This is a genomic window from Neobacillus niacini, from assembly GCF_023715415.1.
Lineage (GTDB): Bacteria > Bacillota > Bacilli > Bacillales > Cytobacillaceae > Neobacillus > Neobacillus niacini_C.
The window spans coordinates 403,434-461,104 of record NZ_JAMBOB010000001.1 but is presented as its reverse complement, the minus strand read 5'-3'; the positions used below and the strand labels follow the sequence as shown (position 1 = coordinate 461,104).

Annotated in this window: 62 protein-coding genes and 1 riboswitch (2 of these 63 cut by a window edge); of the genes, 46 read left to right on the top strand and 16 right to left on the bottom strand. The window is 36.9% G+C overall.

The window, feature by feature from the left end:
* The 4 genes from M3189_RS02175 to M3189_RS02160 all read left to right on the top strand — a co-directional run.
* Positions 1–948, top strand: the 3' portion of a protein-coding gene (locus M3189_RS02175; RefSeq protein ID WP_251631433.1) for an SDR family oxidoreductase. The gene continues 150 nt to the left of window position 1, outside the view; only the last 948 of its 1,098 coding nucleotides appear in the window; its start codon lies beyond the left edge, outside the window; its stop codon occupies positions 946–948.
* Between the two features lie 101 nt (positions 949–1,049).
* Entirely contained in the window at positions 1,050–1,526 is a 477-nt protein-coding gene (locus M3189_RS02170) for a hypothetical protein (RefSeq protein WP_251631431.1), read from the top strand.
* Positions 1,527–1,788: 262 nt separating this feature from the next.
* Positions 1,789–2,526: an RNA polymerase sigma factor SigI gene (sigI, locus tag M3189_RS02165; RefSeq protein ID WP_251631429.1), complete on the top strand. Its 738-nt coding sequence runs from the start codon at positions 1,789–1,791 to the stop codon at positions 2,524–2,526.
* Positions 2,527–2,530: 4 nt separating this feature from the next.
* On the top strand, positions 2,531–3,571 hold the full coding sequence (locus M3189_RS02160; protein WP_251631428.1) for an anti-sigma factor domain-containing protein: 1,041 nt from the start codon (positions 2,531–2,533) through the stop codon (positions 3,569–3,571).
* Positions 3,572–3,613: 42 nt separating this feature from the next.
* Here M3189_RS02160 and M3189_RS02155 read toward each other — a convergent pair whose 3' ends face one another.
* Together M3189_RS02155 and M3189_RS02150 are read right to left on the bottom strand one after the other, a co-directional pair.
* Complete coding sequence (locus tag M3189_RS02155) at positions 3,614–3,817, bottom strand: alpha/beta-type small acid-soluble spore protein (protein WP_251631426.1); 204 nt, start codon at positions 3,815–3,817, stop codon at positions 3,614–3,616.
* 116 nt (positions 3,818–3,933) lie between these two features.
* Entirely contained in the window at positions 3,934–4,284 is a 351-nt protein-coding gene (locus tag M3189_RS02150) for a DUF3905 domain-containing protein (RefSeq protein WP_251631425.1), read from the bottom strand.
* 130 nt (positions 4,285–4,414) lie between these two features.
* Here M3189_RS02150 and M3189_RS02145 point away from each other — a divergent pair, with 130 nt between their 5' ends.
* Positions 4,415–4,576 carry a hypothetical protein gene (locus tag M3189_RS02145; protein ID WP_251631423.1) on the top strand — a complete coding sequence of 54 codons (162 nt, stop codon included), beginning with the start codon at positions 4,415–4,417 and terminating at the stop codon, positions 4,574–4,576.
* Complete coding sequence (locus M3189_RS26815) at positions 4,576–4,707, top strand: hypothetical protein (protein ID WP_285889301.1); 132 nt, start codon at positions 4,576–4,578, stop codon at positions 4,705–4,707. The genes M3189_RS02145 and M3189_RS26815 overlap by 1 nt, the downstream gene beginning before the upstream one ends.
* Positions 4,708–4,730: 23 nt before the next feature.
* On the opposite strand, the gene M3189_RS02140 is transcribed toward M3189_RS26815, so the two are convergent.
* Positions 4,731–6,473: a B12-binding domain-containing radical SAM protein gene (locus M3189_RS02140; RefSeq protein ID WP_251631421.1), complete on the bottom strand. Its 1,743-nt coding sequence runs from the start codon at positions 6,471–6,473 to the stop codon at positions 4,731–4,733.
* A gap of 304 nt (positions 6,474–6,777) precedes the next feature.
* On the opposite strand from M3189_RS02140, the gene M3189_RS02135 reads away from it, so the two are divergent.
* The 3 genes from M3189_RS02135 to M3189_RS02125 all read left to right on the top strand — a co-directional run bounded on the left by M3189_RS02135 (position 6,778) and on the right by M3189_RS02125 (position 11,506).
* Positions 6,778–7,791 carry a 2-oxoacid:acceptor oxidoreductase family protein gene (locus tag M3189_RS02135; RefSeq protein ID WP_251631419.1) on the top strand — a complete coding sequence of 338 codons (1,014 nt, stop codon included), beginning with the start codon at positions 6,778–6,780 and terminating at the stop codon, positions 7,789–7,791.
* Positions 7,791–10,085: a thiamine pyrophosphate-dependent enzyme gene (locus M3189_RS02130; protein ID WP_251631417.1), complete on the top strand. Its 2,295-nt coding sequence runs from the start codon at positions 7,791–7,793 to the stop codon at positions 10,083–10,085. Before M3189_RS02135 ends, M3189_RS02130 begins: the two co-directional genes overlap by 1 nt.
* Before the next feature lie 302 nt (positions 10,086–10,387).
* Positions 10,388–11,506, top strand: coding sequence for a PAS domain-containing sensor histidine kinase (locus M3189_RS02125; RefSeq protein ID WP_251631415.1), 1,119 nt, complete (start codon positions 10,388–10,390; stop codon positions 11,504–11,506).
* A gap of 36 nt (positions 11,507–11,542) precedes the next feature.
* On the opposite strand, the gene M3189_RS02120 is transcribed toward M3189_RS02125, so the two are convergent.
* Positions 11,543–12,325: a carbon-nitrogen family hydrolase gene (locus M3189_RS02120; RefSeq protein ID WP_251631413.1), complete on the bottom strand. Its 783-nt coding sequence runs from the start codon at positions 12,323–12,325 to the stop codon at positions 11,543–11,545.
* A gap of 116 nt (positions 12,326–12,441) precedes the next feature.
* Between M3189_RS02120 and M3189_RS02115 the strand changes: the two genes are divergently transcribed.
* From M3189_RS02115 to M3189_RS02090, 6 genes are all read left to right on the top strand, one after another.
* Positions 12,442–13,620, top strand: a complete 1,179-nt coding sequence (locus M3189_RS02115) for a pyridoxal phosphate-dependent aminotransferase (RefSeq protein ID WP_251631411.1) — start codon at positions 12,442–12,444, stop codon at positions 13,618–13,620.
* A gap of 77 nt (positions 13,621–13,697) precedes the next feature.
* Positions 13,698–13,807: riboswitch (SAM riboswitch) on the top strand.
* Between the two features lie 74 nt (positions 13,808–13,881).
* Positions 13,882–15,084 carry a 2,3-diketo-5-methylthiopentyl-1-phosphate enolase gene (gene mtnW, locus M3189_RS02110; protein ID WP_251631409.1) on the top strand — a complete coding sequence of 401 codons (1,203 nt, stop codon included), beginning with the start codon at positions 13,882–13,884 and terminating at the stop codon, positions 15,082–15,084.
* Positions 15,085–15,759 (top strand): 2-hydroxy-3-keto-5-methylthiopentenyl-1-phosphate phosphatase, encoded by a 675-nt coding sequence (locus tag M3189_RS02105; RefSeq protein ID WP_251631407.1) that lies wholly within the window; start codon positions 15,085–15,087, stop codon positions 15,757–15,759.
* Positions 15,753–16,382: a methylthioribulose 1-phosphate dehydratase gene (locus tag M3189_RS02100; RefSeq protein ID WP_251631406.1), complete on the top strand. Its 630-nt coding sequence runs from the start codon at positions 15,753–15,755 to the stop codon at positions 16,380–16,382. Before M3189_RS02105 ends, M3189_RS02100 begins: the two co-directional genes overlap by 7 nt.
* Positions 16,383–16,408: 26 nt before the next feature.
* On the top strand, positions 16,409–16,942 hold the full coding sequence (locus M3189_RS02095) for a 1,2-dihydroxy-3-keto-5-methylthiopentene dioxygenase (protein ID WP_251631403.1): 534 nt from the start codon (positions 16,409–16,411) through the stop codon (positions 16,940–16,942).
* Positions 16,943–17,199: 257 nt separating this feature from the next.
* Positions 17,200–17,442 (top strand): aspartyl-phosphate phosphatase Spo0E family protein, encoded by a 243-nt coding sequence (locus tag M3189_RS02090; protein ID WP_251631402.1) that lies wholly within the window; start codon positions 17,200–17,202, stop codon positions 17,440–17,442.
* 22 nt (positions 17,443–17,464) lie between these two features.
* On the opposite strand, the gene M3189_RS02085 is transcribed toward M3189_RS02090, so the two are convergent.
* The gene (locus tag M3189_RS02085) at positions 17,465–18,196 is read right to left on the bottom strand and encodes a ZIP family metal transporter (RefSeq protein WP_251631400.1); all 732 of its coding nucleotides are present in this window, start codon (positions 18,194–18,196) and stop codon (positions 17,465–17,467) included.
* 343 nt (positions 18,197–18,539) lie between these two features.
* Between M3189_RS02085 and M3189_RS02080 the strand changes: the two genes are divergently transcribed.
* From M3189_RS02080 to M3189_RS02065, 4 genes are read left to right on the top strand one after another with little or no spacing between them, the layout of a single operon-like run.
* Positions 18,540–19,367 (top strand): electron transfer flavoprotein subunit beta/FixA family protein, encoded by an 828-nt coding sequence (locus tag M3189_RS02080; protein WP_251631398.1) that lies wholly within the window; start codon positions 18,540–18,542, stop codon positions 19,365–19,367.
* Positions 19,368–19,398: 31 nt separating this feature from the next.
* A complete protein-coding gene (locus M3189_RS02075; RefSeq protein ID WP_251631396.1) occupies positions 19,399–20,439 on the top strand; it encodes an electron transfer flavoprotein subunit alpha/FixB family protein in 1,041 nt (346 codons plus the stop codon).
* The gene (locus M3189_RS02070) at positions 20,423–21,718 is read left to right on the top strand and encodes an FAD-dependent oxidoreductase (RefSeq protein ID WP_251631394.1); all 1,296 of its coding nucleotides are present in this window, start codon (positions 20,423–20,425) and stop codon (positions 21,716–21,718) included. Before M3189_RS02075 ends, M3189_RS02070 begins: the two co-directional genes overlap by 17 nt.
* Complete coding sequence (locus M3189_RS02065; RefSeq protein ID WP_075685099.1) at positions 21,718–22,002, top strand: ferredoxin family protein; 285 nt, start codon at positions 21,718–21,720, stop codon at positions 22,000–22,002. Before M3189_RS02070 ends, M3189_RS02065 begins: the two co-directional genes overlap by 1 nt.
* Before the next feature lie 52 nt (positions 22,003–22,054).
* On the opposite strand, the gene M3189_RS02060 is transcribed toward M3189_RS02065, so the two are convergent.
* Positions 22,055–22,714 (bottom strand): helix-turn-helix transcriptional regulator, encoded by a 660-nt coding sequence (locus M3189_RS02060; protein WP_251631392.1) that lies wholly within the window; start codon positions 22,712–22,714, stop codon positions 22,055–22,057.
* A gap of 319 nt (positions 22,715–23,033) precedes the next feature.
* Here M3189_RS02060 and M3189_RS02055 point away from each other — a divergent pair, with 319 nt between their 5' ends.
* The 3 genes from M3189_RS02055 (at position 23,034) to M3189_RS02045 (ending at position 26,558) form a co-directional block, all read left to right on the top strand.
* The gene (locus tag M3189_RS02055) at positions 23,034–24,470 is read left to right on the top strand and encodes a tryptophanase (RefSeq protein WP_251631390.1); all 1,437 of its coding nucleotides are present in this window, start codon (positions 23,034–23,036) and stop codon (positions 24,468–24,470) included.
* 120 nt (positions 24,471–24,590) lie between these two features.
* Positions 24,591–24,962, top strand: a complete 372-nt coding sequence (locus M3189_RS02050) for a RidA family protein (RefSeq protein ID WP_251631388.1) — start codon at positions 24,591–24,593, stop codon at positions 24,960–24,962.
* Between the two features lie 207 nt (positions 24,963–25,169).
* The gene (locus tag M3189_RS02045; RefSeq protein ID WP_251631386.1) at positions 25,170–26,558 is read left to right on the top strand and encodes an amino acid permease; all 1,389 of its coding nucleotides are present in this window, start codon (positions 25,170–25,172) and stop codon (positions 26,556–26,558) included.
* Positions 26,559–26,700: 142 nt separating this feature from the next.
* Here M3189_RS02045 and M3189_RS02040 read toward each other — a convergent pair whose 3' ends face one another.
* Both M3189_RS02040 and M3189_RS02035 read right to left on the bottom strand, forming a co-directional pair.
* Positions 26,701–27,048, bottom strand: a complete 348-nt coding sequence (locus M3189_RS02040) for a hypothetical protein (protein ID WP_251631384.1) — start codon at positions 27,046–27,048, stop codon at positions 26,701–26,703.
* A gap of 126 nt (positions 27,049–27,174) precedes the next feature.
* Entirely contained in the window at positions 27,175–28,410 is a 1,236-nt protein-coding gene (locus M3189_RS02035; RefSeq protein ID WP_251631382.1) for an MFS transporter, read from the bottom strand.
* 144 nt (positions 28,411–28,554) lie between these two features.
* Between M3189_RS02035 and M3189_RS02030 the strand changes: the two genes are divergently transcribed.
* The 3 genes from M3189_RS02030 (at position 28,555) to M3189_RS02020 (ending at position 31,993) form a co-directional block, all read left to right on the top strand.
* A complete protein-coding gene (locus M3189_RS02030; protein WP_251631381.1) occupies positions 28,555–29,544 on the top strand; it encodes a phosphotransferase enzyme family protein in 990 nt (329 codons plus the stop codon).
* Between the two features lie 214 nt (positions 29,545–29,758).
* A complete protein-coding gene (locus tag M3189_RS02025) occupies positions 29,759–30,199 on the top strand; it encodes a MarR family winged helix-turn-helix transcriptional regulator (RefSeq protein ID WP_251631378.1) in 441 nt (146 codons plus the stop codon).
* Positions 30,200–30,298: 99 nt separating this feature from the next.
* A complete protein-coding gene (locus M3189_RS02020; RefSeq protein ID WP_251631376.1) occupies positions 30,299–31,993 on the top strand; it encodes a M3 family oligoendopeptidase in 1,695 nt (564 codons plus the stop codon).
* Positions 31,994–32,031: 38 nt separating this feature from the next.
* Here the strand turns inward: M3189_RS02020 and M3189_RS02015 are convergent, their stop codons facing one another.
* Positions 32,032–34,182, bottom strand: coding sequence for an ATP-dependent Clp protease ATP-binding subunit (locus tag M3189_RS02015; protein WP_251631373.1), 2,151 nt, complete (start codon positions 34,180–34,182; stop codon positions 32,032–32,034).
* A gap of 189 nt (positions 34,183–34,371) precedes the next feature.
* Between M3189_RS02015 and M3189_RS02010 the strand changes: the two genes are divergently transcribed.
* Positions 34,372–35,424: a YkvI family membrane protein gene (locus M3189_RS02010; protein ID WP_251631330.1), complete on the top strand. Its 1,053-nt coding sequence runs from the start codon at positions 34,372–34,374 to the stop codon at positions 35,422–35,424.
* A gap of 42 nt (positions 35,425–35,466) precedes the next feature.
* Here the strand turns inward: M3189_RS02010 and M3189_RS02005 are convergent, their stop codons facing one another.
* Positions 35,467–36,078 (bottom strand): CPBP family intramembrane glutamic endopeptidase, encoded by a 612-nt coding sequence (locus tag M3189_RS02005; RefSeq protein WP_251631328.1) that lies wholly within the window; start codon positions 36,076–36,078, stop codon positions 35,467–35,469.
* 150 nt (positions 36,079–36,228) lie between these two features.
* On the opposite strand from M3189_RS02005, the gene M3189_RS02000 reads away from it, so the two are divergent.
* Positions 36,229–36,348 carry a DUF6254 family protein gene (locus M3189_RS02000; RefSeq protein WP_251631326.1) on the top strand — a complete coding sequence of 40 codons (120 nt, stop codon included), beginning with the start codon at positions 36,229–36,231 and terminating at the stop codon, positions 36,346–36,348.
* Positions 36,349–36,420: 72 nt separating this feature from the next.
* On the top strand, positions 36,421–36,570 hold the full coding sequence (locus M3189_RS01995) for a hypothetical protein (protein WP_251631324.1): 150 nt from the start codon (positions 36,421–36,423) through the stop codon (positions 36,568–36,570).
* Positions 36,571–36,580: 10 nt separating this feature from the next.
* Here the strand turns inward: M3189_RS01995 and M3189_RS01990 are convergent, their stop codons facing one another.
* The gene (locus tag M3189_RS01990; RefSeq protein ID WP_090758199.1) at positions 36,581–36,769 is read right to left on the bottom strand and encodes a YkvS family protein; all 189 of its coding nucleotides are present in this window, start codon (positions 36,767–36,769) and stop codon (positions 36,581–36,583) included.
* A 220-nt stretch (positions 36,770–36,989) separates the two neighbouring features.
* Between M3189_RS01990 and M3189_RS01985 the strand changes: the two genes are divergently transcribed.
* From M3189_RS01985 to M3189_RS01945, 9 genes are all read left to right on the top strand, one after another.
* The gene (locus tag M3189_RS01985) at positions 36,990–37,184 is read left to right on the top strand and encodes a hypothetical protein (protein ID WP_251631322.1); all 195 of its coding nucleotides are present in this window, start codon (positions 36,990–36,992) and stop codon (positions 37,182–37,184) included.
* Positions 37,185–37,248: 64 nt separating this feature from the next.
* Positions 37,249–38,739, top strand: coding sequence for a glycerol kinase GlpK (gene glpK, locus M3189_RS01980; RefSeq protein ID WP_251631320.1), 1,491 nt, complete (start codon positions 37,249–37,251; stop codon positions 38,737–38,739).
* A 229-nt stretch (positions 38,740–38,968) separates the two neighbouring features.
* On the top strand, positions 38,969–40,624 hold the full coding sequence (locus M3189_RS01975) for a glycerol-3-phosphate dehydrogenase/oxidase (RefSeq protein WP_251631318.1): 1,656 nt from the start codon (positions 38,969–38,971) through the stop codon (positions 40,622–40,624).
* A gap of 330 nt (positions 40,625–40,954) precedes the next feature.
* Positions 40,955–41,221, top strand: coding sequence for a phosphocarrier protein HPr (locus M3189_RS01970; protein ID WP_251631316.1), 267 nt, complete (start codon positions 40,955–40,957; stop codon positions 41,219–41,221).
* Positions 41,221–42,933, top strand: coding sequence for a phosphoenolpyruvate--protein phosphotransferase (gene ptsP / locus M3189_RS01965; protein ID WP_251631314.1), 1,713 nt, complete (start codon positions 41,221–41,223; stop codon positions 42,931–42,933). The genes M3189_RS01970 and ptsP overlap by 1 nt, the downstream gene beginning before the upstream one ends.
* A 113-nt stretch (positions 42,934–43,046) precedes the next feature.
* A complete protein-coding gene (locus tag M3189_RS01960) occupies positions 43,047–43,832 on the top strand; it encodes an SDR family oxidoreductase (RefSeq protein ID WP_251631312.1) in 786 nt (261 codons plus the stop codon).
* A 91-nt stretch (positions 43,833–43,923) separates the two neighbouring features.
* Positions 43,924–44,397, top strand: a complete 474-nt coding sequence (locus M3189_RS01955) for a hypothetical protein (protein WP_251631310.1) — start codon at positions 43,924–43,926, stop codon at positions 44,395–44,397.
* Between the two features lie 155 nt (positions 44,398–44,552).
* Complete coding sequence (locus M3189_RS01950; protein ID WP_251631307.1) at positions 44,553–45,431, top strand: NAD(P)-dependent oxidoreductase; 879 nt, start codon at positions 44,553–44,555, stop codon at positions 45,429–45,431.
* Positions 45,432–45,498: 67 nt separating this feature from the next.
* A complete protein-coding gene (locus tag M3189_RS01945) occupies positions 45,499–45,678 on the top strand; it encodes a hypothetical protein (RefSeq protein ID WP_251631305.1) in 180 nt (59 codons plus the stop codon).
* A gap of 64 nt (positions 45,679–45,742) precedes the next feature.
* On the opposite strand, the gene M3189_RS01940 is transcribed toward M3189_RS01945, so the two are convergent.
* The 5 genes from M3189_RS01940 to M3189_RS01920 form a co-directional block, all read right to left on the bottom strand.
* Positions 45,743–46,900 carry an aminotransferase A gene (locus M3189_RS01940; RefSeq protein WP_251631304.1) on the bottom strand — a complete coding sequence of 386 codons (1,158 nt, stop codon included), beginning with the start codon at positions 46,898–46,900 and terminating at the stop codon, positions 45,743–45,745.
* Positions 46,901–47,064: 164 nt separating this feature from the next.
* On the bottom strand, positions 47,065–47,265 hold the full coding sequence (locus tag M3189_RS01935; RefSeq protein ID WP_251631302.1) for a hypothetical protein: 201 nt from the start codon (positions 47,263–47,265) through the stop codon (positions 47,065–47,067).
* A 166-nt stretch (positions 47,266–47,431) separates the two neighbouring features.
* Entirely contained in the window at positions 47,432–47,908 is a 477-nt protein-coding gene (locus tag M3189_RS01930) for a YkyB family protein (RefSeq protein ID WP_285889300.1), read from the bottom strand.
* Positions 47,909–48,119: 211 nt separating this feature from the next.
* Positions 48,120–48,998 (bottom strand): metallophosphoesterase, encoded by an 879-nt coding sequence (locus M3189_RS01925; RefSeq protein ID WP_251631300.1) that lies wholly within the window; start codon positions 48,996–48,998, stop codon positions 48,120–48,122.
* A 208-nt stretch (positions 48,999–49,206) separates the two neighbouring features.
* On the bottom strand, positions 49,207–50,031 hold the full coding sequence (locus M3189_RS01920) for a C39 family peptidase (RefSeq protein ID WP_251631298.1): 825 nt from the start codon (positions 50,029–50,031) through the stop codon (positions 49,207–49,209).
* 159 nt (positions 50,032–50,190) lie between these two features.
* On the opposite strand from M3189_RS01920, the gene M3189_RS01915 reads away from it, so the two are divergent.
* The 9 genes from M3189_RS01915 to M3189_RS01875 all read left to right on the top strand — a co-directional run.
* A complete protein-coding gene (locus tag M3189_RS01915) occupies positions 50,191–51,402 on the top strand; it encodes an EAL domain-containing protein (RefSeq protein ID WP_251631297.1) in 1,212 nt (403 codons plus the stop codon).
* Positions 51,403–51,470: 68 nt separating this feature from the next.
* Positions 51,471–51,707 (top strand): hypothetical protein, encoded by a 237-nt coding sequence (locus tag M3189_RS01910; RefSeq protein WP_251631295.1) that lies wholly within the window; start codon positions 51,471–51,473, stop codon positions 51,705–51,707.
* Between the two features lie 175 nt (positions 51,708–51,882).
* Complete coding sequence (locus M3189_RS01905) at positions 51,883–52,386, top strand: DUF3993 domain-containing protein (protein ID WP_251631294.1); 504 nt, start codon at positions 51,883–51,885, stop codon at positions 52,384–52,386.
* Positions 52,387–52,566: 180 nt separating this feature from the next.
* Positions 52,567–52,803 (top strand): YkuJ family protein, encoded by a 237-nt coding sequence (locus M3189_RS01900; RefSeq protein WP_045515459.1) that lies wholly within the window; start codon positions 52,567–52,569, stop codon positions 52,801–52,803.
* 137 nt (positions 52,804–52,940) lie between these two features.
* Positions 52,941–53,393, top strand: coding sequence for a cyclic-di-AMP-binding protein CbpB (gene cbpB, locus M3189_RS01895; RefSeq protein ID WP_251631291.1), 453 nt, complete (start codon positions 52,941–52,943; stop codon positions 53,391–53,393).
* A 51-nt stretch (positions 53,394–53,444) separates the two neighbouring features.
* Positions 53,445–54,956, top strand: coding sequence for an MDR family MFS transporter (locus M3189_RS01890; RefSeq protein WP_251631289.1), 1,512 nt, complete (start codon positions 53,445–53,447; stop codon positions 54,954–54,956).
* 108 nt (positions 54,957–55,064) lie between these two features.
* Complete coding sequence (locus tag M3189_RS01885; protein WP_285889299.1) at positions 55,065–55,946, top strand: LysR family transcriptional regulator; 882 nt, start codon at positions 55,065–55,067, stop codon at positions 55,944–55,946.
* A gap of 77 nt (positions 55,947–56,023) precedes the next feature.
* A complete protein-coding gene (gene dapD, locus M3189_RS01880) occupies positions 56,024–56,734 on the top strand; it encodes a 2,3,4,5-tetrahydropyridine-2,6-dicarboxylate N-acetyltransferase (protein WP_251631286.1) in 711 nt (236 codons plus the stop codon).
* 66 nt (positions 56,735–56,800) lie between these two features.
* Positions 56,801–57,671, top strand: the 5' portion of a protein-coding gene (locus M3189_RS01875; protein WP_251631284.1) for an N-acetyldiaminopimelate deacetylase. 248 nt of this gene lie beyond the right edge of the window; 871 of the gene's 1,119 nt are visible here — the first part of the coding sequence; it begins with the start codon at positions 56,801–56,803; its stop codon lies off the right edge, out of view.

The window sequence follows — 57,671 nt, the reverse complement described above, 5'->3', positions numbered from 1 at the left end:
ATTCTTACAGAACTAGGTCTGAAGGATGAAGCATTTGTCCTTATTGAAGGTGATATTACTCAGCCATCACTCATGATTTCAGATGAAACCCAAGAATTCCTAAATGGAAAGATTACACATGTATTTCATCTTGCTGCGATTTATGATCTGGCAGTACCAAGGGATATTGCTTTTAAAATTAATGTGAATGGTACAGATAATGTGAATAACTGGGTAAGAGGATTGACTCAGTTAAAACGTTATGTATATTTTAGTACGGCATATGTTGTAGGTAGTCGTGAAGGAAATCTATACGAGACAGAGCTTATTCGACCGACAAGTTTTAAAAATCATTATGAGGAAACAAAGTATGAGGCTGAAGTTTTGGTGGAAAAACTAAAAAAGGAAATTCCAATTACCATTATTAGGCCAGGAATCGTCAAAGGTCATTCTCAAACCGGAGAGACGATTAAATTTGATGGCCCCTATTTTATCATGAATTTTTTAGATCGATTAAAATTTCTTCCACTTCTCCCGAAATTGGGCAAGGGAGAAGCCTATGTGAATTTAGTACCAATAGATTATATCATTCAGGCAACTTCTTACCTTAGCTTTTTGGAAAAAGGGGTTGGTAAAACCTATCATTTAACAGACCCTCGTCCCTATCGTGCTTCTGAAATTTATACCTTTATGATGGATGAATTGATGAACAAGAAACCTATGGGTACCCTACCGTTAACAGTGGGCAAATGGTTTCTTTCCATAAAGCCGATGAGAAAATATCTAAGGGTAGAAAAAGAAGCACTCGATTATTTTACTTGGAAGGGTCATTTTGATTGCACGCAGGCAGTGAAAGATTTAAAAGAATCAGGAATTATGTGTCCTGATTTTAAAGATGGTCTAAAGCCAATGACTGCCTTTTACTTAAAACAAAAGGATAATCCTAATTATCAAATACCCATTTTATGATACTAGCATGATTTAAAATATTTCTTCTCAACCTCGTTTATTCGGTCCGTTACTGGTAAAACTAATTTGGAAGTAACTTACATCAGAAGCGAGATAGAGAAATGAAAAAAATGAGTAAATTAGAAGCAGTATTATGGAGCATAGCCTTTCCAGGATTCAGTCAGCTATTAAGTGGCCAGTACATTAAGGGTGTTTTGTTTGTAATACTAGAATTTATTATTAATGTGAAGAGTCATTTTAATAGTGCAATCATGTACAGTTTCCTTGGTGAAATTAAAAGGGCTGAATCAGTCTTAAATTATCAGTGGCTAATGTTTTACCCGTGTGTTTATATGTTTTCAATGTGGGATGGCTATCGTTATGCAATGCCTGCCGAAGAAAAGTATTCATATTTACCATTTGTATTTTCTGCCTATTTTGTCACAGTAGGATTAATGATTTCACCAAAGGTTACAATTTTTAATGTTCATCCAGGTCCTGTTTTTTTACCAATGCTATTTGTTATTCCGGGGTTACTCATTGGATTCTTGATAGGATGGATATTAAAATCCCGAAAAAAGCTGCCAATCAGAAACTGATTAGTAGCTTTTTTTGTTTAGAATTTTTTTATGCCCCCATAAAAGGGTCTAATGAAACGTACATCTTTAGTAGAAAAAGGGTGTTAACAACTTTGAGGTGAAAGAATTAGAGGAACAAGCGGAAAAAGAAATTAATAGAGCTATAAAAAAGCACAGGAAAAAATAGCCTTTCTTGGGGTTTAATTTTTCCACATATGCTTGATACTCATAAAATCCAAGATCCCAGCACTATGGTATAATTGGGTTATTGTGAGGTGTGACAATGCTAGGTTTATTGTTTTTAAGCAAGTATAAAAAACGAACGTTAGAGGAATCGGTTCTTTTAATACAACAAGGGGACCGTTTACTATTAAATGAAATAATAGATTCTTATAAACCATTTATAGCGAAAAATGTTTCTGCAGTATGTAAACGATATATTTATGAAACCGACGACGAATTTAGTATTGGTCTGATTGCCTTTAATGAGGCTATTGAAAAGTATTCACCTGAGAAAGGCAGCTCTTTGCTTAGTTTTGCAGAAGTCATAATCAAGAGAAGAGTTATTGATTATATTCGAAAACAAACGAAAAATCAGCATGTTAGTATCGACTTGACCTACTCATCACTTGAGGATGAGACAGCAGGCATGGTAATTGTGAATGAGCTATCCCTAGAGGAATATAAGAAAATATCGGATGAAGAGTTAAGAAAAGATGAAATTATTCAATTTCAAGCATTATTAACTTCATTTGATTTAAGCTTTAGTGATTTAGTTGAGAATTCACCTAAACATGCAGATGCAAGGGTGAATGCTATTCTTGTCGCTAAGCTTTTAGTAGATGATAAGGAATTAAAAAACTTTCTAATTGAAAAAAAGCGCCTTCCGATAAAACAATTAGAAAAAAAAGTGAATGTCAGTCGAAAGACAATTGAGCGAAATCGAAAATATATTATTGCGATTGCACTTATATTATCGAATGATTATGTATACCTAAATGATTACTTAAGGGGGTGCTAGAGACATGAAAAAAGGAATTGTAATGGAAGTTGACGATCCCTATTTAACTTTACTAACTTCAGATGGAGAATTCTTACGTGCCCGTAAAATGGATAGACTTTATTCTATAGGTGAAGAAATAGATTTTTTTCCCGTTACTGGCTATCTAGAAAGAAATAAAACAAATTTATTTAAAAACTTTTTTACGTTAAGAAAAGTTTTGATGTCAATGGCTGTTCTAATGGTTAGTTTAGGTTCTCTTTTCCCGGTATATCAAAGTAATAAGACATATGCCTATATGTCTATAGATACTAACACGAGTATTGAAATGGGACTTAATAAAAATATGGAGGTCGTTGAATTAAAGGGGTTTACTAAAGAAGCAGAAACCATCATCTCTCAGCTTGAAGATTGGAAGAAAAAAGACGCTTCTGAATTAACGGCCATTCTTGTAGCAGAGTTAAAAGATGAAGGGATAATTGCACAGACAGAGCCTGTTGTGATCTCAACGGTAAAAACACTTCAGCTTAAAGAAAAAGCGGCAGCCAAATTACAAGAAAATGTCGATAAAATTAAACAAACAATTGATAAACATCCTGTAGAAGTAAAGATGTATACAACAACAGAAGCTGAGGTTGAAAAAGCCCGCAACTCCGGTGTTCCTGTCGGAATTTATCATAGTGGTAAAAATAATTCTGCACAAAACAAGCAAAAGAAAGAAAAAATTAAACAAATAAAGAATAATCCAACTAAATCATCTGGAAACTCAACATTGCCGCCAGGTCAGCTAAAAAAGCAGGCAGAAATAAATAGTAGTCCCAATGCTGATAATCGTCAGCAAGAAATTAGAAGCAATAATAATAATGCTGTAGAAAAGCAAACAAATGGGAAGCAGGCTTCACCTGATACAAGGAAAGGCATCAATACTATAGGCAGCGAAGAATGGAAACCTCATCAAGAGAAACAGATAGAGAATAACACAGCAAATAAACAAATTAAACAAGATAAACCAAAGACAAATAATCATAATAAATTAAAAAAACAAGAGAATAACGGGAAAAAATAAGTCCGGCAAAATGCCGGACTTTTTCCATGTTATTTAGTTGCGTTATTGTTGTGTAGATTGGCCAGCCATTTGCGCTTGAGCTTGTTTAACTAACCTTTTCGTAATTTCGCCGCCAACAGACCCATTTGCTCGGGAAACTGTATCGGATCCTAAATTTACACCAAACTCTTGTGCAATTTCATATTTAACCTGATCAAGATATTGCTCTATTCCTGGAACTAATAATTTATTGCTGCTGTTAGCCATTTTTGTCAACTCCTTAAGATCTATACAGAGAATTCTTTTCTCTGTATTGGTATTATGATTCATTTCTGTAATTTAATAAGTGGTAATGTTTTGCGGAAATGGATACTGAAAGTTATCTAATCAGTTCCCTTGCTTACATCCTTGTCTGGATGCATGAAGGGATATGCTTGTGGTTTCTTTTTACTCTCCAGCAATTCCCGATTTTCGGCTGTATTCCAACCAATATCATTGGTTGGGTGAACCCATTCGTCCCCGGCCATAATTTCAGGGTCTGTATTTTCAGTCCAATTTTCCAAAGGAGAGTTTGGAGAAGAATATAAGCTGTCTCCAATGACAACCCCATGTTCATTTATGAATGGTGGCTGCATTTTAATACCTGTTCCCTCGAAACTTGGAGCATTAATTTGATGTGGAATTGTTTCATTCATTGTAGGATTATCAGGTTTTTGCTTTTTCTTATTGGTCATTTTACTCACTCCTATTTTTCTTTATTTTCCGCTGGATGGACAATTTTATTTATGAAAAATAAGGAAGTGATTGAATTCCCTCTTTTGAAGAAAACTAAAGATGTAACATCAATGATGGGAGGACGAAAAAATGGCTAAACGAAAAGCAGAGCATAATGCAGTAGAAAAATATTCTAAAACACCACATAAGAATGTACAGGAAAGTGAATTTTCTGCAGAATTTACTGATAATAACAATGCTATAAGATTTGCAAACCGTAATTCAAAACTAGGTAAAAAAGGAAGAAGTTAATGAAAGACAAAAAAAGTGTGCAAAACACACGTGAAGAATTTAGCATTGAATTTGGAGATGTAAATGGAATCAAGCTATATGAGGTGCTTCAGTCAAACAAGGAACATAAAAAGTCCTCAAAAAAGAAGTAAGCCGGCTCTATGCCGGCTTCTCTTTATCCTTTATATGAAAAGATTAGTGTCCCTTTGTTAGCAGGATCAAAATAAGCGATTAAATTAGATGACTGCTTAGTTATTTTTCCAGATGATAAGTATTCAGAAAGATTAAAGGAAAGCTCTTCAATCATCGTATGCTTATATAATTCTTTTTCATCAAGTTCTAGTTCCACAAAGGCTTGCCCTAATAGCAGTGGATTATCGACGATTTGTTTATAGATTTCAGTTCTTGTCTGTTTAGTAAAGCTTTGTTCCCACCATGGCTTTCGTGGCTTATATTTATGGTTTATTAAATAATCATATTTCATCATGCCAGCAATAATATCGAGGTCACTTACCTTCCGATATTGAAGGAAGGAGAACAATCTTCGAAATAAATCCTCTAACTGGTGACCAATCCTTGACCAGCCTTGCTCATCCCAATAGGTACCAAACTCCTGGAAAAAGTCAAAAGGTGAAGAAAATACGTTCCTCACTAAATACTCAATTGTGTGGTTCATGCGATGGTCATTCCAATATTTTTCTAACACATCTTCCACCTGTTTAATTCTGAGAATATCATTAAAGGAGAGGACATTATTCCCCAAAATTTCATATGGAGAATGATCCATATAAATATACTCATGTTCATCAGCACGAAGTCTTAGCCCAGTTCCCCGCAGCATTTTCAAAAATCCTAACTGCAGTTCCTCAGGACGAAGTTCAAAAACATCATTAAACGTTTTCCGAAAGGATGCGTAATCTTCCTCTGGCAGACCAGCGATTAAATCAAGGTGCTGGTCGATTTTTCCGCCATCCTTCACCATGGTAACGGTTCTTGTTAGTTTTGCAAAATTTTGTTTCCGCATGACAAGCTCATTTGTATAATCATTTGTCGATTGCACACCAATTTCAAAGCGGAATAAGCCTTTTGGTGCTTCATTATTTAAAAATTCAATAACCTCTGGCCTCATGATGTCAGCAGTGATCTCAAACTGAAAAACTGTTCCAGGAAGATGTTCATCAATTAAAAATCGGAACATTTCCATTGCATAGCTTCTACTAATATTAAATGTACGGTCAACAAACTTAATCGTTTTTGCCCCATTAGCCATTAAATAACGAATATCTTCCTTAATTTTCTCCCTATCAAAATAACGTACCCCTACTTCAATAGAAGAAAGACAGAATTGACAGCTAAATGGACAGCCTCTGCTTGTTTCAATATAGGTGACACGTTTACCTAAATGAGCTTTATCTTCAGGAAATCGATAGGGGGATGGGAGTTCCTTAAGGTCGAGTTTATTCATTTGGGGTGTCACTTTGACTTTTCCGTTTTCACGATAGGCGAGTCCATGTACATTTTTAAAGTTGCCCTCGCCGTTCAACTCAGAAAGTAGCTGCTTAAATGAATGTTCACCCTCACCCATCACAATAAAGTCAACACTTGGAAGCTTTTCCATCCATTCTACCGTGTCATAAGATACTTCTGGGCCACCAAATACAATCTGAATAGATGGGTCAATTTTTTTAATCATATTGACCACCTTAATGGTTTCTTCAATGTTCCAGATGTAACAACTAAATCCAATAATTGTTGGTTTTTGCTGATAGAGGTCTGACACAATGTTCATTACCGGATCTTTTATCGTATATTCCTTTAATTGGATGTTAAATTCCGGAGCAGCAAAAGCCTTTAAGCAGCGAATAGCTAGGTTCGTATGTATATATTTAGCATTTAAAGTACAGCAAATAACGTTCATAATAAAACTCCTTCGGGCAAATTAAAAACAATAGTATATTATATCCTATTTTTATAAAAAAACATAATCGATATAAAAAACACCTGTTATATTACAGGGAGAGAGCTGTTATACATACAAAATGCTATACCAAAACCAGATAAAATAACGTTTTTATTTAATTTTTAAAAAGTGTTATAGAATTTTTTTGCAGATGTTTGATTTTTGTCACAGCGTAATAAAAAAATCTATCCTACAATGAATTAGGGGAATTTATATTTTTGTATTTTCTATGTTTTTTTTATACACGAAGGGGAGGGACATTATGTCTATATTGCCAAAGAAAAATGAGCTTGGTTTCTTCGAGATTCGCCTTGAATCAATTGGGGGACTTGGAGCAAATTTAGCTGGAAAAATGTTAGCCGAAGCTGGAGTACTAGGTCTAGGTTTGAACGGATCTAATTTTTCATCTTATGGCTCTGAAAAGAAAGGATCACCTGTAAAAAGTTTTATCCGGTATTGTGATCCAGATGTAGAAATAAGAGATCACAGCCCAATAGAGCAGCCACATATTGTTGCTGTATTCCATGAAGCATTATATAGAACAATCGATGTTGTAAGTGGATTAAATGCTGATGGAATCGCACTTATAAATACAGCTAGAGAGTTTGATGAAGTGAGAAAGGATTTAAAGTTAGAATATGGGACACTTGCTATTGTTGACGCTTTAACGATTGCAGTTGAAGAAAAAACAAAGGTAAACACTGCAATGCTCGGTGCGCTATATCGTATCTGCGATTTTCTAGATCCTGATTCTATGAGAAATGTTATTCGCAAAACATTTGAAAAAAAATATCCGCATTTAGTTGAACCGAATATCCGCACGTTTGACCGTGGCTATAATGAAGTTCAATTTAAAACCTATGAAGTGCCAGAAGGGGCAGAAGGTAAAAATTTTTCACGGACATTGCCACAATTAGGATACATGACCCAGGGAATCGGCGGAGTAATGACCACTCAAGGTAATAGTATATTAAAAGATTTAAGTGGTTCACGACAAGGATTTCTTCCACAGTTTGAACAGGATAAGTGTATCCACTGTGCTGCCTGCGATAATGTTTGTCCAGACTATTGCTTCGTTTGGGAAGCTGGCGAAGATAAGAAGGGCAGAAAGCAAATGTTCCTTAAAGGGATTGATTATCAATATTGTAAGGGCTGTTTAAAATGTGTTGAAGCTTGTCCAACTGACGCTTTAGGTGATCTTCGTGAAATGATTGGATATGCAGATGCTAACCGTGTAAAACAGAACTTTCCGTATCTAGCAGGGGGGATTTCATAATGGCAATTTTAGAAGATAAGTTAAAGAATCAAGGGGTTGCTCAACAGCTATCAACCTTTGAATCAGGAAATGAAATGGCTGCAATGGCTGCTGCACAAATAAATTACCATATTATGGGTTATTTCCCTATAACACCATCTACAGAAGTTGCCCAATTTCTGGATCAAATGAAAGCCCGTGGCGAGCACGATATTAAGCTGATTCCAGCTGATGGTGAACATGGTTCTGCAGGTATTTGCTATGGTGCTTCAGCTACCGGTGCAAGGGTATTCAATGCAACAAGTGCAAATGGTCTTCTTTATATGATTGAACAACTGCCAGTTCAATCTGGAACCCGTTTTCCTATGGTTATGAATCTTGTCACACGTGCGGTAAGTGGACCGCTTGATATAAGAGGAGATCACTCTGATCTTTACTTTGCGTTAAATACTGGCTGGGTTATCTTAACAGCTAGTACGCCGCAAGCTGTTTATGACATGAATATAATGGCTCTGAAAATTGCTGAACATTCTAAGGTCCGTCTTCCGGTTATCGTTGCGTATGATGGATTCTTCACTTCCCATCAAAAGCGCAGAGTTGAGTATTTCAAGGATCGTAGTGTCGTGCAGAAGTTTGTGGGTGAATGTCCAACAGACTACCATTTTGCGAGAGATCCAAAGAAACCAGTAACAATTGGTGCTCATATGAATGGGGATGACCTAATCAACAACAATTTCCAACAATCTGAAGCCATTTACGCTGCTGGTGAGGTTTATAAAGAGGTTGCAGCAGAATATGCCCGTATTTCAGGCCGTGAGTATTCAGTACTTGATTTATATAAAATGGAAGATGCAGAGGTTGCGTTATTCTTGTTGAACTCTGCTGGTGAATCAGCAAAAGATGTAGTAGATACATTACGTGCAAAAGGAATAAAGGCTGGAGTAATCAGCCCGAATATTATCCGTCCATTCCCAGCGAAGGAAATTCGTGAAGCCCTTAAAAATGTAAAAGCATTATTAGTTGGTGAACGTGCAGATTCCTATGGAGCAAATGGACCAAATTTAACACATGAAGTGAAATCTGCCCTTCAGGAAGACCGTGAAAATCAAACTATCGTGCTAAGTCGAGTTTTCGGTTTAGGCGGTAAAGATTTCTACGCTTCTGATGCACATAATTTCTTTGATATGGCCATCGATGCAATGGAAAAAGGCTATGCTGAAAAGCCATTTGATTATTATGGTCATGTTCCTGGTAATCCAGATGATATTCTGAAGCCAGTAATTACACCGCAGCACGGTGATGTATACAGAACTGGTTTAATTGATGTGAAAATGGATGAAGAAGCAAACAAACTAAAGGTGAAAATTCCACCGCTTCGTGCGTTGACTGGCAAGCCTAAGCGAATTGCTTCCGGACACGGTGCGTGCCCTGGGTGTGGAATATTTGGTGGATTGGAATTATTCTTCAAAGGAATAGAAGGTGACATCGTCACATTATTCCAAACCGGCTGTGCGTATGTTACAACAACCTCTTATCCGCATAGTTCTCATAAACAAACCATGATGCATAACTTATTCCAAAATGGCGCTGCTACGTTATCTGGAACACTTGAAGCGTTTATGGAATTAAAACGCCGCGGTGAAATCGAAGTGTCTGATGATGCTACGTTTGTCATGATAACTGGTGACGGCGGAATGGACATTGGGATGGGATCTGCGATAGGAACTGCCCTTCGTGGACATAAGTTGATTATGCTCGAGTATGATAATGAAGGCTATATGAATACTGGTTCACAAATGTCTTATTCTACGCCTTTGGGTCATATGACAAGCACATCAGGTGTAGGGAAAGCACAAAAGGGAAAAGGATTCCACCACAAGGATACTGCGCAAATTATGGCAGCAACAAATATCCCTTACGTATTTACAGGGGCGGAAAGCTTCCCGCAGGACTTAGTTAAAAAGGGTGCGAAAGCACAGTGGTATGCACAAAATGTTGGTACTGTTTATGGTAAGATCCTGATTACTTGCCCGCTTAACTGGAAATCAGAGGATCGTTATGGAACCACGATTTTGGAGCAAGCTGTAAATTCTTGTTTCTTCCCTCTATATGAGGTTGAGCAAGGTGTTACCAGCATTACCTATAACCCAGAAGATAAAAACAAACGTGTAGCTATTTCTGAATGGCTTAAATACATGGGTAAAACAAAACATATGTTAAAAGAAGAGAACAAATCAATCTTAGAAGAGTTTGAAGCAGAAGTTGAAAAAAGATGGCAGCGTCTTAAAGCAAAGCACGAAAATCCATTACTGTAATTAAAGGCTGTGTAAAAGCTTATTATTGATTTTGGCACTCTGTTGATTTGTGCGGAAGGCGCGAGACTCCTGCAGGAGGACGGGACAGGGGAGACCCCGCAGGCGCTTTAGCGCCGAGGAGGCTTCCCGAACCGCCTGCGGAAAGCGAAGCGCCTGGAGCACAAATCAACAGCCAATTTTAACAGAGCCTAAATATAAAGGTAAAGCGGGGAAATTTTCGCTTTACCTTTTTTAAGTTTTCCAATGTAATAAATTTGTCAAGTAAAAAGGGTTTTATTTAAATATGTAGAATATTAGGATATATGATATTACCTTATTTTGGGTTTCGTGAGGCGGTGGAGCAAGTGGAGAATACAGCGAAACAGAACGAGGCATTGCCTGGTGAACAAAAATTCCAGAGAATTTTTGAGTATTCAATGGACGGATTGATTTTATGGAATGACAAGCTTCAAATTATCGATATCAATCACTCTGGAGAAAGAATCTTCGGGCTTTCAAAAAATAGACTTATAGGGAAGTCCCTATTAGATTTATTTACTACTTTAGAAGAGAAAAAGCAGGAGATTATGGATCACATTGAACAAGCAATGGAATTAGGCAAGCAATGTTCCTCGATAGTCATTGAAATGATTGACGGGACGACGAGACATTTTGATTACTCAACAAAGCTCGGAATTATTGATGGCCAGAATCTAACCGTTATTATTGATGTAACGGAAAAGGCTAAAATGCAGGAACAGTTGAGAAAGTCTGATCGATTAAATATTGTCGGTGAGCTTGCGGCTGGAATTGCACACGAAATTAGAAATCCAATGACTGCATTAAAGGGGTTTATTCAATTGCTACAGCCTAGTATTAAAGCTGAAAATTCGATGTATTACGATGTAATTACCTCAGAGCTAGCCAGAATTGATTCGATTATTAATGAGTTCCTAATCCTTGCAAAACCACAGGAAATTAGATTTCAAGAAAAAGACGTCCGTCAAATTATGAAGGAAACGGTTGATTTATTAAGTGCTCAAGCAGTGCTTTACAATGTTCAATTTCATACAGACTATGAAGCTAATTTACCATTCGTTTATTGTGAACCCAATCAACTGAAAAAGGTTTTTATTAACCTAATAAAAAATGCTATTGAAGTCATGCCAAACGGTGGCCAAATCACAATAAAGATAAATAAAATAGAAGAACACAAAGTCCAAATATGTATTCAAGATGAAGGAATGGGGATTCCAAAGGATAAAATAATAAAACTCGGAGAACCCTTTTATACCACCAAAGAAAAAGGTACGGGATTAGGATTAATGGTTAGTTACCGAATTATTGAAGAACATGATGGAGAAATTCAAGTTGAAAGTGAAGAGGGAAAAGGAACAATATTTAAGCTTATGTTACCATTAAAACATTTTCTTAAAAGTTAGAAAAACCACTGCCTATTGTAGGAAGTGGTTTTTTGATTAGTACAAATCAGGTCTTCTATCTTCAAAAATTGGGATTTGTTTACGAATATCTTTTACAAAATCTAACTCAATAGCTGCAGACAGTATTTCCTCCGTCGCTCCAGCTTCAGCTATTACTTCTCCCCATGGGTCGATAATCATAGAATGACCGGCAAATTCATTATTGGGATCATGACCAGAGCGGTTACATGCAATAACGAAAGCTTGGTTTTCAATTGCTCTGGCAATAAGCAGAGATTTCCAATGCGATAAACGAGGGGCTGGCCATTCAGCAACAACGAAAATGGCTTCTGCTCCTTTAGATGTATGTGCACGAATCCACTCAGGAAAACGAATATCATAGCAGATTACTCCTGCAAAAGGGTGATTATCCAATTCGAACAAACCTTTCTCCTCTCCGGCCTCAAGGTAGAGATGTTCGTCCATCAACTTAAATAGATGTAGTTTGCTATATGAATGGACATGCTGACCTTTATTATTGATGATAAGAAGGGTATTCTTTACTCCTTGTTCACCATGATTTGCTACAGATCCGCCAACAAAGTGAACCTGATATTTTTTTGCTGCGTTCTTAAAAAAATCAATGGTACTTGCTGCCCCCTTATCTGCGATTGCATCAAGTCGAGTTAAATCATATCCTGTTGTCCATAACTCTGGAAAAACAATGATATCAGGATTCTGCTTCATTGCTTCTTTAATTAATCTTTCAGCTTTTTGGTAGTTTTCATTGGGATTACCGAAGGCAATGTCCATCTGCAAACAAGCGATTTTAAATTTCATCAATATTCACCTCATTTGAATTTTTTAGAATTTTTTCTTTACAAGCTGTCTTAAAAGTTATATCATTTGTGACTAGAATTCAACAATAAAATGAAATAAATAAAGCAGGTGACAAGATGAAACAATTTTCAACATCTCAACTATTAAATAATTTCCCGAAGCAGTTTTTTGCTTCTTTAGTAAAAAAAGTAGGGAAATACATTGAAGATGGATATGATGTTATTAATTTAGGTCAAGGAAACCCAGACCAGGCAACCCCAAAGCATATTGTAAAAAAGATGCAGGAAGCAGCGGCTAATCCTGTGAATCATAAATATTCTCCTTTTCAAGGTCATGCCTACTTAAAACAGGCAGCTGCTGACTTTTATCTAAGAGAGTACGGTGTTACCCTAGATCCAGAAAAAGAAGTGGCAATCTTGTTTGGCGGTAAGGCTGGGTTGGTAGAAATCCCACAATGCCTTTTAAATCCAGGAGATACCATGCTAGTACCTGATCCAGGATATCCAGATTACTTATCTGGGGTAGCGCTGGCTAATGCGGAGATGGTATTGATGCCGCTCAGAGAAGGTAATAATTTTCTGCCAGACTACAGTGAATTATCTTCTGATGCAATTGAAAAAGCAAAATTAATGTTCCTTAATTATCCTAACAACCCAACAGGGGCAACAGCAACAAAGGAGTTTTTTGAGGAAACTGTCACTCTTGCAAACCAGCATGATATTTGTGTTGTTCATGATTTTGCATACGGTGCAATCGGATTTGATGGAGAGAAGCCATTAAGCTTTTTACAAATTAACGGGGCAAAAGATGTGGGCATAGAGATATATACTCTATCAAAAACCTACAATATGGCTGGGTGGCGTGTCGGCTTTGCAGTAGGCAATAGCAGTGTTATATCAGCAATTGAGCTTATTCAAGACCATCTCTATTGCAGTATTTTTGGCGGTATACAGGAAGCGGCCGCTGAGGCATTAACAGGTCCACAGGAATGTGTTCGAGACTTGAATAACCTTTATGAGCGCAGAAGAAATGTCTTGATTGATGGACTCCGTTCATTAGGCTGGAATGTTACTGCACCAAAGGGATCGTTTTTTGCTTGGCTAAAAGTTCCTGAGGGACTAACCTCTACTGAATTTGCCGACATCCTGCTAGAACAAGCACATATTGCTGTGGCACCTGGGAATGCTTTTGGTGAACTGGGTGAAGGATTTGTCCGAGTAGGTTTACTCACAAGTGAGGAACGTTTAGGTGAAGCAGTGAGAAGAATTAGCAAGTTGGAAATTTTCGAAAAATAGATTGACAAAGAATATAATTCTTGGGATAATCCAAAATATAGTTTATCAACGTGATAAAAGTAAATAATACGATCGTTTTCTTATCAAGAGCAGGTGGAGGGAAAAGCCCAATGAAGCCCGGCAACCGACTTAACACAATGTTAAGCACGGTGCTAAATCTTGCAGCATAAAGGCTGATAGATGAGAAGATGTTAGTTTGCGATGCTAACCTCTTCTTTTGCGAAGAGGTTTTTTATGTTTTTCTAGAGAGGAAGAGTAAAATTGTCTGAATTAATAGCAACATACCTAATCCACGGTGAAAAAAATCCAGAAAAAAAAGCAGAGGAAATTGCTTTAGGTTTAACTGTCGGTTCATGGACGAACTTACCAGAACTAGAACAGAGTCAATTACGTAAACACAAAGGCAGGGTGGTGTCGACTGAAATTTTAAAAGAGGAACAGGCACTCATACATATTGCCTATCCAACCATCAATTTTTCTGATGATATTCCTGCGATTCTGACTACCGTTTTTGGAAAACTTTCATTAGATGGAAAAATAAAATTACTTGATTTACAGTTTGAGGATATTTTAAAAAATAAATTTCCTGGTCCAAGATTTGGTGTTGATGGATTAAGAGAAAAGCTCGGTGTTTTTAACCGTCCATTATTAATGAGCATCTTTAAAGGGGTGCTAGGCAAGGATTTAGATTTCTTAACAGAACAGCTGAAGCAGCAGGCTCTTGGCGGTGTTGATTTTGTTAAGGATGACGAAATTCTCTTTGAAAATGAACTAACCCCCTTTGAAAAAAGAATAAAAGCAGGCAATAAAATATTACAGGAAGTATATGAACAAACAGGACATCGTACTTTGTACGCAGTAAACCTAACTGGTCGGACATCACAGCTAAAGGACAAAGCAAAGAAAGCGAAAGAGCTTGGAGCAGACCTTTTATTATTCAATGTATTTGCCTATGGATTGGATGTTTTACAGGAGCTTCGTGAAGATGATCAAATTGCACTACCATTAATGGCGCATCCTGCTGTAAGTGGTGCGTTAACATCATCTTCCCATTATGGTCTTTCTCATTCATTGCTGCTAGGTAAGCTCCTGCGCCTTGCTGGTGCAGATTTGTCATTGTTCCCATCGCCATATGGAACTGTGGCATTGGAGAAAGTATCAGCTATCTCAATAGCAGAGGAATTAACAAAAAAGGATACAATAAAAACTTCATTTCCTGTCCCTTCTGCCGGTATACATCCTGGTTTAGTACCACTTTTAATTCGAGATTTTGGAATAGATTCTGTTATCAATGCAGGAGGCGGAGTTCACGGTCATCCTAGTGGTGCGCATGGCGGCGGTCTAGCATTCCGACAAGCGATTGAAGTGAACCTTCAAGGAAAGACATTAGCGGAAGGGGCAGAAATGTATCCAGAGCTAAAAACTGCATTGCAGTTATGGGGAAATGCTGAGGTGTCAGTATAAATGAAGAGGCCAGTCATATACTGTGATTTTGATGGTACGATTACTGAAAGTGATAACATCATTGCAATCATGAAAAAATTTGCACCACCTAATTGGGAAGAAATTAAAGACCAAATTTTATCGCAGAAAATCTCGATCAGTGAGGGTGTAGGAAAGTTATTCTCGGAATTACCAAGCAGCCAAAGAGATGAAATTACAAAGTTTGCGATAGAAAATGCTAAAATTCGCAAAGGATTTTCTGAATTTGTCGAATTTACAAGAATCGAAGATATTCCTCTTTATATTGTCAGCGGTGGAATTGATTTTTTTGTATATCCGATTCTTGAAAAGTTCGGACCGTTTGAGGGGATATATTGTAACCACAGTGATTTTTCAGGGGAAAACATAAAAATACTTTGGCCATATACTTGTGATTCTGATTGTCAAAACGAATGCGGCTGCTGTAAACCTAGTATTATACGGAAGACAAACCACGATGAAGAATTCTTTACGATCGTAATCGGCGACTCTGTAACCGACCTTGAGGCAGCTAAACAAGCAGATTTTGTGCTGGCAAGAGATCTCTTAGAGGAAAAATGTTCTGAATGGGGTTTGAATTATAAAGGATTTACTACCTTTTATGACTGTATAGATGAAATTAAAAATCGAATTGAGGTGAAGAGGGCATCATGTTAAAGGAAAAATGGCTTGAGTTAGCAGACATAAAAGATGAACTGGCAGAGCGTGATTGGTTTATGGGCACGAGCGGCAACCTCGCTATAAAGGTTAGTGATGATCCTCTACAGTTTCTAGTTACTGCAAGTGGTAAGGATAAACGCAAGCGAACGGATGAGGACTTTTTGCTGGTTAATGAATTTGGGCATGCAGTTGAAGAAACACACTTGAGACCATCAGCAGAAACACTGCTTCATGTCGAAATATACAGAAAAACAAATGCAGGTTGCTCACTCCATGTTCACACGATTGATAATAATGTGATTTCAGAGCTATATGGGAACCAAGGTGTGGTAACATTTAAGGGCCAGGAATTGATTAAGGCCTTTAATATGTGGGAAGAGGACGCCGTGCTGTCGATTCCAATCATTAAAAACTATGCACACATTCCTACTCTTGCAGATTCATTTTCTGAGCATATCAAGGAAGATTCTGGAGCTGTATTAATCCGAAATCACGGAATAACGGTTTGGGGAAGAGATGCTTTTGAGGCAAAAAAGATTCTTGAAGCTTCTGAGTTTTTATTTAAATACCAATTACGTCTCTTAGAACAAAAACAATTTCAATTTAATAAAGTAGTTTAAATTTCATACGAGAGGATGGACTTATCATGGCATACATTACATTTCAAAGTAGAGAAGAACAAATTCTTAATCAAGAAGAAGTAGCGAGCTTTCTAGCATCTCAAGAGGTTATTTATGAAAATTGGGATATTACGAAACTACCTCAATCCCTAGTGGAAAAATATCTATTGAGTGATGAAGAGAAAGAAGGAATCCTAAAAGCTTTTTCAGCAGAGATTTCAGATATTTCAACTCGCCGGGGATACAAAGCTCAAGATGTTATTTCATTATCAGATAATACCCCAAATCTTGATACACTGCTAACAAACTTTAAAAATGAACATCACCATACCGACGATGAGGTTCGTTTTATTGTAAGCGGCCATGGAGTTTTTGTTATTCAAGCTAAGGATGGAGAATTTTTCGAAGTTCACCTAAATCCAGGAGACTTAATTTCAGTACCTGAAAACACAAGACATTACTTTACCTTAGAAGAAGATCGTAAAGTAGTTGCAGTTCGAATTTTTGTTACAACAGAGGGATGGGTACCGATTTACGAGAAAGATGAAATTCATCAATAAATCATTTAAACTGGCTGATTGACAGCCAGTTTTTTTATCTTTTTAGTAAATATATTTACTAAATCAACACTAAAGTAGTAGTGAAAAATGTCGCAAAAGGAGAAAAAGAGACGTGAATTTTGTCGAAAAAAAGGGTAAAATGCTTGTTTTGTCTACTTTTGCGAAAGTATTTACTTTTGCCTTAAATCTTGTCATAATTCATCAAGTAATCAATATTTTAGCAGTTTAGTGCAAAAGAGTAGGAGTAGGTGGAGAAATTGTATAAGTCAGGTAATAACCCTTCTGAGATGCTTAGCGCAATAAAAGTTAAACGAGCAATGATGATAAATTGTGCGAATACAAAAGGTTTTACAAGTGAAGAAACGATTAAATACAGCCAGGAGCTTGATATATTAATAAATGAGTATCAGAAAGCTTCCCAGCATTTTTCAAAACCAAATGAAGAAATAAAGCTTGCTTTTAATCAAATGATTATGGTTTGGCCGAAGGCATTTGTTTAAGAGAAATCGGCTGAAGAAAGTCTTAGAAGATATCAATGATAAGAACCATTACTAAAAGACCGGTTATAAAAGCATAGGTAGATACCCTCTCATTTCCATCACCATGACTTTCTGGGATCAACTCTTTATATATAATAAACAACATCGCACCAGCTGCAAAGGAAAGACCGTAAGGGACAACTCCTTGAACAAAAGAGGTTAAATAAAAACCCATGATAGATGTTACAATCTCAATGGCACCAGTTAGAGTTGCTAGTAAGAAGGCCTTAAGTTTGCTAATTTTTTGATTAACCAAAAAGAGCGCAACAAGAAGGCCTTCTGGCGCATTCTGAAAACCAATTGCCATTGCGATTAAATTCCCCGTTTCTTCTGTTTGTGAAGCATAGCTGACACCGACCGACAAGCCTTCAGGTATATTATGCAGAGTAATGGCTGCAATGATTAACAGTGCCTTTTCGTCAAAATGAATTCCATACTGATTATGTTCAAGATCAATATGTGGAATCCTTTTTTCCAGAGTTGTTAATACCAAAACCCCCAAGAAAACTCCAATTGCAAGTGAGACAAAACCACCCAATTTTAATGCTTCAGGGATTAGCCCAATTGTAGAGGCAGCCATCATGATTCCAGCACTAAAAGCTAATAACATATCCATCCACCGGTGTGTAACTGATTGATTAATAAAAAGAATGATTAGAGCTCCTGCACCTGTTGATAAAGCAGAAAGAACGCTTCCCACAAACACTTCCACCATTCTATAGCCTCAACCTTTCATCAGTATGAATAGCGCAAATATTATTTCTACATGATTAGACAGAAACTGTGATTTTTATCATTGTTTATTTCTGAATATTACTTATAGTTAAATTATCACTATTTTTTTAAAAAACTCACTTCATCACGAGCACCATCAAATCTTATACTTCTAGAATTTACCTCAATCCAATAATTTATCAATTTTAAAAAAAGAAATCTATCATTGTTTGGTAATATGCTAATGTTACGAGTCATATATCGTAATATGGCATTTTTTATAACCAAGGAAGGCAAGCGCTTTCAAAATAAACATAGCCAATATGGGGGAGGGAATGTCCTACATGCACATTGTCGTATGTGTCAAACAAGTACCAGATACAAAAATCATAAAAATTAATCCGAAAACAAACACACTCGACCGCCGCAGCGCACCAGCCATTTTAAATCCTTACGATGCACATGCTGTTCAAGAAGCAGTAAGCATAAGGGAAAAGAATGGAGGTACAATCTCAGTTTTATCGATGGGACCACCGCAAGCAACAGCTGTTATTAAAAAAAGTATAGAGATTGGTGCAGATCGCGGATATTTGATTACAGACCGTGCCTTTGCAGGCGCTGACACACTAGCTACGAGCTATGCTTTATCTAAAGCATTAGAAAAAATCAATAAGGAAATTCCAGTCGATATGGTCATTTGTGGTAAGCATGCAATTGATGGAGATACGGGTCAGGTAGGACCTGGTATTGCTAGAAGGATGGATATTCCGCCAATAACGAATGTAATTGAAGTCTCGGAAGTCAATTTAAAAGAAAAAACCGTTTTAATAAAAAGGAAATTATCAAGCGGCTATGAACTAATACAGGCTGAATTACCCTGTTTGTTAACGGTTGAAAAAGAAATAAATCAAATCGAATATTCACCAATGCCAAATATGATAAAAGCAGCTAGATATGAATCAGTAATCTGGACTGTAAATGATTTTGAAAATGTGGACCGTTCTCAGCTTGGTCTTAAAGGGTCGCCAACAATTGTTGGAAAAATGTTTACACCGCCACGACCTGAAGGCGGGAAAAAAATCGAAGGTACTGCGGATGAGCAAGTTAAACAACTCATGGATATCTTGATGGAGAAAAAAGAGGTATTAACATTACAGTCATCTAAACAATAAAGATTATTCTTTTTGACGTGGAGGGGTTTACATGAATTTTGATGAGTACCGCGGTGTCTGGATATTCATTGAGCAAAATGACGGAAAAGTTGAAGGGGTTTCTTTAGAACTCCTTGGTGCAGGGCGAAAGCTTGCGGACAAATTACAAGTTCCACTTGCGGGTTTTTTACTAGGAAGTGAAGTTAAACCCTTAGCCAAGCAAGTGATTGCTTACGGTGCGGATGAAGTTTACATGGTAGACCATCCAGTGTTAAAACAATATCGGACAGAATCGTATATGCAAGGGGTAATGCTATTAGTTGAAAAATACAAGCCAGAAATTATTCTATACGGAGCAACACCCAATGGCAAGGATTTAGCAAGTGCTGTTGCAACAGATTTAGTCACTGGGTTGACAGCTGATACAACCATGCTCGATGTGGATGTTGATAGCCGTTTGCTTGAAGCGAGCCGTCCAGCATTTGGTGGTAATATCATGGCAACGATTCTCTGTAAAAAGCATCGCCCGCAAATGGCAACCGTTAGACCAAAGGTGATGAAGGCACTTGAACCAGATTCAAGTAAAATAGGGAAGATTATCGAAGAAAGCATAGATCTCAAAGAAGAAAATATGCGGACAAAAGTGCTGCAAATTGTGAATGACGTAACAAAAAAAGCGAATTTGGCTGATGCTCATGTGATTGTTTGCGGCGGGAAGGGGATGGGCGATGTACAAAACTTCCAGATTCTTTATGAGCTTGCAGATTCTATTGGTGCAACAGTTGGAGGTACACGTGATGTAGTTGAAGCGGGATGGCTGCCTCACGAGCTTCAAATTGGTCAGACGGGTGAGACGGTAACGCCTAAAATTTACTTCGCGATTGCTTTGTCTGGAGCTATCCAGCATGTAGTCGGTATGAAAAACTCTGATTTAATCATCGCCATAAATAAGGACCCTAATGCACCAATTTTTGATGTGGCAACATATGGAATTATAGGAGATGCATTGGAAATTGTACCTAAACTTATCGAGCAATTTAAACAGCTACGTAATGAAAAGGGCGGTGAAATGAGCTATGCCAGAAAAATTTGATGTTATAGTGGTTGGGGCTGGTCCTGCGGGGACTTCATGTGCACTTGTATGTGCCCAAAAAGGCTTAAACGTATTGCTTATTGAAAGAGGAGAATATCCAGGAAGCAAAAACGTAATGGGCGGTGTACTATATCGGAAGCAAATGGAAGAATTGATTCCAGAGTTCTGGAAAGAAGCCCCACTTGAGAGACCAGTTATTGAGCAGCGTTTTTGGATGATGGATAAGGAATCTGTCGTTCAATTTGGTTACAAAGGTCTTGAATGGGGTGTTGAACCATATAATAACTTTACTGTATTGCGAGCGCAATTTGACCAATGGTTTGCGAAAAAAGCCGTTGAAGCAGGTGCCCTTTTAATCAATGAAACGGTTGTAACGGAATGTATCGTAGAAAACGGGAAGGTTGTTGGAATTCGAACTGACCGCCCTAATGGTGAAGTCTATGCAGATGTAGTTGTCCTAGCAGATGGGGTAAATTCACTACTCTCCAAACAGTTAGGCTTCCATAAAGAATTCCGTCCAGATGAAGTAGCGTTAACGGTAATGGAAGTAATCAATTTACCGAAAGAAAAAATTAATGACCGTTTTAACTTAGAGGATAATCAGGGTTGTACGATTGAAATCTTTGGCGATTCAACAAAAGGAAATCTCGGAACTGCGTTTCTATACACGAATAAGGATAGTTTGAATATTGGGGTAGGTACAACCCTATCTAGTATGATAAAGGCAAAATTGAAGCCTTATGACCTCTTAGACTACTTAAAAACACATCCGATGGTAAAACCAATGCTTGCAGGCGGTGAATCTGCAGAGTATTTAGCTCATCTAATTCCAGAAGGCGGATATCGTTCTGTCCCGAAAGTAGCTGGGAATGGTGTTGTCGTTGTCGGTGATGCTGCGCAGCTTGTGAATGCTATTCATCGTGAAGGTTCGAACATGGCAATGCACTCAGGGTTACTTGCTGCTGAAACTGTAATTGAGGCGAAGTACCGTGGAGACTTCTCGGAATCTAGCTTAAATCTCTATCGACAAAAACTTTATGATAGCTTCATAATCAAAGATTTAGAGAAATATAAAGACGCAACACATACATTTGAGAATAACCCACAATATTTTAAAGAATACGTACCAATGATGAACAAAGCGATGAGTAAATTCTTTACAGTTGACGGAACACCAAAACGTGATAAACAAAAAGAAATTATGAAGAGTGTAACTTCTGAAAGAGGAACGATTAAAGTTATACAAGATATTTATCGAGCTTGGAAGGCGGTGAAATAATGTCAACTAAGAATATTGAAGAAAAACAGTATCTTCTTCGATTTAAAGCTGATACGAAGTCACATTTAACCGTAATGGACGATGATATTTGTGCCACAAAATGCCCAGATAAAATTTGTACCATTTTCTGTCCAGCTGAAGTGTACAAGTGGGAAGGGTTAAGGATGCAGGTTGGTTATGAGGGCTGTCACGAATGCGGAAGCTGCCGAATAGGCTGCCCGTACCAAAATATTAAATGGGAATATCCTAAGGGCGGACATGGAATCGTGTTTAGGCTCGCATAACAAAGGAGTATAAATTAAGAACTCGCCAAATCTGGCGAGTTCTTGTCTTATCTTATGAGCGCTGAATTAACTGTAGATAGCGGTAGATACTTGCTTCGGATATTTTCAATACGGAAGACACTTCCTGAACAGCGCCTTTCATTTGGAAGACATTTCTGTCATTTAGCTCTTTGATAATGTTAATTTTCTTATCTTTCGTTAGTTGTAAATCAGATTGAAAAAGGTCAAAATCAACTACATCATAAATAATATCTTGAATACTTCCAGGGAAATGCTCCACATATTCATCATTTTGAGTATCAGAAACCATTTTTGAAATAGGTAATCTGATGTTTGCCAGTTGAAGAATTTCCTGAGCTACTAATTTATGTTTAGTCGTATCGAAATTAAAGCAAAGTAAGCCTAAAAGCTCACCTTTAGAATCTTTAATAAAATAGGTTGAAGAGGAAAACTCTTTACCGTTCGCCATTTTTCCAACGTAATTAAAAAGGTAATCGCAGTCTTTATATTTTTTATCCTTGATCATATTTCTTGCTAAGTCCGTTAAGCTCGAATTTAATGAACGTCCACTTACCTCTCCGTTTGCTATTGCACCGATATAAGCTTCTTCCTCCGAAGTAACAACGTGTAAAACAACCTCATATTGGGAACCTAAAACTTTCCCTAAAAATTCAACTAACGTTCTATAGTGACGTAATAATTCTTCATCCATTACTATTTCCTCCTGCTTAATAGAATTTTTATGTAAATACGAAATTTTGCGAAAAAAACGTTAACAAAATTGTCACAAAATGAATAGGGAAGCTAATTGAAAACGCTTTCTGGTTATGATAAATTGTTATTAAGATAATAATTTATCCTATTGATAAAAAATTATCATAATTAATAATAACTTAAATTTTGCTTCACATCAATATTTAAATATTCAATAAAGGAGGAAAAGAACCTTACTATAAACAATTAGTGATTATACCTACATTAGGATTCTAGTAATTTATAAATCTTACATTACCCATTAGGAGGAATTTATTATGGCTATTAAATATATTGCGGAACCATTTAGAATTAAGTCAGTTGAACCGATAAAAATTTTATCAAGAGAAGAAAGAGAACAGAGAATTGAGGAAGCGAAATACAATTTATTTGGAATAAAAGGGGAAGATGTATATATCGATCTTCTAACTGATAGCGGAACTGGTGCAATGAGTGTTGAACAGTGGGCAGGAATTATGAGAGGTGATGAAGCATATGCAGGTGCCTCTAGTTACTTTAAACTTCGTGATGCAGGAATAGATATCTTTGGCTATGAATACATACAGCCTGTTCATCAAGGTCGTGCTGCTGAGAAAGTATTATTTCCGACATTTTTAAGTGAAGGCAAATACGCAATCTCCAATATGTTCTTTGATACTACTCGTGCGCACGTTGAACTTGCTGGTGCAAGAGCAATTGATTGTGTAGTGGAAGAAGCAAAAGATCCATCTATCCGCAGTCCTTTTAAAGGAAATATGGATGTAGAAAAAATGAAGAGAATTATCGATGAGTACGGTCCAGAAAATATCGGACTTGTTGTTATGACGATTACAAATAACTCAGCCGGCGGGCAGCCAGTTTCAATGCAAAATATGAGAGAAGTTTCTGAAATTTGTAAACTACACAATATTCCTCTTGATATTGATGCCGCACGCTATGCAGAGAATGCTTTCTTTATTAAGCAAAGAGAAGAAGAATGCAAAAACATGTCTATCAAAGAAATAATCACAAAGATGTTTAGTTATGGTGATATGTTCACTATGTCTGCTAAGAAAGATACGATTGTAAATATGGGTGGCTTAATCGGGGTTAAAGATGGCGATTCTCCACTTATCCTGAAAATAAAAGCGAACTGTATTTCTTATGAAGGTTTCTATACTTATGGCGGATTAGCAGGACGTGATTTAGAAGCACTTGCAATCGGTTTATATGAAGGTATCGATGAATCTTATTTAGCCTATCGAATTGGTCAAAGTGAGTACATTGCAGCTCGTTTAGATGAAGCTGGAATTCAGTATCAGGCACCTGTAGGTGGACATGGCGTGTTTGTTGATGCTCAAGCAATGTTCCCGCATATTCCATACAATGAATATCCAGGACAAGTTTTAGCCATTGAACTGTACAAAGAAGCTGGAATTCGTACATGTGATATTGGTTCTTATATGCTAGGGAATGACCCAGATACAAAAGAACAATTGAAAGCAGATTTTGAATTTACACGTCTGGCTATTCCAAGAAGAGTGTATACACAAGCCCATTTAGATGTCGTGGTAGATGCATTAATCGCTATTAAAGAGAGAGCGAATGAAATTAAACGTGGTTATAAAATCTCTTGGGAGCCGCCAATTCTTCGCCACTTTCAAGCAAGTTTAGAGCCAATTGTTAAAGTTGGTATAGAAAATACAGAAAAAGAAAATGAGCTTGTTTCCATTTAATTAATTGAAGTTTGTATGGTTAAAGGACAAGACAGTGGCTTTCTTAGTCGAAAGACGCTGTTTTGTCCAAATATAAAAACTACAACAATCATTAAACACTTCTTAGAGGAGGGGAAATATATGAAAAAGCTTGAAACTGTTAAAGCTCCAGGGGCAATTGGCCCATATTCACAAGGATATGAAATAAATGAATTAGTATATACATCTGGACAAATACCAATAAATCCTGAAAACGGTCAAATTCCAGAAGGTATTAGTGCGCAAGCAGAACAGTCTTGTAAAAATGTCGGTGCAATCTTAGAATCAGCTGGACTAAATTTTGAAAGCGTTTTTAAAACTACTTGTTTTTTAACAGATATGAGTGATTTTGCCGAATTTAACAAAGTTTATGCAGAGTACTTTGTATCAAAACCTGCACGCAGCTGTGTGGCTGTAAAGCAGCTTCCACAGGGAGTATTGTGTGAAATTGAAGCAATTGCTGTAAAAAACTAATTCTAGTTAATTAAATTTTTTTGTCTCCCATATGAAAGAGGCCGAAATGGCAACCAACCTTCCCCACAGTTATTCAACTATACGAGGATGTCTATTTTTAAAAACTCTTTCAGTTTGTCCCATCTTGTTCTCGTTAATTTTCCAGATATACGTTTATTTTGAAAAATCTATATAATGATATTCATTCCTAATTGGAGAGTGAGAAGTATGCAAGAAAGCCAAGAATTGAAAAGAGGTCTTAAGAATAGGCATATCCAAATGATAGCTCTAGGGGGAGCGATTGGAACAGGATTGTTTTATGGTTCCGCAGCAACAATCGGACTTGTAGGACCCGGAGTAATGTTATCATATGCACTTGGTGGATTTTTTATCTTCCTTGTAATGCGCTGTATGGGGGAAATGACTGTACATACACCTGTTTCTGGTGCGTTTAGTACATTTGCATACAAATATTGGGGAGAAATGGCGGGCTTTATTTCTGGATGGAACTATTGGTTCTGTTATATAGCTGTCTCGATGGCCGAGATAACAGCAGTTGGGATTTATGTGAATTATTGGTTCCCTGATATTCCACAGTGGGTATCTGGTTTCGTGATGTTCTTAATTATTACTGGCATTAACTTAATTGGAGTAAAAGCATTTGGAGAAATTGAGTTTTGGGGAGCTATTATTAAAGTTTTAGCAGTTATAGTTATGATTCTTTTCGGACTAGCTATCATATTCTTTGGTTTCGGAAATGGTGGAGAAGCTATTGGATTTGAGAATTTATATAAACATGGTGGGTTTTTACCAAAAGGATTTACAGGGTTAATTCTATCCTTGGTGGTTGTAACCTTTGCATTTGGCGGTGTTGAACTTATTGGTATCACTGCGGGTGAAGCGGAAAATCCAGATAAAACAATTCCTAAAGCAATTAACCAGGTACTATATCGAATTCTCATTTTCTATGTTGGATCAATGCTTGTGTTAGTAACTTTATTCCCATGGGATAAAGTAGGGCTAACTGGAAGTCCTTTCGTTCTCATTTTTGATCAGTTAGGAATTCCGGCTGCTGCCTCCATTCTTAATATCATTGTACTTACGGCTACATTTTCTGCTTACAACAGCTGCTTATATAGTAATGCTCGTATGCTATTTGGTCTTGCTGAGCAAGGAAATGCACCTAAGGTTTTAAGGAAAATTGGTAAAACAGGCGTTCCGACGTATTGTGTATTATTATCATCTGGAGTCGTTGGTATTTCTGTAATATTAAATGCATTCCTGCCTGGACAAGTATTTGGTATTGTAATGTCCATTGCCATTCTTGCTATTATTATCAACTGGGTCATGATTTTAATAACTCATAACAAGTTTAGAAAACAAATTGGACCTCAGGAAGTTGCAAAGTTAAAGTTTAAAATGCCTTTTTATCCAATATCTAATTATGTAACAATGGGCTACCTCATAATGCTTGTTATTTTGATGGCTTTTCTTCCAAATTTTCGTTTATCTCTTTATCTTGCACCGGTTTGGTTAGGAGTTTTGTTCATTGCTTATAAAATAAAGAAAAGCAGGAAAGTGGAGGATTCATCCCAATATCTTAAGGAAGCTAACTAATAATAGAACAAATATAAGCAGAGGAAGCACAAAAAACATGTGTTTTCTCTTTTTTTTGATTGCTATTTTTCCTATATGTAGATTTTTTCACAAGTGAGTGTAAAAAAGAAGGTGGAGCAGAAAAGGGGATATTTATTGAGGCTTAACTTATTTTTTCTTGAAGGTTTAAGGTGGAGAGTTTATCTAGTTTACTTGAAGTAACCAATGAGCAAGCAAGCTCATGTGCATGATCCATAGAAATCATAATTGGAGAACAATAGAAAGGTTTCTTCCAAATAAAATCACCATCACAATTAGACGGATAGATACTTACCTTCCAATGAAAGTATATCTTTGCCTGTGGAAGCTGCACTCCTTCCACCGCAAAGAGCCAATGTGTAAAAGGTGAATCGAGGTCATAAGATTCGTATTCCTTTAGTGCCAGTAGGTCATTGAAACCAATGGGTATCAACGCCTTTTGATAAAAGTCATGATAATTAGGGGTTTTCATGTTCTAGCCCTCCCTTTTATGTTCTAACTATATTATATGATAGTTTATGAGATTTCTTGAGGGTAAATGTTAAAATTTTTCGAAAATTAAAAGATGCAACAAAAAAAAGATGGGCTAAGGCCCATCCTACTCTTGATTCATTTCTTGGACCAGTTGATCACTTGGAAGGAGGAATGCCAATAATCCTAGTAATGGCAGAAATCCAATCGAAGAAACCATGGCTGACATACTAAATAAATCTGCTAAATATCCCAGTCCTACTGATCCGATAGCCCCCATACCAAAGGCAAGTCCTACGGTTAGTCCAGACATTGTTCCGATTTTCCCTGGTACAAGCTCTTGTGCAAAAACCACAGTAACTGAAAAATTGGTCATTAGAATAAATCCAGTAAGTGTTAGGAAGATAAAAGCAATAAAAGAAGGTACAAAAGGAATAAGTATGGAAAATGGTATAGTCAGTAACATTGAAACAGATATTAATTTTTTCTTGCCAAACCGGTCTGCCAGCGGACCGCCAAAAAAAGTACCAAAGGCGCCAGCAATTAAAAACGCAAATAGGAAGAGCTGTGATTCCTTAATCGTCAAGGAGTATTTCTCTATTGCAAAGAATGCGTAAAAATTAGTCATCCCCGATATATACCATGACCTTGCAAATATTAGTAAAAGAATTAAAAATAGTGATTGTTTTACCTTTTTTGAAAGACCCATTTTTTTACCTGACATTGTGTTCTTCATTTTTAGTAAAGGCAGATTTTCAACTAATCTCTGTTTATACCAATTTGCGATGTAGATTAATAACAATACTGCCAATGCAGCAACGAGCGAAAACCACGAAGCACCTTGCTGTCCGAGTGGGACAAGGATGAGTGCTGTGATAAGTGGAGCTAATGCCTGCCCCGTATTACCGCCTACTTGATAAATGGATTGTGCCAGTCCTCTTCTATTCCCGGCAGCCATATAGGCTACCCTTGATCCTTCAGGATGAAAAACAGCTGACCCAAGCCCAATAAAAATGACTGAAAGAACGATCAAACCGAAGGAAGGCGCAAACGCCATTCCAAGAACACCACCCAATGTTAGGGTAAGTCCGATTGGTAATGCGAAGGGCATTGGTCTTTTGTCTGTAACAAATCCAACTACTGGCTGCAGCACAGATGAAACCATATTTAAGGAAAAGGCAATAATACCGAGCTGAGTAAATGATAAACCCATTGATTTTTCTAGAATGGGAAACATCGCTGGGACAACAGCTTGTATGGCATCATTAAGTAAATGACAAAGCCCGATGATAAAAAGAATATTAAACATTGTTGCGTCTGATGTTTTTGGTGCCTTTGCTGTTACTGCTGCTGGTTGACTCATATTTCACCTCGTTTAATTATATCAATTTTTTAATAACCTTATCTTACATAAAATCTATAAAAATGAGAAATGGAATGTTTCAAAGTTCGGAATAAATAAATATAATTAAGGTAGCAGCTTTAAATAAATAGTTAGGGGTGTAGGATGGAGAAATCAGTAGAAATTTTGTTTACAGCAGAGATTCTAAACACATTCTTGGACTGCTTTGGCTTACAGTCAAAAGTGAAGAAACTGGGGGATTTTGAGAACTATGTTTTTGAGGTTTATCTTGAAGAAAAACCTATGATTTTAAGAATCACTCATAGTTCTCATCGGAGTAAGGACGAGATACTAGCGGAACTTGATTGGATAAATTACTTACATGAACAAGGTGTATATTGCCCAGCAGTTTTTACATCATCCAAGAATCAATTAATTGAAACCCTCCCAGGTGATGACGGTTCATCTTTTTATGCCTGTCTCTTTTCAAAAGTACCTGGAAATCCTGTGAAAATTAAATCAAATGAATTCAATGAACAATTATTTATTGCTTGGGGTAAAGCAATTGGTCAGATGCATTCTGTCACAAAGGATTATATGCCAAGGAAACACGTAAAGCTCAGGCCATCTTGGGAGGAAGAGGAATTACTGGACATTGAAAACTATGTTCCCAAAGAAAATGAAATAATTAAAAATACGAAACTCTTGATTAAAGAGTTAGAATTACTTTCAAGAAGCAAAGAAAATTTTGGACTTATCCACAGTGATATCCATTCAGGTAATTTTTTTTATGATGGTGAATCTGTTCATATTTTTGACTTTGATGATTGCAGTTATCATTGGTTTGCTTCTGATATTGCTATACCGCTTTATTATTCCATTTTGTACGGATATCAGGATGTAAGTGAACGTGAGCGGGAGCAGTTTGCCATGAATTTTCTTGCCCATTTTATTAAAGGATATGAGCATTATAATGCCTTGCCATGCGGTTGGGAGGAGCAGCTGCCGCTGTTTTTTAGGCTGAGAGACGTTACCCTTTATTCTGTTTTACATAAAAAAATCTCACCGGAAGAAAGAGATGAAAATATAAATAAAATGCTAGAAGTATTGAAATCAAGAATCATAAAAAAAGAACCCATTGTGAAACTAGGTTAAATTGACACCAACTCAAAATTTTCTTATAATAATCTTGAAGTCGAGATAATAAGAAAGCGAAAGCGGATTGGCTTATGACCCCGAGCCCCTAGGCGCTGTAGCTGGATAAATAATAAGGCGGAAGCGCTTTTGCGCAGAGAAAAATGCAGTTAAATTTTTCCTAGTTGCAGGATAATTAGAAAAGCGGAAGCTGAATAAAAAGGATGAGTTTTTAATGGAAAATGATTCAGTATCTCAATCGTTGAAGTTATTTATTGTTCTTTCAAGAGCATATAAAGCGATTAATGAACATGTTAATAAAGTGATACAAGCAAGTGGCTTGAACCCGACTGAATTTGCCGTATTAGAGCTTTTATATCACAAGGGTGATCAGCCAATGCAGCAAATTGGCGGGAAAATCTTACTTGCAAGCGGAAGTATAACCTATGTTGTTGATAAATTGGAACAAAAAGGACTGTTGATTAGAATTGCATGTCCCAATGACCGACGTGTTACGTTTGCACAAATTACAGATAAAGGAAAAGACTTTATTCAAGAGATTTTCCCAGAACATGCAGAGCAAATTCATTCACTCATGTCTAGTTTGACAGATTCCGAAAAACAGGATGCGATTGAATTGTTGAAAAAACTTGGATTGCCAGCAGGGAAATTTTAATACGGCTCATCAGCCGTATTTTTTTCATTTTAAAGGAATATTAATGGATAGTGTTGAATTGATTATAGTTGAAATTATTTAATTAAAGGGGATGTTTCAATGAGATTTGAAGAGTATACATATACCCGTCCGAACTTAGAAAGTATTACAGGGAAATTTGAGGGTGCAATAGAAAAATTTAAAAATGCAAGTTCAATAGAAGAGCAAAGCGTGGCGATGAACGAAGTAAATGAAATTAGAAATGATATTGGCACAATGTTTAATCTCTGCTATATTCGACATTCCGTTGACACAAACGATGAATTTTATAAAGCAGAGCAAGATTATATGGATGAAATGCAGCCAGAAATCGAGGGGCTGGTTACCAAGTATTATCAGGCACTGGTTCATTCCAAGTTTCGTGCACAGTTAGAAGCTAAATTGGGCAAACAATTATTTGCCTTAGCTGAAGGACAACTAAAGACCTTTAAACCAGAGATAGTTCCTCTATTACAAAAAGAAAATCGACTCTCCACACAATACACAAAACTGATTGCTTCAGCAAAAATAATATTTGAAGGGGAAGAACGAACTCTTGCGCAATTAGAACCTTTTACTGAATCAACGGATAGGGATATGAGAAAGCGTGCAAATGAAGCAAAATTTGGATTTTTAGCTGAGCATGAGGAAGAACTTGACCGAATTTATGATGATTTAGTTAAGGTTAGAACGGAAATTGCTCATGCATTGGGTTATAAAAACTTTGTTGAACTTGGTTACTACCGAATGATGAGAACGGATTACAATTCTGAGATGGTGGCGAATTTCCGTCAGCAGGTGAAGGATTTTATTGTTCCAATAGCAACCTCACTAAAAGCCCGCCAACAAGAACGTATTGGTGTGGAAAAATTAAAATATTATGATGAAGGCTTCAAGTATCAAACAGGTAATGCTGTACCAAAGGGCAGTCCTGAATGGATTATTGCGAATGGACAAAAAATGTATGAAGATCTTTCAAAGGAAACAGGAGAGTTCTTTCAATTTATGCAGGATAACAACCTAATGGACCTTGTAGCAAAAAAGGGAAAAGCAGGTGGAGGTTATTGTACATTCATTGAAAACTATAAAGCTCCGTTTATCTTTTCTAATTTTAATGGCACCTCTGGGGATATTGATGTACTTACACATGAAGCAGGGCATGCATTCCAGGTTTATTCCAGCAGGAATTTTGAAATCCCTGAATATTATTGGCCAACCTACGAAGCTTGTGAAATTCATTCGATGAGTATGGAGTTTTTTACTTGGCCATGGATGGAATTATTCTTTGAGGAAGATACGGATAAATATAAATTTTCACATTTAAGTGATGCTTTATTATTCCTGCCATATGGTGTTTCTGTTGATGAATTCCAACACTGGGTATATGAGAATTGGGAAGCATCACCTCAGGAACGAAAGCAGCAATGGCGTGAAATTGAAATGAAATATTTACCTCACAAAGATTATGACGGGAATACTTATTTAGAGAATGGTGGTTTCTGGCAGCGTCAAGGTCATATCTTCAACTCACCTTTCTATTATATTGATTATACTTTAGCGCAAATCTGTGCCTTCCAATTTTGGAAACGTTCGAGAGAAAATCAAAAAGAGGCTTGGGGTGATTATGTAAATCTTTGCAAGCTCGGTGGCAGTATGTCATTTACAACACTTGTGAAAGAAGCAAATCTGATTTCACCTTTTGAAGATGGCTGTGTACAATCTGTTGTTGGTGAAATTGAAGCCTGGTTAAATTCTGTTGAGGACCAAAAATTATAATAATAAACTTAAAAAGCGAAGCTTAGGCTTCGCTTTTCCTATTGAATAACTTTTAGGTTTTCTGTAGTCACCTTCAGAAGGCCGTCTTCGATGACTGCGGATAAATAATCTGCCTTTGGCTGGTCCAGTATAAAGTCCGCGATTTTATCTTCTATTTGCTCTTGGATTACTCTACGGAGCGGGCGTGCACCAAATGCTGGATGATAGCCTAGCTCTGCTAGTTTTTCCTTTGCTTCTAGTGTAATCGTAAATTCAATATTTTGCTCTTTTAGGGTTTCCTGTAAATCGTGTATCATTAAATCAGCAATCTGCATGATATGTTCTTTTTCAAGTGAGTTAAATTCAATAATACTATCAAAACGATTTAAAAATTCTGGCTTGAAGAAGCTGCCCAGTGAATCTAAGATAGAAGCTTCTTCAATCGCTTCATTCGTACCGAAACCAACATGAATCGTTTTGTGTCCAACCCCAGCATTGCTTGTCATGATAATAACTGAATCCTTAAAGCTGACGGTTCTTCCTTGACTGTCAGTTAGTCGTCCGTCCTCAAGAATCTGCAAAAACATATGCTGGACATCTGGATGGGCTTTCTCAATTTCATCCAACAAAATAATGCTGTAGGGATTCCTGCGTACCTTTTCAGTTAATTGCCCTGCTTCATCATGACCTAGATAGCCTGGCGGTGAACCAATTAGTTTCGAAATGCTGTGTTTTTCCATGTACTCACTCATATCGAGTCGAATCATTGCCTCAGTTGAACCAAATAATTCTTCCGCGAGTGTTTTAGATAGCTCTGTTTTACCAACTCCTGTTGGACCGACAAAAAGGAAAGAGCCAATCGGACGATTCTTGGATTTTAAGCCGGCACGGCTTCTTCTTATGGCTTTTGCAACCTTTTCAACAGCTTTTTTCTGACCGATGACTTTTGTATTTAAGCTATCTTGTAGATACTTCATCTTTTGCTGCTCATCTTCTTGTAATTTACCAACAGGTATACCGGTTTTTTGTTCAATAATTTCTTGAATATGTGTTAGCTCGATAACTGGTCTATTGAATTTTGATGTTTTATTTAATGATTTTTCCAGCTTGGCTTCCTCGTCTCGGAGTGTAGCTGCAAATTCATAGTTTTCATTCTTAAGAGCCGAATCTTTTTGAAGCGCAATTTCTTTTAATGTGTTCTCAATCTGCTCTTTGCTATTACCATCTGAAGTTAGATTTAATTTAGACCCTGCTTCGTCTAATAAATCGATAGCTTTATCCGGTAAGAAACGGTCCTGGATATAACGGTGTGACAACTGAACACATGCTTTCAGTGCAGCATCTGAATAGGTTACTTCATGAAAGTCCTCATATTTTTTCTTAATTCCTTTTAAGATTTCAATGGCTGCTTCGGGTGTTGGTTCGGCAACCTGTACGGGTTGGAAACGACGTTCTAGGGCAGCATCTTTTTCAATGTAACGATATTCCTTCAAAGTAGTTGCACCAACCAGTTGAAGCTCACCGCGTGCGAGAGCTGGTTTTAAGATATTTCCAGCGTCCATAGAACCTTCTGCTGAACCAGCCCCCACTAGGAGATGAATCTCATCAATGAATAGGATGATATTTTTTCGCTCCTGTAATTCTGTAATCAATTGCTTCATTCTTTCTTCAAACTGACCCCGAATACCAGTGTTGGCGACCAAAGAAGCAACATCTAGTAAAAATACTTCTTTATTTTTTAATTTAGCAGGAACCTGTCCATCAACAATTTTCATTGCCAACCCTTCAGCGATAGCAGTTTTCCCGACACCTGGTTCACCAATTAGTACTGGGTTATTTTTATTGCGGCGATTTACTATTTCAATAATCCTTTTAACCTCTTCATCACGACCAATGACAGGATCAATTAGACCTGCTTTGGCCATATGGGTTAAATTACGACCAAATTTATCAATAATGTCACCACCATTACGCACGGAAGCCTGTTTCTGGCTCTTTGGCTGGATTGTTTCACTAGCCTTCATATTTAAAAATAGGTCCTCTAATGGAAAACCAGGAAAGGAACTCATATTAGGAGTTAACCCAGTGCTGATTTTACTTTTATTGGCTGCGTAACATTCATGACACAGTTTCAAATCACTGTGAGCTCCATTAATGTTTAGTCTTAATTGAACAGTGGCTTGGTTTTCTTTACACAATTGACAAAGCATAAAATAAAACCTCCTTAAAGATTTGACTTTGACTATATTTGACCTTATGCATATAGTATACTTTGACCTTTTTTGACTTTCAAGCATCCTGCTTATGGTAATTTTTTCAACATGGAAATTGAACTCATTAAAAAAAGCTCGTCTTTGTTTGTCCCATTGGTCATATATTCTATTTAAGGGGGAGATGAGTTGAAAAGAAATTGGTCAGAAGCTTTCCAAATCGCGGCAGTCTATGTAGGCACAGTCGTCGGTGCGGGATTTGCTACAGGAAGAGAAATCGTTGAGTTTTTCTCACGGTTTGGTTTCATTGGATTTTTAAGTATTTTACTGAGCGGTTACCTCCTTATCGTCTTAGGGTCAAAGTTGATGAGAATTGCTGCTCGGATAAATGCGGTTTCCTATCAGGAATTTAATGTACACTTGTTTGGGAAATGGGCAGGCAGGGGTATTAATATAATCATGCTTTTTATGCTTTTAGGAGTATGTGCAGTAATGCTTGCAGGTGCAGGAGCGGTGTTTGAGGAACAATTAGGCCTCTCAAAGAATTTAGGTGTGTTTATAACTATTTTTTTATCTTTTTTAGTTATGCTTGTGGGTACAAAGGGGCTATTCGCGGTCAATTCATTTGTGGTTCCCATCATGATTTGCTTCAGTTTAATGTTAATGACACTTTCTATTAAACAGGCAGATTTTTTGAATCACTTATTATTTGTACCACATGCTGAAGATGGCTGGAAAAGTATTTTAGCACCTTTTTCTTATACAGCTTTGAACCTTGCTTTGGCACAAGCTGTGCTCGTTCCGATTGCAAATGAAATAAAGGATGATTGGACCATCAAATGGGGAGGGATTTTAGGAGGGACAGCATTAACTGTTATTTTAATCTCAAGCCATTTCACCTTGATTATGCTGCCAAACTTTGAAATTTATGAGATACCAATGGCAATAATTATGAAACAGACAGCACCTTTTTTTTATTGGATATTTGTCCTGGTTATTTATGGGGAAATCTTCACTTCAGTCATTGGAAATGTTTTTGGACTCGATCGTCAGATAAAGCAATTTATTAATGTACCAACTTTGATTACCATTTCATTTATCTTTATTGTTTCTTATATCATCAGTCTTATTGATTATAGTAAACTTTTGTCCAATCTTTACCCATTGTTTGGCTATATTAGTCTTATCTTTTTTGTCCTTTTATGGATGAAGCCTCTAAACGATAAAGTTAATAAATCATAAAAATAGGAAAAGCAGAGTCCATTCATTTAGACGATGCTTTTCCTATTTTAACGGAAGAATAATAAAAATCATTAAATCAAAAACAATATGAGAAACAATGACTAAGGGCATGCTTCTCTTCCATAGATAAAGTGCACCCCACATAAGGCCAGAGAGGAATGCAGCAAGCATTAAGATTAGTGTACCTGAATAAACATGAACGGTAGCATAAAGCAGCGCACCAATGAAAATACTCGCTAATGGTCTGAAGTGGTGAAGCAGTCGCTTTTGAACAAAACCTCGCCAAAAGAGTTCTTCACCAGGAGCTGCCACTAAGATTAGTGCGAGATATTGCCAAAATAATTCAGGAGCAAACCAGCGATAAAGTTTATTAACGCTTTTTCCAAAAGGCAGATTAAGAAGGTCAAAGGCTTGAATCCCCAGCCAAAATACGAAATAGAGGATTAATCCTGATACAGTACCTATAAAAAGATATGTAAAAAAGGATGCTTCATCATCCACAGCTTCCTGAAACATCGCATAAGTGATTAAAATAAGGAGCGATCCAGTAAAAATATACCAGAAAATTGCCCGATCATGAAAAGTGAAATACATAAGTGCGTGGGAAATGATTAACCCAGTGACCAGCCGAAGATCAAAATAGCGATTCTTCAAGTATTTATTACCTCCTTTCTAACAATAAAATTTATTTTAACAAAAAAGAATTGTGAAAGGAAATGATTGCATCACACTTTTGACCGATTTCACTAATAAGATTGAAGAAATTGAAAAAAATAGTAAGGTGAATGGAAAGGAGGAAGGACGATGAGCAAATCTAAAAGTCAACAAGAGCGGGAATGGACAGTTCGTAAACAAGACCAAAATCCACATGGAAAAGTAAAAACAAAAGACCAACTGCTAAAAGAAGCTGGACAGGATAAATAAAAGGCTGTGTTAAAGGATACTGTTGATTTTAGAACCTGTTGATTGGAGCGGAAGGCGCTTGACTCCTGCGGGATGAACGAGCTGAGTGAGACCCCGCAGGAGCGAAGCTGCGAGGAGGCTCACGGGCGAGCCCGCGGAAAGCATAGCGCCTGGAGCGTAAATCAACAGCCTAGTTTAACACAGGCAAATAAAAAGGCAGCCCATTGGCTGCCTAATCTATAAAGCTATTAATTTAATAAGCGCTTTCTTTTACAATCTTATAATTTTTATGATTTACAACAGTCCGCTGATCCAATTCTAGATCTCGGTAATTATCCATTAATGTCAGGTCGACTATGACAGAATTTTCATTTACCTTTTCTACAATCCCTTTTAATCCACCGCGGAATTCAATGATATTTCCAACTTCTGCTTTTTTCATTAGTCTCTCTCTCCTTTACTTGACAAATTGTATATACTTATTTACATAACAGTTTGCACTACTTTTATAGTTTCGTAAAGGGTTTTATTTGATAATTTTGTTAATTGTTAGTAAAAAATGCAATCGTTTTCATTATTTGCCTTATTTTCAACGGAATAAGGGTCAATTATTGACTATTAGCTTGAATCTTACTATAAAATTGTAATAGAGGTGAGGAAGAATGCAGGAACATTATGTGAAGGATATCTTAGAAAAACTAAAGTCAGGTGAACTTTCAGAATACTATGTTAAGAAGGAGGAATTTATGGATTTTCGACAATTCCTTGTTAAAAGGGATGACTTTAAACATTTTCGCGGCATAGGTCAACGGGGAGGAGATGTATTATATCAATATTTGGAGGAGCCTAGAAGCTAAATATTAATGATCCACCTTGTTTTATTAAAAGAAAATAAACCATAAAGTGAATAGGGGGATTTCTTTGGAGACATTTATTCTCTCTATAGACCAAGGCACCACTAGTTCTAGAGCTATTCTATTCAATAAGCAGGGAAGAATTGTTTTTTCTGCACAGAAAGAGTTTACTCAGTATTTTCCTAGACCAGGCTGGGTGGAGCATAATGCAAATGAAATTTGGGGTTCCGTACTGTCAGTTGTCGCAGAAAGTTTGTCTGAATCAGGAATAAAACCAGAGCAGATTGCTGGAATAGGTATTACCAATCAACGCGAAACCACGGTGATTTGGGATAAGGAAACAGGAGAACCAATCTATAATGCAATCGTGTGGCAATCAAGGCAAACAAGTGATATTTGCGAGGAATTGAAGACTAATGGCTATAGTGATCTTTTTCGCTCGAAAACGGGCCTTCTTATTGATGCCTATTTTTCAGGAACAAAAGTAAAATGGATTTTGGATCATGTCGATGGAGCTCGTGAAAAAGCATCTCAAGGTAAGCTTTTATTTGGAACGATGGATACTTGGATTGTTTGGAAGCTTTCCGGAGGTCGTGCACATGTAACCGACTATTCCAATGCATCGAGAACACTAATGTTTAATATTTATGACCTTGAGTGGGACGATGAATTATTAAGGATATTGGATGTTCCGAAATGTATGCTTCCTGAAGTGATGCCCTCCTCACAGGTTTATGCAAAAACAGTAGATTATCATTTTTTTGGCAAGGAAACACCAATCTCTGGGATTGCTGGCGATCAGCAGGCAGCACTTTTCGGGCAGGCATGTTTTGAACCAGGGATGGCTAAGAATACGTACGGAACAGGTTGTTTTATGTTGATGAATACGGGAGATAAAGCAGTCCGGTCTGAGAAAGGCTTATTGACAACTATTGCCTGGGGGCTCAATGGAAAGGTCGAATATGGTCTTGAAGGAAGTATATTTGTTGCTGGTTCTGCTATTCAATGGCTCCGTGATGGTTTGAGGATGTTTAAGCAAGCGAAGGATAGTGAGTCCTATGCTAGCAGAGTGGATTCAACGGATGGTGTGTATGTTGTTCCTGCATTTGTTGGCTTAGGGACGCCATACTGGGATAGTGATGTACGAGGTGCGGTATTTGGCTTAACGAGAGGAACAACGAAAGAACATTTTATCCGAGCTACACTCGAATCATTAGCCTATCAAACCAAAGATGTACTAACAGCTATGGAATCAGACTCCTTAATAAAATTGAAAACCCTTCGAGTAGACGGTGGGGCAGTAAAAAATAATTTTTTAATGGAATTTCAAAGTGATATTTTAAATGTACAAGTAGAAAGAACAAAGGTAAGTGAAACAACAGCACTTGGTGCGGCCTATTTAGCCGGTCTTGCAGTAGGATACTGGGAGAGTCAGGAAGAAATCTCAAAACATTGGGCAACCGATCGAACATTCATACCGAACATGGCAGAAGAACAGCGTGACACACTTTATAACCGCTGGAAAAAAGCAGTGAATGCTGCAATGACTTTTAAATAAAAGGCTGTGTTAAAGGATACTGTTTTATTTTTGGAACCTGTTGATTGGAGCGGAAGGGCGCTTGACTCCTGCGGGATGAACGAGGTGAGTGAGACCCCGCAGGAGCGAAGCTGCGAGGAGGCTCACGGGTGAGCCCGCGGAAAGCATAGCGCCCTGGAGCGCAAATCAACAGCCAAGTTTAACACAGCCTAATAAAATGAAGGTCTTTTTCTATTTAGGAGGAAAAGAGATGAAGTTTTCTAACATAAATAGAAATAAAATGATTGATAGCCTGAAAAATAAAGAATTTGATGTTCTAGTTATTGGCGGGGGGATTACTGGTGCAGGGATTACACTGGATGCTGCAACTAGAGGCATGAAAACAGCACTAGTTGAAATGCAGGATTTTGCTGCTGGAACATCAAGCCGATCCACCAAGTTAATTCATGGCGGACTTCGTTATTTAAAACAATTTGAAGTAAAAATGGTTTCTGAAGTGGGTAAAGAGAGAGCGATTGTTTATGAAAATGGTCCTCATGTAACAAAACCTGTATGGATGTTACTTCCGATTTATAAAGATGGAACCTTTGGAAGGCTGAGCACATCAATTGGGTTAAGAATTTATGATTATCTTGCAGGAGTAAAGAGAATAGAGCGAAGGACCATGTTAACAAGGGAACAAACATTAGAAAAAGCACCTTTATTAAAGAAAGAAGGATTAATAGGGAGCGGCTACTATGTTGAATATCGTACGGATGATGCCCGTTTGACCATTGAAATAATGAAAGAAGCATATCGTTTTGGTGCAGCACCAATAAATTATACAAAGGTCATTAACTTTGTTTATAAAAACCTAATGGTTGCCGGTGTTGTTGTTGAGGATCAGTTAACAGGAGAAAAATATCAGATTAATGCTAAAAAAATTATTAATGCTGCGGGCCCTTGGGTGGAGGAAGTGCGTGAACTTGATCATTCTGAAAATGGGAAAACCTTGCAATTAACCAAAGGGGTCCATCTTGTAATAGATCAAAGCCGTTTCCCCTTAAAGCAATCCATATATTTTGACACCCCAGGTGGAAGGATGGTATTCGCAATTCCTCGTGGGGGAAAAACATATGTTGGCACAACAGATACTTTTTATAATCAAGATAAGCACCAGCCATTCATTACTAAGAACGATCGAGACTATTTAATCAAAGCCATTCAATTCATGTTTCCTGAGGTGGGAATTGACGAAGCTGACATTGAGTCAAGCTGGGCAGGGTTACGTCCGCTCATTTATGAGGAAGGAAAGAAGGCATCGGAAATATCACGAAAGGATGAAATATGGCAGTCAAAAACTGGTTTGCTTACGATAGCTGGTGGAAAATTAACGGGTTATCGAAAAATGGCAGAAGCCATAGTTGACACAGTATTAGTAAGTCTGGGTAAGGAACATAGCACCAATTTTCAAAACTGTATTACAAAAAAATTGCCTATCTCCGGCGGTCATGTGGGAGGTTCACACCATTATTCTGCTTTTTGTAGAGAAAAAACAGCTAAAGGTATCGAAAATGGGCTAACTTTAGAAGATTCAGAGCAGTTAGCTACTATGTATGGTTCCAATGTTGATCAGGTTTATGAAGTACTATTTGAGAATCAAATTGATGCGAAAAAATACGGTATTCCAATCCAGCTGTTTGCAAAGCTCGTTTATTCGATTCAATGTGAAATGGCAGCAACTCCAATAGATTTCTTTACTAGAAGAACTGGGGCTGTCTTATTTAACATTCATTCTGTCCATAACTATAAAAGACCAGTAATTGAGTATATGGCTGAAAAATTAAAATGGAATGACATTACCAAAGAATTTCACACAGAAGAATTAGAAACCGCTCTGAAGATTGCAACTGGCACTGTAAATTGAACGAACGAAAAAGCTGCCTAAATAGTCAGCTTTTTCTTTTTATAAAAATTGGAATAAATTATGTCAAATTTGTGAACTTTTTTAAAAAAACAAGATGTCGATTTTTAAATGCGCTTACATAAAATGTTTTATGTTGTCTGTATTGTTCGAAAATGTTATCCTAGCAATTGTATGAATTTCAAAAAAATAAATGAGTCTAGCTGTTTACATACTTCATTTTCTTTTGGAGAAAATATAACAATTAGTTCAGTTATAGTTATCTGACTATATGTTGTTAGATATGGAATAGCCAGAGTCATTTTACATTAACGAGAAGGAGTTTGATTTAACATGGCAGAAAAACAATTTAAAGTAACAGCTGATACAGGGATTCACGCAAGACCTGCAACCCTGCTTGTACAAACTGCGAGCAAATTTGATTCAGAAATCAATTTAGAATATAAGGGTAAAAAAGTTAACCTGAAATCCATTATGGGTGTTATGTCTCTTGGAATTGGCCAGGGAGCAGATATCTCAATTAGTGCAGAGGGCAGTGATAATGAAGAAGCATTAAGAAGCCTTGAAGAATTATTGAAAAAAGAAGGACTGGCTGAGTAATGACATTTTTACAAGGAATTGCTGCTTCAAATGGCATTGCCATTGCAAAAGCATATCGGTTAGTAGAACCAAATTTATCATTTGAGAAACAGACAATAGAGGATGCAGATTCAGAGGTATCTCGTTTTAAGGAAGCTATAGATAAATCTAAAGCAGAACTAGAGGCAATTCGAGATCGTGCTCAGGTTGAACTTGGTGCGGATAAAGCAGCTATCTTTGAGGCACATTTACTTGTGCTTACTGATCCAGAATTAAATGGACCAATTGAAGATAAGATTAAGTCCGAAAAAGTAAATGCAGAAGCTGCTCTGAAAGATACTGCAGACATGTTTGTCATGATGTTTGAACAAATGGACAATGAGTATATGAAGGAACGTGCTGCCGATATCCGTGATGTTACAAAGCGCGTTCTGTCACACTTACTTGGCGTACAATTAGTGAATCCAAGTATGATTGCTGAAGAAGTAATAATTGTGGCAGAGGATTTAACGCCATCCGATACTGCTCAATTGAACCGACAGTATGTATTAGGATTTACAACTGATATTGGCGGACGTACTTCCCATTCTGCGATTATGGCTCGTTCCATGGAAATTCCAGCAGTAGTAGGAACAAAAAGTGCTACAGAAGATATCAACAATGGCGATTTAGTCATTGTCGATGGTCTAAAAGGTGAAGTACATATAAATCCGACTCCTGAACTGGTGGAAGAATATCGTAACATTCATCAGCAATATGAAGCTCAGAAAACCGAATGGGCAAAGCTTGTCAATGAAAAAACGGTATCAGCGGATGAACATCATGTTGAATTAGCTGCTAATATTGGTACTCCTAATGACTTAAAGGGAGTAATTGAAAACGGTGGAGAAGGTGTAGGACTTTACAGAACTGAATTCCTTTATATGGGAAGGGACCAGCTGCCTACTGAAGAAGAACAATTTGAGTCCTATAAAGCTGTTTTAGAAGGTATGAAGGGTAAGCCAGTTGTTGTTCGTACTTTAGATATCGGCGGAGATAAAGAACTTCCATATCTTCAATTACCAAAGGAGCTAAATCCATTTTTAGGATTCCGGGCGATTCGTTTATGCTTGGAGGAACAGGATATTTTCCGTACCCAGCTTCGTGCACTTCTTCGTGCAAGTAGTTATGGTAACTTAAAGGTAATGTTCCCGATGATTGCCACCTTAGATGAATTCCGTGAAGCGAAGGCAATCCTTGAAGATGAAAAACAAAAGCTTATTTCTGCAGGCCAAAAGGTTTCCGACAGTATTGAGCTGGGGATTATGGTTGAAATTCCTTCAACTGCTGTTTTAGCTGATCAATTCGCTAAAGAGGTTGACTTCTTTAGCATTGGAACGAATGATTTGATTCAATATACAATGGCTGCAGACCGTATGAATCAGCGTGTATCCTACCTGTACCAGCCTTATAGCCCGTCTATTTTACGACTTGTGAAGATGGTTATAGATGCTGCACATGCAGAAGGTAAATGGGCTGGAATGTGCGGAGAAATGGCTGGAGACGAAACAGCAATTCCGCTGCTCCTTGGTCTTGGATTAGATGAGTTTTCAATGAGTGCAACATCTATTTTAAAAGCACGATCACAAATTAAAAAGTTAAGTAAAGCCGAAATGGAGAAGCTCGCCACTGAGGTTTTAAATATGCAAACAACGTCACAAGTAATTGAAGCAGTTAATGCTGTAACAAAATAATACATGAACGTAAAAGAGGCAGAAGCATTCTGTCTCTTTTTGTCGTACATGTTTTATGAATAAGAGGGAATTTTTAGTATAATAGAAATAGACAAGTTAAAGGGGGATGTATGATGGATTTGAATCTTAGCGGCAAAACAGCGCTCGTAATTGCTTCCAGCCAAGGGCTTGGATTTGCTATTGCCAAAGCGTTAGTAAAAGAAGGAACCAATGTAATGATTTCAGGCAGAGATGAGAAAAAACTAAAAAAGAAGGCAGAAGAATTAGAATCTATTGGGATGGGGAAAGTTAGTTTTCAAAAAACAGACGTCACAAAGCCAGAAGATATTAAACTACTCATATCAAAAACCATTGATATATTTGGAGGTCTTCAACTCCTTGTCAATAATGCAGGCGGTCCACCGGCAGGGTCTTTTGAGGACTTATCAGATGATGAGTGGCAGAGTGCATTTGAATTAAATTTATTATCCTATATACGTGTCATTCGTGAAGCACTTCCGTACTTAAAGGAGCATGGAGGAAAAATTCTAAATATCGCTTCTTCTTCAATAAAAGAACCCATTCCAGGCTTAATCCTATCCAATACCTTTCGAACGGGCATTGTTGGACTCTCGAAGACCTTAGCATCTGAACTGGCTTCATACGATATTCTAATCAATACTATTGCCCCAGGTCGAATATCAACTGATCGCGTTAAGCATCTAGATCAGATAAATGCGGATAAACAAGGAGTCGACATTAAAACGGTTGAATTAACAATAAAAGAGACAATTCCTCTTAAAAGATATGGAACTCCAGAGGAATTTGCAAACGTAGCAGCCTTTCTTCTTTCGGATGCCAATACCTATATGACAGGGAGCTCGTTTTTAGTTGATGGGGGCATGATTAAAGCAATTTAACCTCACCGTTATTATTCCAATAATCAACCTCGTTTTACGTTTATTACCAAAAATATTTGGATAAGGTAAAAACATAAAGGAGTGTTTAAACATGCAGAGAAGTAGAAAAGTGGTTTTTGTTCTAGTGTTTATCATGTTTATTGGAACGATACTTACTGGTTGTGGATTACCTTTATCTAAAGAACTAATTGTTAATCGTTACGCCGACGCCTTGTTAACTAAAAATAATGAACTTCAATTCCGTTTCAGAATTAATAATGAAATCTTAGATAGACATGAGTTATATAAAGTGAAGGTTACAATACATGATGATCAGCTTGCCGCTGCTATTGGTAAACGTGAAATCATCTATGGAGAAGATCAAGTTCTAAATGGAGAGTATTTAGAGGTGAAGGGAAAAAGTGAAAAATATATTTTTATGGACCCGCTCCCATTAAAGGAAGATTTACACATCCATGAACTAAAGAATATGATTGAAAAAAACCAAGCAGTTTCGATTGAAATATACAATAATCAGGAAGTTTTTGGTCGTGTCTACTTAACAAATTTTTCATCGGAGCTTTGAATTATGGTTTATCTTGATTTGAACTAGGAGAAACTATGAAGGTGCATAAATTTGGAGATTGAGCACGATAACCGGAAAGTACTTAGTTCCGGTTTTTTTGCGTTATTCCATATATAATAAAAGATGAAAATACAAAATCGGAGGATTGATTTATTTTGTTAACTCCAGAAAATACTATAATCGGTATTATTGGGACAGGCGTAATGGGGAAAAGTATGGCAGGACATTTAATGGCAGCAGGGTATCCATTAATTGTTTTTTCAAGGACCAAGGAAAAGTCAGATGAACTAGTAGAAAAAGGCGCTACTTGGGTAGATGCTCCAAAAGAAATGGCAGAGAAGGCAAATGTTATCATCACAATGGTTGGTTATCCTTCTGATGTCGAAGAAATTTATTTAGGGGAAAATGGATTAGTTAATCATGCTAAATCAGATAGTTATCTTATCGATATGACGACTTCAGCCCCATCACTTGCAAGGAGAATATTTGAGGCTGCAAAAGAAAAAGGGATTCATACCATTGATGCCCCTGTTTCTGGCGGTGATGTTGGTGCAAAGGAAGCGAAACTGTCCATTATGGTAGGCGGAGATGAACGAGACGTAAAAGCCATTAAACATCTCCTAAATCTACTGGGAACAAATATTGTTTATCAGGGGAAAGCAGGAGCAGGACAGCATACAAAAATGTGTAATCAAATTGCGATTGCTTCAAATATGATTGGTGTCTGCGAGGCCATCATTTATGCTGAGAAGGCGGGATTAAATCCAGAATCAGTGTTAAAAAGTATTACCACTGGCGCTGCAGGAAGCTGGTCATTAAGCAATCTTGCTCCTAGAATGCTTAACAGGAACTTTGAACCTGGATTTTACATAAAACATTTTATTAAGGATATGAAAATTGCCTTAGATGAAGCAGAGCAAATGGAAATGAAATTTCCTGGTTTAGCATTGGCAAAATCATTATATGATCAACTTGTGGAAATGGGCGAGGAGAATAGCGGAACACAGGCTCTATATAAATATTGGAAGTCCTAATATTAGTTGTATAAATTCCTCTAGCTTTCAAAAAATAAACTGAAGCTGAAATAGGAGGAACCTGAATATGGCTAAACGAACTAAAAAGAATGACCCCCAGCAAAAAAACAAAAAGGGATTCGATTCTGCTGTCTTAAATGAAGAATTTGCTCATGAAATGGGATCTGCAGCAGCAAATAAAATTCATAAAGATAAAGCAAAAAAAGAAAAAGCATCCAAAAATAATGGACAATACAAAGGTCAATAACAGAAATACCCTCACTTGTTAGCAGTGAGGGTATTTTTTATTATTGACTATGTTAAAGCTAAGTTTAATAGAGCCTATTATTTAAAAATTGCTCCATTCGATTTAACCCAATTTCCAACGTTTCGAGTGAACAGGCAAAGGATAGTCTAAAATAACCTTCACCGTATTCAGAGAACGCACTTCCAGGAACAACAGCTACCTTTGCTTGATGAACCATCTCAAGAGCAAAGTCAAAACTACTCAAAGGGATGGAATCAGGGATTTTAACAAAGAAATAAAATGCCCCGTCAGGCTTGACTACACTTAGCCCCATTGCGATAAGTGTATTGTAAACATATTCACGTCTTTGGATATATTCCCTTTTCATTGGAATGGCATCATCTATCCCTGTAGTTAATGCTGCTAAAGCCGCTTTTTGTGCAATTGAATTTGCACAGGATACATTGTACTGATGCACCTTTAATATGTGCTTGGTAATATCTCTAGGAGCAAAAAGGAAGCCAATTCTCCAGCCGGTCATCGAATGAGATTTTGACAATCCATTGATTACAATTGTTTTCTCTTTTAGAAAGGAAGCAATTGAAAGATGAGGGTGATCATAAGTGAGTTCGCTGTATATTTCGTCTGCGAGGACAAAGATTTCTCTCTCTTTCAAGTAATCAGCGATTTCTTTTAACTCATTCTCAGTGAGACTTACTCCTGTTGGGTTTGATGGATAAGGCAAAACAATACATCGTGTTTTGTCTGTAATATAAGGTTTAATCATTTCTAAGGTAAATCGGAACTGATTCTTCCTTATATCGACATGAATCGGAAGTGCTCCACACATCCGAATAATCGGTTCATATCCTGGATAAATTGGTCCTGGAAGGATAACTTCGGTACCTTCTGATAGAATCGTTCTAAAGGCTATATCAATGGCCTCACTTGCACCCATGGTGACAATGACTTCAGATTCTGGTTCATAGGAAAGACCGTATTTCTTTTTTACAAAATCGCAAGCGGCCGTTCGTAACTCAGTGATTCCGGCATTCGGTGTATAGGAAGTGAAATTTTCCTCTATTGCTTGAATTCCGGCTAGCTTTACATGCTCTGGTGTTTGAAAATCTGGCTGACCAATTGTAAATGAAATCACATCGTCTATATGTGATACCATATTATAAAATTTTCTAATGCCTGAGACCTCAATTTTTTGAACTTTGTTATTAATTAAATGCTCCACCCCTGTTCATCCTTCCATTGCGTTCATGAATACTCTGATTATAAACAGATTTATAGAAATATTCTACAATAATGGACTAGTGAAAGTAGAGAGAATAGTAAAACAGCCTGAATTTTTATCAGGCTGTTTTAAAGGGGAAGAATATATCAATTTATAGGGTATTATTAATAACCATAGTCCCAATCAACTTCATCTTCATGCCAGAAAACGGGAGAGACGGAATCAAAAGTAACAATTTTATTATCTACTTTGCAGCTGCATTGATCACAGCCACATTGGTTTTTTATTTCTTCGAACACTGTTTGTTCAACATCTTCGATAAATGTAATCCTCTGCTCTTGAAAAAGAATCGCTGTCCCTTTCATGTCTAAGGCACCTCTTTATGATTTAGTCTTCTTATGAGTATATTGTAAACCTGATGGTTAAAAGGGTCTATAACTTGTGAGAGAGTTCACAAAATTATCAATAAACTGTAGCGAAATTATGTACAAAATAATCAAACGTAAAAAGGCCAGTTAATATTTGGCCATTCTACGTATAACGTTCCCCTAACTTTTTAAAAATTGGTTTTTGATATGGACGGTTTTTTCGATGATTTGAAGGTGGCTCTTCTATTTCTGTAATGCCGGTATATTGCTGTAATATACCTTTTGCTTGATTAAGAGGGAGTGAGGTTTTTGGATTTCTCACACTTCCATCTAATTTACCCAAATGTGGAAGCTCAGCAAAATCAAACTTTGTGGGAGGAATATGAAAAGTATAATGACCACACTGAACGAGGACATCAGACTGCTGTTTGCTATTACGAGGATTTTCCGAAAAATGAAGTCCAATTTTTTTTGCTTTGCCTTCATCAATTAACTTTTTTAATGATTCATGCTTTAGTCTATATAAATATTTGGGATTTGGTGCAGTTTTGGCATGGCGATTAACAATAAAGAGAGCTTGAGAGAGGTTATCAATCGTTAGCTTTGCTTTTGAGTGGGGGATTTCCCTATCGTGAGTCAAGATATGTACTCCTTTCTATTTTTAAAACAGAATAAAATACTATGTTCAATTAGGTTTTTTGAAAACTTTTGTAGAATAGTCACTATTTTCTTTAAATTGTTTATCCTTATTATGATTTAATTGTAAAATAGAAATACAAGAAAGTAAAAACATTATTGTAAAAAACGAGAACTTTTTAAAAAATCCTTACCGTTTAATGGGAAAGGATTTTTTAATCTGTCTCCGTTGAAATCAAAGTAAATAAAGTTAATTCTGGTTTTGCCATGAAACGAAAAGGGAGTCGTGTTGTGCCAATACCTCGATTTACGTATAAGGACAATGGATTAATTTCACCAATGGAATAATAGCCTTCGGGATAATTTTGTGCAAAAGGGGGGATGACGAGAGCTCCCACAAAAGGTATCTTTACCTGCCCTCCGTGACTGTGTCCACTTAACTGCCAATGTATCTGATAGGCAGAGGCTTCATCCGCAACATCAGGGGCGTGTGACAAAAGAAGTTTAAACGAGTTTTCTGGTACATGTTTCATTGCTAATTGTAAATCAGGTCTGCCAAGCATTCGATCGTCTATACCTAAGAGAGAAATAAAACTTCCATCCTTATGCTTAATGGGGAGGGATTCGTTTAACAGGAGAGTGAAATTGGACATTTCCATTAAATTTTTATAAATTTCCGAACCATAGCCCCCGTGGTCATGATTTCCATAAATACAATATTTACCCATAGTTGCTTTTAATTGCTGCAAAATGGGAGGTACTTTATTAAGTTCATTGTATTTATTTGGCTCGTCCAATAAGTCTCCTGTGAAAAAAATTAGATCTGGCTTAAGCTGATTAATTTTACTAACTAATTTCTTTAATTGGTTTATGTTGTAATGAAAGCCTAAATGAGTGTCACTAAATTGGATAATTTTCACTCCATTAAAACTTGCAGGAATGGAGGAGTGCTTGATTTCAAGGTGATTAATTTCAAGAAGTGAAGGTTCAATTCGATTGGCATAGAAATAACCGCCTGAACCAAGACCGAAAAAGGTGAGAAGTGTACCAAAAGTACTTTTTAGGAAAGATCTCCTTTTCATTTTTTTAGGCATAATTATATTACCAACCCATCTCCAATTTATTTCTGTTTTTAAAAGTAGAGTCATTCGTATTTTCTTTAAAAATGGTCATTTTTGCAAGCGAAAAGGCAGAGAGAATTTTTTAATAAAATGGTATACATTAGTTCATATTCTTAAATATAGAAAAAATTCCTATTAAAAAGCAGCCTTTTGGCTGCTTTTGTTTGTTGCTTCTGCTTTTTTACTTATAACTTACTGCCCTGCATTGAAGTGCTTTCCAGGAAGCGATAAAATTTTCTTTTCCCACTCTTACTTGTTTTCTTCCAGAAAGCGGGTCATTCAAATAAACAAAATTTGCATCATAACCCACTAGGACAACCGCATGCAAATCCAATGGTGTTTTAATAACTTCCTGTCCGTGATGCCAAGACTCCCAGCGATCAGGTAATCGATAATCTCCTGTTGTCCAAACCACTACAGGGAAACCGGCAGATACATGCTCTAGAACACGTTCAAAGGGCTGGTTTGTTAGGTTAACAGCTCTGCCTGGAAGTTTTTGATTAACAAGCGCCTCCATTGGTTTATCAAATACTGCATAACCTGCCTGCTTACCAGTCATATCTCCTACAAAACCTTCTGCAGGGTTGCCCCAATTTAATATATCACCATTAGAAGATCTTTTGATAGGATCAGGATCTTTCTGAATGGAGTGATACAAATCCATTTTGTCTGTTTTGACACCTGCAAAGTTTAAAACCATGGCAAGGCTTGTCACTTCACATCCATATCTTAACTCAGGATTTTGTTTAATCAAGACAACATCAAGCATCATTGAATCCTTTTTGGCAGGTTGAGATACCGGCTGATTTACGTTTGTATTTGAAAAAGGTTGCTTATTGGTTTCACTATTAGTGGTAGCATTTCTGGTTTTTTGAATTTCAGGTCTCGGAACTTGTTCGTATATTTCTGTGTAATTTTTCTTATCCGGCTGCATAGAAACTGTCTCATCTGTATTATTACATCCAAACAGTGGAAGGATGGAAAATAACAAACAAAATTTTTTCAAGTGCTATCCTCCATTCAAATGGACTTGGTACTATCATTCGGCAGTTTCAATATGTCTATGATGGTATTCTTTTGGAAAAGAACATGATGTGCAAGTTGAGCGTATTGTATATAAGGGTATGGTATAATGAGGAAAATCTTTTTTGCGGAGGGTGCTTGAATGGATGCATTGGATATCCTAACGGATCTTGAAAATGTCATTCCTTATTTTCAACCAATTTTTAGTGCCGATGAGCAGCGTGTAATTGCTTATGAGGTTTTAGGTAGATATCAATCAGAGGGCAACATCATTAGTTTGGGCAGCTTTTTCCATGATGATAGTATTCCAGAAGAATACAAATTCGAAGTTGACCAATTATTAGTTCAGAAAGCGTTAGAACGTGCATTTGATCTTGAAGATGATGTTAGCATCTATTTGAATCGTGATGCCGATTTACTCATGTATCGACATGGAGAGCCATTTTTACAAGAATTGCTGGCTTTTGAAAAAAGAGGCTTGAATTTAAAGAGAATAGTCCTTGAAATTTCTGCAGGAAATTATAAGGGTGATTTTGGTCAATTAGATCATTTATTACAATATTACCGAACCTATGGGATAAAAGTTGCTATTGCAAGTATAGATAGTGACACAAATTTCTTTGAACGAATTGGCCAATTAGGACCTGAAGTCATAAAAATAAATTTACGTGCTTTAAAATCAAATGCAACAGCAGCGAGCTTTACGGATGTCTTATTTTCTTTATCATTATTGGCAAGGAAAATTGGAGCCACATTACTTTTTGAAAATATAGAAATGAGTTACCAGCTTCAATTTGCATGGAAAAATGGCGGGAGATATTATCAAGGATTTTATCTGTATCCCCCAGCCCCTGAGTTTATTGAGCGTGAATTATTAAAAGAGCGATTAAAAGGGAAATTCCATGAATTTATCGCTTATGAGAAAAGGAAACTAGAAGCAATATATTCAGCTGCCGAATATTTTCAAAATAAAGTACAAGATATTCTAGTGAAAAATAAGAAGGCTAATTATGAAGATTTGTTTTCTTCGCTCATAAAAGAAATGGATCAAATTGCATTTCGAATGTATGTATGTGATGAAGATGGTTTTCAGAAATCCTCAAATATTTTCAAGGGTGAAAGCGGCTGGTATACCCAAAAAGAATATATTGAAAAGAATTGGAGCTGGCGTCCTTACTTTTTAGAAAATATCATTAAAATGAGAAATGATGGTAAGGGGATATTATCTGATTTATATAGTGATATTGAAACCGGGGAGACCATACGAACTTTCTCCATTCCTATAAACGGGCGTGATTACTTATTCATTGATATTACCTATCAGTATTTATTTGAGAATGACCAATTATTATAACTTACTTAGTATAGAATGGTTCATACGGTGGAATTTTAATAGAAACATTATTAAAGGAGAAATCGCTTATGAATCTGTTTGTAAATGCCCTATCAATCCTAATTGTTGGAATTCTTGCGGTTTCGCTTATTTATACATTGTCAGTGGCCAGGCAAAAAAAGGTAGTTGAAGGAGAAATGGATACGAAAATAGCTGAGCCAGTACAAAGACATATTTACTTGAGCAACCCGATTTTCTGGGCATATGGTATATTTTTTACCTTAGTACTATTTATCATCCTTTTTGTAGCAATTACTTTCTATTGATAAGGCCTCATTGAGGCCTATTTTTTTTAAAAGTTTTTTCGTGGATATGTAAATAATTTGTAGGTTAATGTCTATTACTGATGTTTTTTTGCGATTTATTTTTACAATTATCAGGAATATTTGTTGTTAAAATTGAATAATACCTAAGATTTTTAGAGTAAGGGGGAAAAGGAAAATGAAGAAAACTTTACTATTACTTTTTATCATCTTATTGTTAATACCTTTGTCTCCAACAGCAAAAGTAAATCTAAGTACAAAAACTGAGGTTTTTAGTTTGCTCCAGGAAGCCTTTCACGTTCAGGTCTCGCTTAGTGTAAAGACTAGTACAAAAGAAAAAATTAATGATTTATTAAATCCATACTTTTCTAAAAATTATCAAAAATTGTTTTGGAAAGAGAATGTTTTTGAAGAAGATGGAAAATTTGTTACATATGGTTCGGATTTTGCACTATTTTATATTCCCTTTTTTCACTATTCGGATGAGACCAAAGTCATCTTTACACCTGAAGGCATTTACGTTTTTGAATTTTTCCCTGCCACAACAGACGGTCCAGTTGGATATGAAAATCATTTTGAGGGGGTTTTATTAAAAAAATTCGATGACGGCTGGAAGGTGGATGAATTTTTGTATAATAATATTCCTGCTTCTATTTTGGAGAAAGCAAATTCAAATAAATAAAAAAAACTTTCCATTTTTTTCACTTTTACATGGACAGATGCTGTCTGTTATTTTATTCTTTTAATATTGGCATATTCACCAGATGAAATTATGCTGGAAAAAATCCATAAGGATAGAAATATGCGAAAAGAGAAACATAACAGTAGAAAGTTTGCTTGTGTTTGAAAGGAGACGGAGCATATGTCACAGCTTCAAGGAATATTAACACGGTTAAAAAACCTTCAGGAACAGTCTAACGGAGGTGAGCCGGCACAACGCTATTTTGAAGTAAATGGCGAAAGAAAGTGTCAAGTAACATTTCATCCCAAAACAGAAACATTTGAATTAGAAATATATAATGAAAAGGAAAAGCCAAAACGCTATCAATTCGATAATGTAGACATGATTACAATTGAAATCTTTGATTTAATTCAATAGGAGCCGGCAACGGTTCCTTATTTTTTTCCTTTTTTACGGCAATTCTTATTTATTACTTTTTCATAAAAAAAACCAGTTCTCCGAAAACTATGGTAGAATATACATGTGGTAAAACAAACATTGAGGAGTTTTCGGCGATGATTAGTCTTCACAGTGGTGAATTTTTAGAAATAGATATACGAAAATTGATGATACCTTCTGAGCGTGTTGCTCATGTACAGGTTGGAAATAATCTTGAGCATGCCCTATTAGTCCTAACTAAAAGTGGATATACAGCTATACCCGTACTAGATCCACTCTATAAACTACATGGTCTTATTAGCACTCCTATAATAATGGATTCAATTCTTGGACTTGAAAGGATTGAATTTGAACAGTTAGAAAAAAAGAGAGTGGAAGAGGTTATGAATAAATCTGTTCCTCGTGTAAAGATTACGGCTTCAATCAAGACCTGTCTTAGGCTCTTAGTTAACCATCCTTTTCTTTGTGTTGATACAGAAGATGGTTATTTTGAAGGAATATTGCCTCGAAGTACAGTATTAATGCAGTTGAATTTAGATGTAAACAAGATGAATAAAAGTGAGAAATAAGGCTCCCACAAGGGGGCTGTATTATTTTATTGAGAATCATGAGGTGTAATGATGGCGAATCCTATCTCTAATTCAAAGAGAGGAAAGACAAATAGACCGCTTGTACTAGCAGCTGTAATGCTAGCAATGTTTATGGGAGCGATAGAAGCAACGATTATTTCAACTGCTATGCCTGCTATTGTTGCTGACTTAGGTGGCTTTACTCTCTATAGCTGGGTCTTTTCAGCATATTTATTAATGAATGCGGTAACGGTCCTGATATATGGGAAATTATCTGATTTATTTGGTAGAAAACCTATTCTCTTTATTGGAATTACTATCTTTTTAATTGGATCCATCCTCTGCGGCTTTGCAACATCGATGGAAGCACTTATCATTTTTCGATTAATCCAGGGGTTTGGCGCAGGCGCCGTTACGCCGATTGCAACCACTATTGTTGGTGATATTTATACGGCTGAGGAAAGAGCGAAAGTTCAGGGATATTTAGCAAGTGTATGGGGAATCTCTGCTGTTACGGGACCAGCTGTAGGTGGATTACTCGTTCAATACGTAAGCTGGAATTATGTTTTTTGGATAAACATCCCACTTGGTATTCTCTCTTTGATTGGTATAGGATTCTACCTGCACGAGAACGTTGAAAAGAAAAAACATGAAATTGATTACATAGGTGCATTCTTATTAACACTGTCTATTTCCTCCTTAATGTTTTTGTTAGTAGAGGGCGGGGGGCGGTGGTCATGGGGTTCCTGGCAAATTGTCAGCTTGCTTGTCTTATTTATTGTAACGATTAGTCTGTTTGTCTATCACGAAGGCCGTGCGAAAGAACCTGTAATGCCCTTTACTATTTGGAAGGAACGATCCATTTTCGTTGCGAATGTAACCTCTTTAACTACGGGTATTATGTTGATAGGAATTTCAAGTTTTCTTCCTACCTTTGTCCAAGGGGTAATGGAACAAACACCAATCGTTGCAGGGTTCACATTAACAGCTATGTCCGTTGGATGGCCCATTGCTTCGACACTTTCTGGAAGGATGCTTATTTCATTCGGATACAGGAAAACATCCCTTATTGGTGGTGTTGCCTTAGTTATCGGCAGTGTAGTTTTTGTAACGATGACAGGCTCTTCTGGGCCTCTATGGGCTGCTTTAGGGTCTCTTATTGTCGGTTTTGGTATGGGTTTGACCTCAACTTCATTTATTGTCTCTATCCAGGCAACAGTAAGCTGGCAGCAAAGAGGGATTGCAACAGCAGCCAATATGTTTATGAGGAATTTAGGAAACACAATTGGTGCAGCCTTACTTGGCGGAATTCTTAATAATCGGCTGGGGAATTTCCTTAGCGAGAACTCCAAAGAATCTGAGGGAAAACTAACCGTAGATTCTGCAAACCTTTTATTAAAGGAAGATGAGCGATCCAATTTATCTGAATCTGCTCGAGAACTACTTCAGGAAGGGCTGACTCAATCATTGCATTGGGTCTATTATGTTGTACTTACCTTTGCTCTAGTAAGTTTAATCCTAATTTCATTTATTCCTAAACATAAAAAAGGCTCTGCATCATGATGCAGAGTTATTTTTCTGAAATAAAAGAAAGCTTATTGATGAAATGATTTCATTTTCTCTATATAATAAGTAATGCGGATATCTAATAAAGCATAAAGGTGGATGGTTTTGTCCTCAATATCAGAATTTCATTTATTATCTATCTTAGCCCAAGAAATGAATATGCGAAAAGCATCAGAGAGGCTATTCGTGTCTCAGCCGGCGCTTTCACAGCGTCTACAAACGATAGAGAAAGAGTGGGGAACAAGAATTTTTATCCGCTCACAAAAAGGACTTTCACTTACCCCAGCCGGAGAAGTTGTTATTCATTTTGTAAATGAGGTGCTGGTAAAAGAAGAAAAGGTTCGGGAAAGTATCCATTCTCTTCAATCGGGAGTTTCAGGAACATTAAAGATTGCAGTTGCTTCGATTGTTGGTCAAAATTGGCTGCCGCCCGTTTTAAAAAAGTATAGTGATGCCTATCCGCAAGCAAAAATTTCACTCATAACGGGGTGGAGCAGTGAAATACTGAAAAGTCTATATGATGATCAAGTACATATCGGGATTATTCGAGGATTACCAGATTGGAAAGGCGTAAAAATTAAACTTTTTAGCGACCCGCTTTTCTTGGTGGATAGAGAAATTACTAGACCTAATCAGCTGTTAGAAACAGATAGACCCTTCATTCAGTTTAAAAGTGATTCTAATTATTATCAAGAAATCCAGGATTGGTGGATGCGTCAATTCAAAACCTCACCTAAAAGAACAATCATTGTTGATCAAATTGAGACATGTAAGCAATTAACCTTCAATGGTTTAGGATATTCTATCCTACCAGGCATTACGTTAAATAACACCGAAAAGGAAGTTTACAAAATTCCGTTACTAAATGAAAATGGTGATCCCCTTAAACGTGATACATGGTTATTAGCGTATGAGTCATCCTTTCAACTCAAACAGGTTCAGGCATTTGTGGACCTAATTAAAGAACATAGCAGTCAAAGCAACTGATGCTTGCTATTCATTTTTCTTGTTTTCAACACTTTTGTTTGATAAAGTAAAATTTAATTTAATCTGGAGGTACTACTATGAAAATGATGGATGCAAACGAAATTATTTCTTTTATTCAAAATAGCAAAAAATCAACACCAGTAAAGGTTTATGTAAAGGGTGACTTAGAAGGTATCGATTTTGGAAGCAATTCTAAAACTTTTATTAATGGCAATACCGGTGTAATTTTTGGTGAATGGTCTGACATTAACCCAGCTTTGGAATCAAACCAAGCAAAAATTGAAGATTATGTAGTTGAAAATGATCGTAGAAATTCTGCGATTCCATTATTAAATACTAAAAACATTAATGCTCGTATCGAACCAGGAGTTACCATTCGTGACCAAGTTGAAATTGGTGATAATGCAGTTATCATGATGGGTGCTGTAATTAATATTGGCGCAGTTATTGGTGAAAAAACAATGATTGACATGGGTGTTGTTCTTGGTGGCAGGGCTACTGTTGGGAAAAACTGTCATATTGGAGCTGGGACTGTTTTAGCGGGTGTTATCGAACCGCCATCCGCACAGCCTGTTATTATCGAAGATGATGTCTTAATTGGTGCAAATGCAGTGGTATTAGAAGGTGTTAGAGTTGGACAAGGCTCTGTAGTTGCTGCTGGTGCAGTAGTTACGAAGGATGTTCCGCCATATACAGTTGTTGCTGGAACCCCTGCAAGAAAAATTAAGGATATTGATGAGAAGACAAAATCCAAAACCGAAATCATGCAAGAACTTCGCCAATTATAAACGTAAGACAAAGTAAAGCGTGGACAAACACTCCACGCTTTCTTTCTAGTACAGGAGGAGAAATGAATGAACCCGTTTGTTAAAATAAGACGTGACCTGCATCTTATTCCTGAATTAGGATTTCAAGAATATAAAACACAAGCATATTTGTTATCATATTTAGAAACCTTATCACAGGAACGAGTATCCATAAAAGAATGGAAAACTGGACTTTTTGTTAAAGTTCACGGTTTAAATCCTAGAAAAACAATCGGCTACCGCGCCGATATAGATGGTCTTCCGATAGTTGAAGAAACGGGATTAGAATTCTCTTCAACCCATCACGAACAAATGCATGCGTGTGGTCACGATTTTCATATGAGTATCGCTCTTGGTGTTTTAACACACTTTGTACAAAATCCAATTGATGATGACCTTTTATTTATATTTCAACCGGCTGAAGAGGGGCCAGGCGGTGCAGAACCAATGCTAAAATCCGACACCATGCAGGAATGGAAGCCAGATATTATTTTTGCTCTGCATATCGCCCCAGAATATCCTGTCGGATCCATTGCTCTAAAAGAGGGGTTATTATTTGCTAATACTTCAGAACTGTTTATTGACCTTAAAGGCAAAGGTGGGCATGCTGCTTATCCGCATCTAACAAATGATATGGTGATTGCAGCCTGTTCACTTGTTGGTCAACTGCAAACAATTATTTCCCGTAATGTGGATCCATTAGATAGTGCAGTGATTACAATTGGCAAAATTACGAGCGGCACCGTACAGAATATTATTGCTGAAAAGGCAAGACTTGAGGGGACTATTAGGACTCTTTCTGATGATACAATGGATAAAGTCAAACAACGAATCAATGCAGTTGTGAAAGGAATAGAAACCAGCTTTGAATGTGAAGTTGTTATTGATTATGGATCGATGTACCATCAGGTTTACAATG

Coding starts and splice junctions, on each gene's coding strand:
- M3189_RS02170 (WP_251631431.1), top strand. CDS start 1,050: ATGAAAAAAATGAGTAAATTAGAAGCAGTATTATGGAGCATAGCCTTT.
- sigI (WP_251631429.1), top strand. CDS start 1,789: ATGCTAGGTTTATTGTTTTTAAGCAAGTATAAAAAACGAACGTTAGAG.
- M3189_RS02160 (WP_251631428.1), top strand. CDS start 2,531: ATGAAAAAAGGAATTGTAATGGAAGTTGACGATCCCTATTTAACTTTA.
- M3189_RS02155 (WP_251631426.1), bottom strand. CDS start 3,817: ATGGCTAACAGCAGCAATAAATTATTAGTTCCAGGAATAGAGCAATAT.
- M3189_RS02150 (WP_251631425.1), bottom strand. CDS start 4,284: ATGACCAATAAGAAAAAGCAAAAACCTGATAATCCTACAATGAATGAA.
- M3189_RS02145 (WP_251631423.1), top strand. CDS start 4,415: ATGGCTAAACGAAAAGCAGAGCATAATGCAGTAGAAAAATATTCTAAA.
- M3189_RS26815 (WP_285889301.1), top strand. CDS start 4,576: ATGAAAGACAAAAAAAGTGTGCAAAACACACGTGAAGAATTTAGCATT.
- M3189_RS02140 (WP_251631421.1), bottom strand. CDS start 6,473: ATGAACGTTATTTGCTGTACTTTAAATGCTAAATATATACATACGAAC.
- M3189_RS02135 (WP_251631419.1), top strand. CDS start 6,778: ATGTCTATATTGCCAAAGAAAAATGAGCTTGGTTTCTTCGAGATTCGC.
- M3189_RS02130 (WP_251631417.1), top strand. CDS start 7,791: ATGGCAATTTTAGAAGATAAGTTAAAGAATCAAGGGGTTGCTCAACAG.
- M3189_RS02125 (WP_251631415.1), top strand. CDS start 10,388: ATGATATTACCTTATTTTGGGTTTCGTGAGGCGGTGGAGCAAGTGGAG.
- M3189_RS02120 (WP_251631413.1), bottom strand. CDS start 12,325: ATGAAATTTAAAATCGCTTGTTTGCAGATGGACATTGCCTTCGGTAAT.
- M3189_RS02115 (WP_251631411.1), top strand. CDS start 12,442: ATGAAACAATTTTCAACATCTCAACTATTAAATAATTTCCCGAAGCAG.
- M3189_RS02105 (WP_251631407.1), top strand. CDS start 15,085: ATGAAGAGGCCAGTCATATACTGTGATTTTGATGGTACGATTACTGAA.
- M3189_RS02100 (WP_251631406.1), top strand. CDS start 15,753: ATGTTAAAGGAAAAATGGCTTGAGTTAGCAGACATAAAAGATGAACTG.
- M3189_RS02095 (WP_251631403.1), top strand. CDS start 16,409: ATGGCATACATTACATTTCAAAGTAGAGAAGAACAAATTCTTAATCAA.
- M3189_RS02085 (WP_251631400.1), bottom strand. CDS start 18,196: ATGGTGGAAGTGTTTGTGGGAAGCGTTCTTTCTGCTTTATCAACAGGT.
- M3189_RS02080 (WP_251631398.1), top strand. CDS start 18,540: ATGCACATTGTCGTATGTGTCAAACAAGTACCAGATACAAAAATCATA.
- M3189_RS02075 (WP_251631396.1), top strand. CDS start 19,399: ATGAATTTTGATGAGTACCGCGGTGTCTGGATATTCATTGAGCAAAAT.
- M3189_RS02070 (WP_251631394.1), top strand. CDS start 20,423: ATGCCAGAAAAATTTGATGTTATAGTGGTTGGGGCTGGTCCTGCGGGG.
- M3189_RS02065 (WP_075685099.1), top strand. CDS start 21,718: ATGTCAACTAAGAATATTGAAGAAAAACAGTATCTTCTTCGATTTAAA.
- M3189_RS02060 (WP_251631392.1), bottom strand. CDS start 22,714: ATGGATGAAGAATTATTACGTCACTATAGAACGTTAGTTGAATTTTTA.
- M3189_RS02055 (WP_251631390.1), top strand. CDS start 23,034: ATGGCTATTAAATATATTGCGGAACCATTTAGAATTAAGTCAGTTGAA.
- M3189_RS02050 (WP_251631388.1), top strand. CDS start 24,591: ATGAAAAAGCTTGAAACTGTTAAAGCTCCAGGGGCAATTGGCCCATAT.
- M3189_RS02045 (WP_251631386.1), top strand. CDS start 25,170: ATGCAAGAAAGCCAAGAATTGAAAAGAGGTCTTAAGAATAGGCATATC.
- M3189_RS02040 (WP_251631384.1), bottom strand. CDS start 27,048: ATGAAAACCCCTAATTATCATGACTTTTATCAAAAGGCGTTGATACCC.
- M3189_RS02035 (WP_251631382.1), bottom strand. CDS start 28,410: ATGAGTCAACCAGCAGCAGTAACAGCAAAGGCACCAAAAACATCAGAC.
- M3189_RS02030 (WP_251631381.1), top strand. CDS start 28,555: ATGGAGAAATCAGTAGAAATTTTGTTTACAGCAGAGATTCTAAACACA.
- M3189_RS02025 (WP_251631378.1), top strand. CDS start 29,759: ATGGAAAATGATTCAGTATCTCAATCGTTGAAGTTATTTATTGTTCTT.
- M3189_RS02020 (WP_251631376.1), top strand. CDS start 30,299: ATGAGATTTGAAGAGTATACATATACCCGTCCGAACTTAGAAAGTATT.
- M3189_RS02015 (WP_251631373.1), bottom strand. CDS start 34,182: ATGCTTTGTCAATTGTGTAAAGAAAACCAAGCCACTGTTCAATTAAGA.
- M3189_RS02000 (WP_251631326.1), top strand. CDS start 36,229: ATGAGCAAATCTAAAAGTCAACAAGAGCGGGAATGGACAGTTCGTAAA.
- M3189_RS01995 (WP_251631324.1), top strand. CDS start 36,421: ATGAACGAGCTGAGTGAGACCCCGCAGGAGCGAAGCTGCGAGGAGGCT.
- M3189_RS01990 (WP_090758199.1), bottom strand. CDS start 36,769: ATGAAAAAAGCAGAAGTTGGAAATATCATTGAATTCCGCGGTGGATTA.
- M3189_RS01985 (WP_251631322.1), top strand. CDS start 36,990: ATGCAGGAACATTATGTGAAGGATATCTTAGAAAAACTAAAGTCAGGT.
- M3189_RS01975 (WP_251631318.1), top strand. CDS start 38,969: ATGAAGTTTTCTAACATAAATAGAAATAAAATGATTGATAGCCTGAAA.
- M3189_RS01970 (WP_251631316.1), top strand. CDS start 40,955: ATGGCAGAAAAACAATTTAAAGTAACAGCTGATACAGGGATTCACGCA.
- ptsP (WP_251631314.1), top strand. CDS start 41,221: ATGACATTTTTACAAGGAATTGCTGCTTCAAATGGCATTGCCATTGCA.
- M3189_RS01960 (WP_251631312.1), top strand. CDS start 43,047: ATGGATTTGAATCTTAGCGGCAAAACAGCGCTCGTAATTGCTTCCAGC.
- M3189_RS01955 (WP_251631310.1), top strand. CDS start 43,924: ATGCAGAGAAGTAGAAAAGTGGTTTTTGTTCTAGTGTTTATCATGTTT.
- M3189_RS01945 (WP_251631305.1), top strand. CDS start 45,499: ATGGCTAAACGAACTAAAAAGAATGACCCCCAGCAAAAAAACAAAAAG.
- M3189_RS01935 (WP_251631302.1), bottom strand. CDS start 47,265: ATGAAAGGGACAGCGATTCTTTTTCAAGAGCAGAGGATTACATTTATC.
- M3189_RS01925 (WP_251631300.1), bottom strand. CDS start 48,998: ATGCCTAAAAAAATGAAAAGGAGATCTTTCCTAAAAAGTACTTTTGGT.
- M3189_RS01915 (WP_251631297.1), top strand. CDS start 50,191: ATGGATGCATTGGATATCCTAACGGATCTTGAAAATGTCATTCCTTAT.
- M3189_RS01910 (WP_251631295.1), top strand. CDS start 51,471: ATGAATCTGTTTGTAAATGCCCTATCAATCCTAATTGTTGGAATTCTT.
- M3189_RS01905 (WP_251631294.1), top strand. CDS start 51,883: ATGAAGAAAACTTTACTATTACTTTTTATCATCTTATTGTTAATACCT.
- M3189_RS01900 (WP_045515459.1), top strand. CDS start 52,567: ATGTCACAGCTTCAAGGAATATTAACACGGTTAAAAAACCTTCAGGAA.
- cbpB (WP_251631291.1), top strand. CDS start 52,941: ATGATTAGTCTTCACAGTGGTGAATTTTTAGAAATAGATATACGAAAA.
- M3189_RS01890 (WP_251631289.1), top strand. CDS start 53,445: ATGGCGAATCCTATCTCTAATTCAAAGAGAGGAAAGACAAATAGACCG.
- dapD (WP_251631286.1), top strand. CDS start 56,024: ATGAAAATGATGGATGCAAACGAAATTATTTCTTTTATTCAAAATAGC.